The 54,097-nt window shown below is 61.0% G+C and carries 60 protein-coding genes, 2 tRNA genes and 1 pseudogene (1 of these 63 cut by a window edge); 31 read left to right on the top strand and 32 right to left on the bottom strand.

The genetic code is table 11. From position 1 onward, the window contains the following. Window positions 1-420, top strand: a 420-nt coding sequence (locus PMI09_RS11015; RefSeq protein WP_007792956.1) for an elongation factor 1-alpha C-terminal domain-related protein, incomplete at its 5' end; no start/stop codon positions are given. Window positions 421-478: 58 nt separating this feature from the next. Here PMI09_RS11015 and PMI09_RS11020 read toward each other — a convergent pair. After that, on the bottom strand, window positions 479-1,294 hold the full coding sequence (locus PMI09_RS11020) for a bifunctional allantoicase/(S)-ureidoglycine aminohydrolase (RefSeq protein WP_007792960.1): 816 nt from the start codon (window positions 1,292-1,294) through the stop codon (window positions 479-481). Window positions 1,295-1,422: 128 nt separating this feature from the next. Between PMI09_RS11020 and PMI09_RS11025 the strand changes: the two genes are divergently transcribed. Further along, on the top strand, window positions 1,423-1,638 hold the full coding sequence (locus PMI09_RS11025) for a hypothetical protein (protein ID WP_007792963.1): 216 nt from the start codon (window positions 1,423-1,425) through the stop codon (window positions 1,636-1,638). Window positions 1,639-2,022: 384 nt separating this feature from the next. Then, entirely contained in the window at window positions 2,023-2,733 is a 711-nt protein-coding gene (locus PMI09_RS11030) for a hypothetical protein (protein ID WP_037082764.1), read from the top strand. Here the strand turns inward: PMI09_RS11030 and PMI09_RS31300 are convergent. Next, a complete protein-coding gene (locus PMI09_RS31300) occupies window positions 2,683-2,973 on the bottom strand; it encodes a hypothetical protein (RefSeq protein ID WP_037082766.1) in 291 nt (96 codons plus the stop codon). The two genes, PMI09_RS11030 and PMI09_RS31300, sit on opposite strands and share 51 nt — an antisense overlap. A 38-nt stretch (window positions 2,974-3,011) precedes the next feature. Between PMI09_RS31300 and PMI09_RS11040 the strand changes: the two genes are divergently transcribed. Genes PMI09_RS11040 through PMI09_RS11050 form a run of 3 tightly spaced genes read left to right on the top strand, consistent with a single transcriptional unit; the run spans window position 3,012 to window position 3,815 of the window. After that, window positions 3,012-3,278 (top strand): hypothetical protein, encoded by a 267-nt coding sequence (locus tag PMI09_RS11040; protein ID WP_007792971.1) that lies wholly within the window; start codon window positions 3,012-3,014, stop codon window positions 3,276-3,278. Beyond that, a complete protein-coding gene (locus PMI09_RS11045) occupies window positions 3,275-3,517 on the top strand; it encodes a hypothetical protein (RefSeq protein WP_007792975.1) in 243 nt (80 codons plus the stop codon). Before PMI09_RS11040 ends, PMI09_RS11045 begins: the two co-directional genes overlap by 4 nt. A gap of 10 nt (window positions 3,518-3,527) precedes the next feature. Next, the gene (locus PMI09_RS11050; protein ID WP_007792978.1) at window positions 3,528-3,815 is read left to right on the top strand and encodes a tyrosine-type recombinase/integrase; all 288 of its coding nucleotides are present in this window, start codon (window positions 3,528-3,530) and stop codon (window positions 3,813-3,815) included. Between the two features lie 108 nt (window positions 3,816-3,923). Here PMI09_RS11050 and PMI09_RS11055 read toward each other — a convergent pair. Further along, window positions 3,924-4,000 (bottom strand) — tRNA-Pro (locus PMI09_RS11055). 269 nt (window positions 4,001-4,269) lie between these two features. Between PMI09_RS11055 and PMI09_RS11060 the strand changes: the two genes are divergently transcribed. Beyond that, window positions 4,270-4,683 carry a hypothetical protein gene (locus PMI09_RS11060; RefSeq protein ID WP_007792981.1) on the top strand — a complete coding sequence of 138 codons (414 nt, stop codon included), beginning with the start codon at window positions 4,270-4,272 and terminating at the stop codon, window positions 4,681-4,683. Window positions 4,684-5,313: 630 nt separating this feature from the next. Here the strand turns inward: PMI09_RS11060 and PMI09_RS11065 are convergent. Next, window positions 5,314-5,388 (bottom strand) — tRNA-Gln (locus PMI09_RS11065). A gap of 162 nt (window positions 5,389-5,550) precedes the next feature. Here PMI09_RS11065 and PMI09_RS31305 point away from each other — a divergent pair. The 3 genes from PMI09_RS31305 to PMI09_RS11080 are packed head-to-tail and all read left to right on the top strand — an operon-like array spanning window position 5,551 to window position 7,219. Then, the gene (locus tag PMI09_RS31305; RefSeq protein WP_007792984.1) at window positions 5,551-5,847 is read left to right on the top strand and encodes a cupin domain-containing protein; all 297 of its coding nucleotides are present in this window, start codon (window positions 5,551-5,553) and stop codon (window positions 5,845-5,847) included. Further along, entirely contained in the window at window positions 5,848-6,765 is a 918-nt protein-coding gene (locus PMI09_RS11075; protein WP_007792988.1) for an MBL fold metallo-hydrolase, read from the top strand. A gap of 4 nt (window positions 6,766-6,769) precedes the next feature. Then, entirely contained in the window at window positions 6,770-7,219 is a 450-nt protein-coding gene (locus tag PMI09_RS11080; protein ID WP_007792991.1) for a thiol-disulfide oxidoreductase DCC family protein, read from the top strand. 48 nt (window positions 7,220-7,267) lie between these two features. On the opposite strand, the gene PMI09_RS11085 is transcribed toward PMI09_RS11080, so the two are convergent. After that, window positions 7,268-8,176, bottom strand: coding sequence for a DUF1499 domain-containing protein (locus PMI09_RS11085; protein WP_007792996.1), 909 nt, complete (start codon window positions 8,174-8,176; stop codon window positions 7,268-7,270). A gap of 219 nt (window positions 8,177-8,395) precedes the next feature. Between PMI09_RS11085 and PMI09_RS11090 the strand changes: the two genes are divergently transcribed. Then, complete coding sequence (locus PMI09_RS11090; protein ID WP_007792999.1) at window positions 8,396-8,782, top strand: hypothetical protein; 387 nt, start codon at window positions 8,396-8,398, stop codon at window positions 8,780-8,782. Window position 8,783: 1 nt separating this feature from the next. On the opposite strand, the gene PMI09_RS11095 is transcribed toward PMI09_RS11090, so the two are convergent. Next, window positions 8,784-9,029: a hypothetical protein gene (locus tag PMI09_RS11095; RefSeq protein WP_007793001.1), complete on the bottom strand. Its 246-nt coding sequence runs from the start codon at window positions 9,027-9,029 to the stop codon at window positions 8,784-8,786. 194 nt (window positions 9,030-9,223) lie between these two features. Here PMI09_RS11095 and PMI09_RS30265 point away from each other — a divergent pair, with 194 nt between their 5' ends. After that, window positions 9,224-9,505, top strand: coding sequence for a hypothetical protein (locus tag PMI09_RS30265; protein ID WP_007793005.1), 282 nt, complete (start codon window positions 9,224-9,226; stop codon window positions 9,503-9,505). Here PMI09_RS30265 and ppdK read toward each other — a convergent pair. From ppdK to PMI09_RS11115, 4 genes are all read right to left on the bottom strand, one after another. Continuing rightward, entirely contained in the window at window positions 9,432-12,155 is a 2,724-nt protein-coding gene (ppdK, locus tag PMI09_RS11100) for a pyruvate, phosphate dikinase (RefSeq protein WP_007793006.1), read from the bottom strand. The two genes, PMI09_RS30265 and ppdK, sit on opposite strands and share 74 nt — an antisense overlap. Before the next feature lie 384 nt (window positions 12,156-12,539). Beyond that, the gene (locus PMI09_RS11105) at window positions 12,540-16,001 is read right to left on the bottom strand and encodes a chromosome segregation SMC family protein (protein WP_007793011.1); all 3,462 of its coding nucleotides are present in this window, start codon (window positions 15,999-16,001) and stop codon (window positions 12,540-12,542) included. Window positions 16,002-16,079: 78 nt separating this feature from the next. Next, a complete protein-coding gene (locus PMI09_RS11110; protein WP_007793014.1) occupies window positions 16,080-16,772 on the bottom strand; it encodes a DsbA family protein in 693 nt (230 codons plus the stop codon). A 160-nt stretch (window positions 16,773-16,932) separates the two neighbouring features. Beyond that, entirely contained in the window at window positions 16,933-17,421 is a 489-nt protein-coding gene (locus tag PMI09_RS11115) for a DUF721 domain-containing protein (protein ID WP_007793018.1), read from the bottom strand. Between the two features lie 97 nt (window positions 17,422-17,518). Here PMI09_RS11115 and mutY point away from each other — a divergent pair, with 97 nt between their 5' ends. From mutY to PMI09_RS11130, 3 genes are read left to right on the top strand one after another with little or no spacing between them, the layout of a single operon-like run. After that, window positions 17,519-18,610: an A/G-specific adenine glycosylase gene (gene mutY / locus PMI09_RS11120; RefSeq protein ID WP_037082768.1), complete on the top strand. Its 1,092-nt coding sequence runs from the start codon at window positions 17,519-17,521 to the stop codon at window positions 18,608-18,610. Window positions 18,611-18,613: 3 nt separating this feature from the next. Further along, complete coding sequence (locus PMI09_RS11125) at window positions 18,614-19,222, top strand: HAD family hydrolase (RefSeq protein WP_007793024.1); 609 nt, start codon at window positions 18,614-18,616, stop codon at window positions 19,220-19,222. Between the two features lie 2 nt (window positions 19,223-19,224). Beyond that, a complete protein-coding gene (locus PMI09_RS11130; protein WP_007793027.1) occupies window positions 19,225-19,590 on the top strand; it encodes a nuclear transport factor 2 family protein in 366 nt (121 codons plus the stop codon). Here PMI09_RS11130 and PMI09_RS11135 read toward each other — a convergent pair. From PMI09_RS11135 to PMI09_RS11150, 4 genes are all read right to left on the bottom strand, one after another. Next, complete coding sequence (locus PMI09_RS11135) at window positions 19,578-20,045, bottom strand: DUF6790 family protein (protein ID WP_007793030.1); 468 nt, start codon at window positions 20,043-20,045, stop codon at window positions 19,578-19,580. The genes PMI09_RS11130 and PMI09_RS11135 overlap by 13 nt on opposite strands. 176 nt (window positions 20,046-20,221) lie before the next feature. Then, the gene (locus PMI09_RS11140) at window positions 20,222-21,352 is read right to left on the bottom strand and encodes a site-specific DNA-methyltransferase (protein ID WP_007793033.1); all 1,131 of its coding nucleotides are present in this window, start codon (window positions 21,350-21,352) and stop codon (window positions 20,222-20,224) included. A gap of 173 nt (window positions 21,353-21,525) precedes the next feature. Further along, window positions 21,526-21,879 carry an antibiotic biosynthesis monooxygenase family protein gene (locus PMI09_RS11145; protein ID WP_007793036.1) on the bottom strand — a complete coding sequence of 118 codons (354 nt, stop codon included), beginning with the start codon at window positions 21,877-21,879 and terminating at the stop codon, window positions 21,526-21,528. Next, on the bottom strand, window positions 21,876-22,205 hold the full coding sequence (locus PMI09_RS11150; RefSeq protein ID WP_007793039.1) for an NIPSNAP family protein: 330 nt from the start codon (window positions 22,203-22,205) through the stop codon (window positions 21,876-21,878). Before PMI09_RS11150 ends, PMI09_RS11145 begins: the two co-directional genes overlap by 4 nt. 72 nt (window positions 22,206-22,277) lie before the next feature. Between PMI09_RS11150 and PMI09_RS11155 the strand changes: the two genes are divergently transcribed. The 3 genes from PMI09_RS11155 to PMI09_RS11165 all read left to right on the top strand — a co-directional run bounded on the left by PMI09_RS11155 (window position 22,278) and on the right by PMI09_RS11165 (window position 24,847). Then, window positions 22,278-22,964, top strand: a complete 687-nt coding sequence (locus PMI09_RS11155; protein ID WP_007793043.1) for an ArsR/SmtB family transcription factor — start codon at window positions 22,278-22,280, stop codon at window positions 22,962-22,964. 120 nt (window positions 22,965-23,084) lie between these two features. Continuing rightward, window positions 23,085-23,774 carry an HAD family hydrolase gene (locus PMI09_RS11160; protein ID WP_007793046.1) on the top strand — a complete coding sequence of 230 codons (690 nt, stop codon included), beginning with the start codon at window positions 23,085-23,087 and terminating at the stop codon, window positions 23,772-23,774. Between the two features lie 203 nt (window positions 23,775-23,977). Further along, entirely contained in the window at window positions 23,978-24,847 is an 870-nt protein-coding gene (locus PMI09_RS11165) for an MBL fold metallo-hydrolase (protein ID WP_007793051.1), read from the top strand. 56 nt (window positions 24,848-24,903) lie between these two features. Here the strand turns inward: PMI09_RS11165 and PMI09_RS11170 are convergent, their stop codons facing one another. Beyond that, complete coding sequence (locus PMI09_RS11170) at window positions 24,904-25,824, bottom strand: diacylglycerol/lipid kinase family protein (RefSeq protein ID WP_007793053.1); 921 nt, start codon at window positions 25,822-25,824, stop codon at window positions 24,904-24,906. Window positions 25,825-25,879: 55 nt separating this feature from the next. Then, window positions 25,880-26,527, bottom strand: coding sequence for a hypothetical protein (locus PMI09_RS11175; protein WP_193385392.1), 648 nt, complete (start codon window positions 26,525-26,527; stop codon window positions 25,880-25,882). Between the two features lie 227 nt (window positions 26,528-26,754). Between PMI09_RS11175 and thrC the strand changes: the two are divergent. The 4 genes and pseudogenes from thrC to PMI09_RS11195 all read left to right on the top strand — a co-directional run bounded on the left by thrC (window position 26,755) and on the right by PMI09_RS11195 (window position 33,032). Then, a pseudogene (gene thrC, locus PMI09_RS11180) lies at window positions 26,755-28,178 on the top strand (threonine synthase). Between the two features lie 3 nt (window positions 28,179-28,181). Next, a complete protein-coding gene (locus PMI09_RS11185; protein WP_007793060.1) occupies window positions 28,182-29,480 on the top strand; it encodes a M16 family metallopeptidase in 1,299 nt (432 codons plus the stop codon). A gap of 28 nt (window positions 29,481-29,508) precedes the next feature. Further along, on the top strand, window positions 29,509-30,123 hold the full coding sequence (locus tag PMI09_RS11190; protein WP_007793062.1) for a GNAT family N-acetyltransferase: 615 nt from the start codon (window positions 29,509-29,511) through the stop codon (window positions 30,121-30,123). Further along, on the top strand, window positions 30,120-33,032 hold the full coding sequence (locus PMI09_RS11195) for a sensor domain-containing phosphodiesterase (protein ID WP_007793064.1): 2,913 nt from the start codon (window positions 30,120-30,122) through the stop codon (window positions 33,030-33,032). The genes PMI09_RS11190 and PMI09_RS11195 overlap by 4 nt, the downstream gene beginning before the upstream one ends. A 14-nt stretch (window positions 33,033-33,046) precedes the next feature. On the opposite strand, the gene PMI09_RS11200 is transcribed toward PMI09_RS11195, so the two are convergent. Then, the gene (locus PMI09_RS11200) at window positions 33,047-34,111 is read right to left on the bottom strand and encodes a zinc-binding metallopeptidase family protein (protein WP_007793066.1); all 1,065 of its coding nucleotides are present in this window, start codon (window positions 34,109-34,111) and stop codon (window positions 33,047-33,049) included. A gap of 134 nt (window positions 34,112-34,245) precedes the next feature. Further along, entirely contained in the window at window positions 34,246-34,851 is a 606-nt protein-coding gene (locus PMI09_RS11205; RefSeq protein WP_007793069.1) for a YqgE/AlgH family protein, read from the bottom strand. A gap of 139 nt (window positions 34,852-34,990) precedes the next feature. On the opposite strand from PMI09_RS11205, the gene PMI09_RS11210 reads away from it, so the two are divergent. From PMI09_RS11210 to PMI09_RS11230, 5 genes are all read left to right on the top strand, one after another. After that, on the top strand, window positions 34,991-35,827 hold the full coding sequence (locus PMI09_RS11210) for a protein-disulfide reductase DsbD domain-containing protein (protein ID WP_007793074.1): 837 nt from the start codon (window positions 34,991-34,993) through the stop codon (window positions 35,825-35,827). Window positions 35,828-35,891: 64 nt separating this feature from the next. Then, the gene (locus PMI09_RS11215; RefSeq protein ID WP_007793077.1) at window positions 35,892-36,377 is read left to right on the top strand and encodes a peroxiredoxin; all 486 of its coding nucleotides are present in this window, start codon (window positions 35,892-35,894) and stop codon (window positions 36,375-36,377) included. A 260-nt stretch (window positions 36,378-36,637) separates the two neighbouring features. Then, window positions 36,638-37,378 (top strand): metal ABC transporter ATP-binding protein, encoded by a 741-nt coding sequence (locus PMI09_RS11220; protein WP_007793080.1) that lies wholly within the window; start codon window positions 36,638-36,640, stop codon window positions 37,376-37,378. After that, the gene (locus PMI09_RS11225) at window positions 37,375-38,247 is read left to right on the top strand and encodes a metal ABC transporter permease (RefSeq protein ID WP_007793082.1); all 873 of its coding nucleotides are present in this window, start codon (window positions 37,375-37,377) and stop codon (window positions 38,245-38,247) included. Before PMI09_RS11220 ends, PMI09_RS11225 begins: the two co-directional genes overlap by 4 nt. A 17-nt stretch (window positions 38,248-38,264) precedes the next feature. Then, a complete protein-coding gene (locus PMI09_RS11230; protein ID WP_007793085.1) occupies window positions 38,265-39,164 on the top strand; it encodes a metal ABC transporter solute-binding protein, Zn/Mn family in 900 nt (299 codons plus the stop codon). A gap of 34 nt (window positions 39,165-39,198) precedes the next feature. On the opposite strand, the gene PMI09_RS11235 is transcribed toward PMI09_RS11230, so the two are convergent. Next, on the bottom strand, window positions 39,199-39,507 hold the full coding sequence (locus PMI09_RS11235) for a Dabb family protein (protein ID WP_007793088.1): 309 nt from the start codon (window positions 39,505-39,507) through the stop codon (window positions 39,199-39,201). A 258-nt stretch (window positions 39,508-39,765) separates the two neighbouring features. On the opposite strand from PMI09_RS11235, the gene fdhA reads away from it, so the two are divergent. After that, window positions 39,766-40,956 (top strand): formaldehyde dehydrogenase, glutathione-independent, encoded by a 1,191-nt coding sequence (gene fdhA, locus PMI09_RS11240; protein WP_007793093.1) that lies wholly within the window; start codon window positions 39,766-39,768, stop codon window positions 40,954-40,956. A 68-nt stretch (window positions 40,957-41,024) separates the two neighbouring features. On the opposite strand, the gene PMI09_RS11245 is transcribed toward fdhA, so the two are convergent. The 6 genes from PMI09_RS11245 to PMI09_RS11270 form a co-directional block, all read right to left on the bottom strand. Continuing rightward, window positions 41,025-41,828 carry an endonuclease/exonuclease/phosphatase family protein gene (locus tag PMI09_RS11245; RefSeq protein WP_007793097.1) on the bottom strand — a complete coding sequence of 268 codons (804 nt, stop codon included), beginning with the start codon at window positions 41,826-41,828 and terminating at the stop codon, window positions 41,025-41,027. Window positions 41,829-41,920: 92 nt separating this feature from the next. After that, window positions 41,921-42,361, bottom strand: coding sequence for a ribonuclease HI (gene rnhA / locus PMI09_RS11250; protein WP_007793101.1), 441 nt, complete (start codon window positions 42,359-42,361; stop codon window positions 41,921-41,923). After that, a complete protein-coding gene (locus PMI09_RS11255; protein WP_007793104.1) occupies window positions 42,358-43,323 on the bottom strand; it encodes a homoserine kinase in 966 nt (321 codons plus the stop codon). Before PMI09_RS11255 ends, rnhA begins: the two co-directional genes overlap by 4 nt. 109 nt (window positions 43,324-43,432) lie before the next feature. Further along, window positions 43,433-44,434: a 4-hydroxy-3-methylbut-2-enyl diphosphate reductase gene (gene ispH / locus PMI09_RS11260; RefSeq protein WP_007793108.1), complete on the bottom strand. Its 1,002-nt coding sequence runs from the start codon at window positions 44,432-44,434 to the stop codon at window positions 43,433-43,435. 62 nt (window positions 44,435-44,496) lie between these two features. After that, complete coding sequence (locus tag PMI09_RS11265; protein WP_007793112.1) at window positions 44,497-45,246, bottom strand: SURF1 family protein; 750 nt, start codon at window positions 45,244-45,246, stop codon at window positions 44,497-44,499. Further along, the gene (locus tag PMI09_RS11270; protein WP_037082772.1) at window positions 45,239-45,622 is read right to left on the bottom strand and encodes a DUF983 domain-containing protein; all 384 of its coding nucleotides are present in this window, start codon (window positions 45,620-45,622) and stop codon (window positions 45,239-45,241) included. The genes PMI09_RS11265 and PMI09_RS11270 overlap by 8 nt, the downstream gene beginning before the upstream one ends. A 131-nt stretch (window positions 45,623-45,753) precedes the next feature. On the opposite strand from PMI09_RS11270, the gene PMI09_RS11275 reads away from it, so the two are divergent. Further along, window positions 45,754-46,395 (top strand): chloramphenicol phosphotransferase CPT family protein, encoded by a 642-nt coding sequence (locus PMI09_RS11275; protein WP_007793117.1) that lies wholly within the window; start codon window positions 45,754-45,756, stop codon window positions 46,393-46,395. Window positions 46,396-46,458: 63 nt separating this feature from the next. Here PMI09_RS11275 and PMI09_RS11280 read toward each other — a convergent pair whose 3' ends face one another. From PMI09_RS11280 to PMI09_RS31580, 7 genes are all read right to left on the bottom strand, one after another. Then, window positions 46,459-47,337 carry a cytochrome c oxidase subunit 3 gene (locus tag PMI09_RS11280; RefSeq protein WP_007793120.1) on the bottom strand — a complete coding sequence of 293 codons (879 nt, stop codon included), beginning with the start codon at window positions 47,335-47,337 and terminating at the stop codon, window positions 46,459-46,461. Window positions 47,338-47,395: 58 nt separating this feature from the next. Then, window positions 47,396-48,001, bottom strand: a complete 606-nt coding sequence (locus tag PMI09_RS11285) for a cytochrome c oxidase assembly protein (protein ID WP_037082775.1) — start codon at window positions 47,999-48,001, stop codon at window positions 47,396-47,398. Further along, entirely contained in the window at window positions 47,998-48,138 is a 141-nt protein-coding gene (locus PMI09_RS31720) for a hypothetical protein (RefSeq protein WP_007793125.1), read from the bottom strand. Before PMI09_RS31720 ends, PMI09_RS11285 begins: the two co-directional genes overlap by 4 nt. Continuing rightward, window positions 48,138-49,094 carry a heme o synthase gene (locus PMI09_RS11295; protein ID WP_007793127.1) on the bottom strand — a complete coding sequence of 319 codons (957 nt, stop codon included), beginning with the start codon at window positions 49,092-49,094 and terminating at the stop codon, window positions 48,138-48,140. Before PMI09_RS11295 ends, PMI09_RS31720 begins: the two co-directional genes overlap by 1 nt. A gap of 69 nt (window positions 49,095-49,163) precedes the next feature. Continuing rightward, window positions 49,164-50,867 (bottom strand): cytochrome c oxidase subunit I, encoded by a 1,704-nt coding sequence (gene ctaD / locus PMI09_RS11300; protein WP_007793131.1) that lies wholly within the window; start codon window positions 50,865-50,867, stop codon window positions 49,164-49,166. Between the two features lie 18 nt (window positions 50,868-50,885). Beyond that, the gene (gene coxB, locus PMI09_RS11305) at window positions 50,886-51,779 is read right to left on the bottom strand and encodes a cytochrome c oxidase subunit II (RefSeq protein WP_007793133.1); all 894 of its coding nucleotides are present in this window, start codon (window positions 51,777-51,779) and stop codon (window positions 50,886-50,888) included. Further along, the gene (locus PMI09_RS31580) at window positions 51,776-52,117 is read right to left on the bottom strand and encodes a hypothetical protein (protein WP_037082779.1); all 342 of its coding nucleotides are present in this window, start codon (window positions 52,115-52,117) and stop codon (window positions 51,776-51,778) included. The genes coxB and PMI09_RS31580 overlap by 4 nt, the downstream gene beginning before the upstream one ends. Between PMI09_RS31580 and PMI09_RS11315 the strand changes: the two genes are divergently transcribed. Together PMI09_RS11315 and tldD are read left to right on the top strand one after the other, a co-directional pair. Continuing rightward, window positions 52,116-52,703 (top strand): invasion associated locus B family protein, encoded by a 588-nt coding sequence (locus tag PMI09_RS11315; RefSeq protein ID WP_007793136.1) that lies wholly within the window; start codon window positions 52,116-52,118, stop codon window positions 52,701-52,703. The two genes, PMI09_RS31580 and PMI09_RS11315, sit on opposite strands and share 2 nt — an antisense overlap. An 86-nt stretch (window positions 52,704-52,789) precedes the next feature. After that, window positions 52,790-54,097 carry the 5' portion of a metalloprotease TldD gene (tldD, locus tag PMI09_RS11320; protein ID WP_007793138.1) on the top strand. Its footprint extends 108 nt past the window's final position, so 1,308 of the gene's 1,416 nt are visible here — the first part of the coding sequence; the start codon lies at window positions 52,790-52,792; the stop codon falls past the right edge of the window.

Raw genomic sequence — 54,097 nt, forward strand, 5'->3', positions numbered from 1 at the left:
AAGAGCGGCAGCCGCCGCCAGCGTGTGCAGGTGCAGCCGGTGGCGCAGCTCGAATTGAAGACCGGTGCCTGGGCGCCCGTCGATACGCTCTACATGAATGCCATCGGCAAGGTGCGCCTCGCCTTCGACGAACAGGCGATCTTCGACCCGTATGAGCAGAACCGTGCATCCGGCTCGTTCATCCTGATCGACCCCGACACCAACAACACGGTGGCCGGCGGCATGGTGGGCGGAAAGCGCGGTGAACTCGGCGGTATTCATGGCGGCGACGCCCGCGTGATCCTGTCGCTGCCGGCCGACCTCGCCGACCAGATCATGGCCAGCGAACTCTTTGCCAACCGACGCCACGAGGCGGAGGTGCGGCGCATGACGGCGGCTCAGGCCGCCGACCTCTGGTCGAATGCGGCAAGCGACATTTAAGCAACCGAAAACGGGGCCAAATCGGCCCCGTTTCTCATTCTGGTTTGTCTCTCTGCGCCTACCACAACGGCATGTGGCGGTTGACGTCCTTGTAGAGCAGATAGCGGAAGCGGCCGGGGCCGCCGGCGTAGCAGGCCTGCGGGCAGAAGGCGCGCAGCCACATGAAGTCGCCGGCCTCCACTTCGACCCAATCCTTGTTGAGACGATAGACGGCCCTGCCCTCGAGCACATAGAGTCCGTGCTCCATCACGTGCGTTTCCATGAACGGGATGACGCCGCCGGGCTCGAAGGTGACGATGGTGACATGCATGTCGTAGCGCAGGTCGGCCGGATCGATGAAGCGGGTCGTGGCCCAGGCGCCGTCGGTATCGGGCATCGGCTGAGGCGGATGGTTCTCCTCATGCGTGAAGATCGCCGGCGGCGGCTCCTGCCCTTCGACCTCCTGGAAGGCCTTACGGATCCAATGAAACTTCACGGGTGCAGCGCTCTTGTTCGACAGCGTCCAGCGGGAGCCGGCAGGCAGGAAGGCGAAAGAGCCTAGACGCATGGCATGCGAGGCACCATCGAATTCGACGGTCATCTCGCCCTCGACGACGAAGAGCACGCCTTCGGCGCGCTTTTCTGGCTCCGGCCGATCACTGCCGCCGCCCGGCTGCACTTCCATGATGTATTGCGAAAAGGTCTCGGAAAAGCCGCTCAACGGACGGGAGATTACCCAGGCTCGCGTACCTTCCCAGTGCGGGAGATAGCTGGTGACAATGTCGGTCATGACGGTGCGGGGGATGACAGCATAGGCCGTCGTGAACACGGCCTTGCTGGACAGGAGTTCGGTCTGCGGCGGCAGGCCGCCCATGTTGGAATAGAAGCTGCTCATCGGTTCACTTTTCACCGGCCGGGATTGTCAATCTGCTTTAAGCGCCGCATCTCTTCTAGGCAACCTTTAGATTGCCGCCGCCGCGCGTCAGAATGTCCGCGGCGCTTGGCTACCTCAGGAGGGATGAGATGAGTCTGGAAAAACTTCGGGAAGACTATGTTCAGAGGGTCAAGGAGTACGAGGACAATCTCAAATCCATGGCCGACAACGACGTCAAGCACTTCCGCGCGGAGGGAGCCGGGCCGCTCTCCGATATCACCGAGCAGATCCGCAACGAGTATTATCGGCATATCGAGACCTATGGCGCCTTGATTGCCGAGATCGATGCCATCCTCGGCGTATAGGAGTGTACCTTCAACCCAGGCGGTGCAATCTCGCCGCACCGGCGCGTAAGGTGCGGGCTTTCGTTCAGATGGCCAAGAATGATGACAACCGCCGGCCGCAACGACGATAGGCGGCGGAAAAGAAAAAAGCCCGCTTTCGCGGCCCGCTTCGGCGGGGTTTTTCATTGTGCGGATGCTACTTCGGCCCGCTCCCCGACATGAAGAATATCTTCACGGCCCCGACCGCGCTTGTGACGGCAATAATCACACCCATCGGCCACATGCCAAATTTGCCGAACCGCTTCATAGTGAGCAGGTTTTCCGGGCTGTCGCTCCGATCCAATTGACAGAATCATTGAGACGCTGCCTACATCCCGTCGGTAGAGGGACGAAGTGTTTCAACCTATGCGCAAAAAACGTAGACGTAAAATTGGTCTGCCCGACGATTCAAAGACCCGTGCGGTTGTGATCGGCTCGGCCCTCTTCTTTCCTTTGCCCCTCGCTTTGATCGTAAGCAGTTTGGTGAAACTACCCCCCGCCATCGGTCCCGTGCCCGTGGTGATCGGTGCGATTGGGCTGGTTTTATGTGTCGCGGCGATATTCTCGCAGAAACCGCGCGGGCTCCGCTTTGCGTGCGGCTTTTACCTTGCCATGACCTTCTGCATTCCGCTGGCGCTATTTCTATATTGGCCGAGAGAGTGGTTCGTAACGGGCATATTGGGCGGACAGGTGCTCGGTGCCATCACCTGGATCTGCTCCCAGATGTTGGTGCATGGGAACCTAGACCCGTTTGGTAATAATATTCGGAATATTGGTGGCGCCGAGTTTCGGAAGGCGATTTGGGGCCTTGCCGGGCAGTTTCTCATCTGGAATGTGCTCGTAGCGCTCATAGGCGGCACTCCGTGTACGAGCGGCGGCCGATGCAAGACCGGCGAAGCACTCTTCGGTACTCACGAAGGTCTATTTTCGTCCTATTGGACCTGCTGCCTCTTTTGTACTCTGTGCGTCGCGGCGTTTCCTCGATTTGCGTTCGAGTTTGTTGCGCGTGCACGACGAAATCAAATGCTAGGGCAGATTAAACCCGCCCTTAAGCAGGAAGGCGATAACACCCAGTAGCAGACCGCCGATCACGAGCCGCATGATCCAGGTCATTGTCCCGCCGATCGATGAGAGCTTCTCCTCTATCTGGTATCGATCTCTGATTTCCTCTTCGAAGAGCGCCGCCGAGCAATGGAAATCCTTGCTGCGCGCCCGATGGACACCGACAAGCATCTTGAGTGCATGGTCAAGCTGCAGTGGGCTGCCTACGATAGCAACGGCGAGGAGTTGGACGATCTGAGGCGTCTGGCCACTCACGTTCACGATCTTCGCGAAAGCAGAAAGGTGGTGCTGGCATGAGCACCTCCAACGATTTTGACCCCTCCGATGTCTATTACCACCTCTTGGAGCTGGGCGGTTTGCTTGAAACAATCTGCAATGTCCTTGGCGACATGGAGTACGCCAGACAGGACGACAGCCGCATCGACGAGCTCGACCAGGTATACCGTTTGAGCCGGATTGCCTATCGCGAGGCGGAACGCATCACAAGTTCCGCGGCATTCCTAGATCGCTCTTCCGTGACAGGGGAAATCAAAGCGCTCCTCGGGGAGGGTGCGCAATGACATGCACGACAAAGCGTCTTCAGTCCATCTTTCAGACCCAAGCCAGAAACGCCGATATAGGCGCCAAGCAGATCTATGCGGTTTCCATTCATCTTGCTCAACTGATGCACAACTTCCACGGAGACATCAGCGGCCAAGGCTGGGAGGTCTGCATCAGTCATGATGCAGGTGTAGAGCTCATCCTGGTAAAGCCGGCGCGTACCCCCTCGCCTCCTACGCTTTCTGAGATACTGGCATAAGGCCGACACCGTGACGGATGCCGAAGGGCAGAAGGTGACGCTGCGCTACGTGGTGACCTATGCCGGGGAAAAGATCGTGAAGCCGCACAAGGCATTCAGGACGATCAGGGCTGAGGCTGGCTTTGGGGAAGACGTCACGCCGCACGTGCTAAGCCACACTCGAGCTACCTGGCTTGCCCAGGCCGGCGTAGAAGTCGAGCAGGCTGCAGCTTCTTTGGGGATGACTGCGGAAGAGTTTGAACGGACCTATTCGCATGCAAGTCCGGACTTCCAACAGCAGGCAGCGAACGCTTTCTAAGTGGTCCGCTGCTTCAAACGGTCCGCAATCGGTCCGTTGATTTAAAATCGGTCTTCGCGGAGGAGATCGGTTCGGGAGTTAAAACCCTTACAATGCAGGGGTTTCGGCTGGTCGGAGTGGAGTGATTCGAACACTCGACCCCCACGTCCCGAACGTGGTGCGCTACCAGACTGCGCTACACTCCGTGACCAGCGGCGCCTCTATAGACCGGCCCATCCCATTGCGCAAGCACCAAAATTCAAAAGCCGGCGCATTTTTTTCGAGGACGCTAGCCGGCGGCAGAAAGGCGCTTTCCGGAACAAAAAGCCACACTCACGGCAAATTTTGCAATTGCGAAGGCGGGCCGATTTTCTTTTGCCGGGTTCCACGCTAAAGCGCTCGGCGGGACAAGCGGAAACCGCTGCAGGCCAGCGATTCCCGCCGTCGAATGCGCGACAATTTCAGGGACGATAGAATGACACTCCGCACCTTTGCCGCGGCCGGGCTTGCCATTGCGCTTGCCGGCTGCACGACTATTCCGACCTCCGCCGATCCGATCTCCAGCCGCTGGGTGGGCCAGTCGGCCGGCAAGTTCTTTGCCGCATTCGGCCCGCCGATCAACGATGTCGAGAACGGCTCCGGCGTCACCTACACCTGGAAGGGCGGCTACAAGACGGTTCGCGTCCCGGCGAAATACACAGAAGGCGCCGACGGCAAGCGCGGCAAGCAGATCTCACCCGCCCGCACGCAGTACCTGCGCTGCCAAGCGGAAATCGTCACGAGCTCCGACTACACAATCCGCAGCATCCGCGTCGTCGGCGACATCCCGGGTGTAAACGGCCCGTCCTATTGCGCCGAATTCCTGGCGCCGGCGCAGCCCGCGCAGTGATTTAGGCCGCGGTTTCTATTTGAATGCAGGCGGCCGAAAGGCCGCCTGTCTGTCGGCCGTTGTCCATACATAACAATTTGCCATAACATTCAATTCGCGTGTTCGATGGGCACGGCGTGAACTTCGAGACAGCCAGCCGGATTTTCGAAAGTTTCGTCTTCACGGTGACCGACAGCCGTTTCGACTACGGCGAAGTCGCGAGATCAGCATCGACGCAATCGACAATCTGGCCGTTCTCACCGTCGTCCATACCGATCGAGATGACCGCAAGAGGATCATATCCGCGCGACCGCCAAGCCGCTCCGAAAGGAAACGTTATGAAGACGAAATACAAAAAAAGAACTGAGCGTTGAGAAGCTCGTAGCGCTTCGCGACGAGGATATCGACTTCAGAACTCGACGAAAGCTTCTGGCGCGAGGCGCGCCTCGCAGAGCCCGACCGCACCCAGCCAGTCACGATCCGCGTCAAGAAATCGGTGCTGGAGTGCTTATAAGTCACTCGGCAAAGGTTACAGACTCGCATGAACGCCGTACTGGAATCCTATGCCAACACGCTAAAGAAATGAACGAGCGAGATGCCGCTCAGGCCAGTCCGCTCCGTTTGTTCCTGAAGAAGGGACCCAGATAAAGATGGCTGGGGCGCCAGGATTCGAACCTGGGAATGCCGGTACCAAAAACCGGTGCCTTACCGCTTGGCGACGCCCCACCAGAACTTGAAAGCGGAGACCGCTTGCCAAATCGACGCCTGCTTAGCAAAGCTCGCCTGCCGTCACAATCATTAAGTTTCGGGCCGCGGCATATTTCTGTGCGCTTTTTGCACCGCCATGCTAGGTCTCGGGTCAGCCGTCCAAGACGATCCGGAGTGACGATGAGCCAGTACCGCGCCCGCCCGCCTGCCCTCGCAACGCTGCTGCTCGACGATGCAGTGGTTCGGATCACCCGTTGGGATTTCGAGCCGGGTGCGGACACGGGCGTTCATACGCATGGCATGGGCTACGTCGTCGTGCCGATGACGGACTGCCAGTTTCTTCTGGAGGAAAAGGACGGCACCCGCAGGGTCGATGTCGCCAAAGGCGCGGCCTACCGACGCGATGCCGGCACGGAGCACAATGTCGTCAATGCCGGCGATCAGCCGATGTCCTTCATCGAGATTGAATACAAGTAAATGACAAGTCCCGAGTTCAATCTGGCCTTCGAGCCCGCCTATGGCCAGGCCGTGCCGGTTGCGTCAGGCGTGCAGCGCATCACTGTCAACAATCCGAGCGCCTTCACGTTCCACGGCACCAACAGCTATATCGTCGGAGATCGCTCCACGGCGGTCATCGACCCCGGACCGGAGGACGAGGCGCATTTCCGGGCATTGATGACAGCGCTCGATGGACGCGAGGTCACGCATATTTTCATCAGCCATACGCATCGCGATCACTCGCCCCTCTCGCGCCGCCTGCAGGCGGCAACCGGTGCGCAGATCGTGGCCGAGGGACCGCACCGCGCCGCCCGCCCCCTATACCTGGGAGAGGTAAATCTATTCGCAGAGAGCTCGGACTTGGATTTCCGGCCGGACATTGCGATCGGCGACGGCGAAACGATCGAGGGCGACGGTTGGAGCCTGACCGGCGTGCTGACGCCCGGCCATACCGCCAACCATGCAGCCTTCGCGTTGGAGGGAACGGGAATCCTGTTTTCCGCCGATCATGTCATGGCATGGGCGACGTCCATTGTCGCGCCGCCAGACGGCTCCATGGGTGACTACATGACCTCCCTCGACCGGCTGATCGAGCGCCACGACCGCATCCTGCTGCCGGGACATGGCGGTCCGGTGCGGAAGCCGATCTCCTTCATGCGCGCCCTGAAGACGCACCGGCGAATGCGCGAGCGCGCCGTGCTCGACCGGATCCGCGCCGGCGACAGGAACATTCCTGACATGGTGAAGGTGATCTATCGCGAGACCGATCCGCGCCTGCATGGCGCTGCCGCTCTCTCGGTTCTTGCCCATATCGAGGATCTGGTGGAGCGAGGCGAAATCGAGACGGACGGACCGCCTGCGCTGCTGGGATCGTACCGACCTGCGACGCACAGGTAGCCTCGTGCGCGACGCCTACAGCTATCGCACCGACGCCGCCGTGCCGGCCTTTGCCGACGACAAGCCTGTTATCGTCTTCGATGGCGAATGCGTGTTCTGCTCTGCCTGGGTCCAGTTCGTTCTGAAGTATGACAAGGCGGAGCGTTACCGCTTCCTCGCTGCGCAGTCGCCGCTCGGGGTAGCGCTTTACCGGCACTATGGGCTGGACGGGCGCGACTACGAGACCAACATCCTGATCGAAGACGGCCGTGCCCACTTCAAGTCGAGAGGGACGATCCGCATGGCTGTGGGGCTCGGCTTTCCCTGGTCGCTGGTGAAGGTCTTGCGGCTGCTGCCGCAGGGACTTGCCGACAGGCTTTACGAATTTGTTGCCCGCAACCGATTGCGCATTGCCGGCCGACGCGCGACCTGCTTCGTGCCGAGCCCGGAGCAGAGGGACCGCTTCCTGGGATAGCTGTCCGGCGGCAAAAAACGTTCATTGGTCGCAAAAGGGTGGACGAAACTAGCTGCCGGCGATGCCGAGCAATTCGGAATCGAGAGCCTTCAGATAATCCTCGGCGATATCGGCGCTGAGGCCGAGATCGTGCGGGCCGTAGCGCGAGGCGACGCGAACATCGACGAGGGTGGTTTCCGCTTCCTCGCGCAGGCGGATGACGATGTCGAAACGCAGGCCGAGAACGAGGGTGCGGGTTTCGCCCTGCAGCGTCACGCCGTTCGCCCTTCGAATGAGCTGCGCCACATCGTCGTCATAGGGACGCGGCGTCGGGATCGGTACAGCCTCAGGAGCCTCGGCGACCGCGCCGTCGTCCGCCTGCTGCTTCGCCGGCCGGTCTTCGAGATCGCGGCCTGGCTCGCTGTCGCCCTCGGCGCGGGTGATCCGGATGCCGTTCTGCTTGGCCACTTTCTTCACCGCTTCGAGCACGCGGTCGATCGCGCCGTCATAGCGGCGGCCTGTGAGTTCCGGGTAGGCCTCGAGCTGCTTTTCGCGATCCTCCGGCGTCACATCCGGCTTCCTCTTCAGCCAGATCTGATCGGCGTTCGGGGTCTTCAGCCAGTCGGGCGCCGAGACGAGATCGCTCGACACATCATAGATTGCCGGCAGCACAAAATAGCGTTCGGCGGCAATCCCGCCTATCGCGAGCGGAAGAGCCGCAAAAATAAGGGCTTTCAGCGCGTCAAGCCCGCCTTCGGCACCGGTCAGCCAGAGGCTGCGCAGCCCGGCAAGGGCAAGCAGCGCCGCGAGGAGCGCAAAGCCCGCGGAGACGAGCAGAACCAGCACCAGGTAGGGCGTGACAAGGCCCGCGAAGCGGTGACCAATCAGAGCCGCAAGGCAGAGAACCAGCGCAAATGCCCCGAAGCGCCGCGCGAAGCGGGCGGCACTTGAAACGGGGCGGTCGAAACGGATTGCCATCAAACTTACCGGTTACTCGCAAGCGGCGCGTCCCGCATGAACGCGCAAAAGCGCCCTCGACTTGTTTAGTGCAAGATTCGCCTAAATTGAAACTGTTGTCACGATCGGAGGGACGCAATCCACGGAGAAGACGACAATGGCGTGCGTGAGCATTTTCTGATATTCCTTGATCTGCAGTTGTGTGGTTTGCGTCACACACCGACTAACAGGAGAAGGGCAATGATTGCACCGGAGCTCGCATCGGGAGCCCAGTCGCCGACGCTGGGGGCAGCCGATCATGCAGATCCGCTTCTGCCGATAGAGCTTCTGGAACTGGAACTGTCACTCGACGGATATGATGGCAAATCCGACTTCTGCGAGACGGTCCGCGTGGCTTCGGCTAAGGCCGGCGGGGAATTTCTCTTCGATCTTCCGGCCGAAGGCCTGATGGACGACTGCAAGCGCATCGCCGTGCTTCGCATCCCCTCGCCCGGCGAGCAGATGCGCGTCGTTCTCGCTGTGCTCGACCACAGCGGCACGGAAATCCGCATGGAAGCGCCGGACCCCGCAACAGCCCACCTTGTCCGCTTCGCCGAAGCCTTCGTCAAGGTCCTCGAGCGGTTCTGACCTAGAGCCGCTCAGCCGCCGCTTCCGCCAGACTGCGGAACGGGAACTTGCGTCCGCATTCGCACTTGATCATGCTGGTTTCCTGGTGATTGGACGCGCGCTGGATGAAGAAGCCGCGCGGCAGATGATCGACGCTGAAGCCGGGATGCTTGCGCTTCGGATCATCGATCTCGGAGGCTTCGGCAAAGCCGCTATTGCCGCATTGCGGGCAGGTCAGTTTCTTCGAGAATCGATCGCGCAGTGCCATGCTTGCCTTCCAATATCGTGCGAGCCGTCTTCATACAGACGATCCCCGACGCGCGAAAGCCATTCGCGCCTCCGGTCGGTCGGCGAGCAGCGATCCCAAAGGTAACTCGTAACCCTAAGCCACTCTTTTAGTTGACTGTAAGCCGTGATTAGCGTCATCTGATTGTGAGAAATTTTCGTTGCAAAGACACACCGATGCGTATCCTCGTTCTATCTCTCGCACTCGCCGCAGCTGCCATAAGCCTCTCGGCGTGCCAGACGCTGACGCCGGAGCAGCAGCGCGCCGCCGACGAAGACCAATGCTTGCGCTATGGCTTCAAACGTGGCACGGATGGCTTTGCAGGCTGCCTCCAGCGCATCGATCTCTACCGCCGCGCGCAGTACCGCTATGACAGCGACAGGCTCATGATGGGTATGGCGTTCGAGCTAGACCCGTCCTACTACGGGCGCCCTTATTGGCGGCAATATCGTTGGTAATGACCGCCTGCGCGGCTGCAAGCCGAGCGATCGGCACACGGAAGGGTGAACAGGACACGTAATCCAATCCGATCTCTTCGCAGAAATGGATGGATACGGGATCGCCACCGTGTTCGCCGCAGATTCCGAGCTTCATGTCGTTGCGTGTGCGCCTGCCGCGTTCGGCGGCGATGCGGATCAGCTCCCCGACACCATCGAAATCCAGCGAAATGAAGGGATCGTGCTCGATAATCCCCTTGCGTTGATAGGTCGGAATGAAGGCGGAAGCATCGTCGCGCGAGATGCCGAAGGTCGTCTGCGTCAGGTCGTTCGTGCCGAAGGAGAAAAACTCCGCCGCTTCCGCAATGATATGGGCTCTAAGGGCTGCGCGCGGCAATTCGATCATCGTGCCGACCAGGTAGTCGATCCGCATGCCGGCCTCCGCCATGACGTCGCCGGCAATGGTGTCGATGCGCTCCTTGACGTAGTCCAGTTCTGAGCGCAGCCCGACCAGGGGCACCATGATCTCGGGCACAACGGCAGCACCCGTTTCATGGGCTGCCGCGACCGCCGCCTCGAAAATCGCGCGCGCCTGCATCTCGACGATCTCAGGATAGGAAATGGCCAGCCGGCAGCCGCGATGGCCGAGCATCGGATTGAATTCATGCAACGCATCAACGCGCTGGCGCAGCACCGCGGCGTCCATGCCCATCGCGGCGGAAACGTCGGCGATCTCCTCGTCCGTCTTCGGCAGGAATTCGTGCAATGGCGGATCGAGCAGGCGAATGGTCACCGGCAGGCCATGCATGACGTTGAACAGGCTGGCAAAATCATGCCGTTGCACCGGCAGCAAGCTGTCCAGCGCGGCACGGCGACCGGTCTCGTCCTCCGCGAGGATCATCTCGCGCATCAGATGAATACGGTCGCCCTCGAAGAACATATGCTCAGTACGGCAAAGGCCGATGCCCTCGGCACCAAAGGAGCGGGCTGCGCGCGCGTCAGCCGGCGTATCAGCATTGGTGCGCACGGTCATACGACGCGCCCGATCAGCCCATTGCATGATGCGCCCGAAATCGCCCGAAAGCTCCGGCTGGATCATCTGTACGTCGCCCTTCAGGACCTGTCCGGCCGAACCGTCGATGGTGATGACGTCGCCCTTCTTCAGCGTAACGCCGACGCCGATCAGCCGCTCGTTGCGGGCATCGATGCGCATGCTGCCGGCGCCGACGACGCAGGGGATGCCCATGCCGCGCGCGACAACGGCGGCGTGACTGGTCATGCCCCCACGCGTCGTCAGAATGCCTTCGGCCGCATGCATGCCATGAATGTCTTCGGGACTGGTCTCGACCCGCAGCAGGATGACCTTGCGCCCCTCCTCGGACGCCGTCACGGCCTCCTCGGCCGTGAAGACGATCTCGCCGGTCGCCGCGCCGGGAGACGCCGGCAGGCCCGTACCGATGACCTCGCGCGACACGCGCGGGTCGATCGTCGGGTGCAGGAGTTGGTCAAGGGACGAGGGCTCGATGCGAAGCACGGCCTCTTCTTCCGTGATCACCTTCTCATCCACCATGTCGACGGCGATCTTCATCGCCGCGCGCGTCGAGCGCTTTCCGGCACGCGTCTGCAGCATCCAGAGCTTTCCGCGTTCAATGGTGAACTCGATATCCTGCATGTCGCGGTAGTGCTCTTCTAGCTCGGTGCAGATGCGCGAGAGCTCCTTGAAGGCGTCGGGCATCAGCTTTTCCATCGACGGCCGCTCGGAACCAGAGCTGATACGGCCCTCCTCTGTGATGCTCTGCGGAGTGCGAATGCCGGCAACGACATCCTCTCCCTGCGCATTGACGAGGAATTCGCCGTAAAGCGACTTGTCGCCCGTCGACGGATTGCGGGTGAAGGCAACGCCCGTCGCGGATGAATTGCCGTGGTTGCCGAAGACCATGGCCTGGATGTTGATTGCCGTTCCCCAGCCTTCGGGGATATTGTGAAGATGGCGATAGGTGACAGCGCGGGCGCTCATCCAGCTGGAGAATACGGCCCCGACCGCGCCCCATAGCTGCACCTCGGGATCCTGGGGAAACTCCTCGCCCAGTTCCTCCTCGATGATGCTCTTGTAGAGCGAGACCACATGCTGCCATTCGTTGGCGGTCAGTTCCGTGTCGAACTCATAGCCGAGGCGCGCCTTCTCATCCTCGAGAATTTCCTCGAACACTTCATGATCGAGACGCATGACGACATCGGCATACATCTGAATGAAACGGCGGTAGCTATCCCAGGCAAAACGCGCGTCGCCGGCGTCGTGGCCGAGCGCCTGCACGGTTTCGTCGTTGAGGCCGAGATTGAGGACGGTGTCCATCATCCCCGGCATCGAAACGCGTGCTCCGGAGCGCACGGACAGCAGCAGCGGCCGATCACCCGCGCCGAACCGCCGGCCGGTAATTTGCTCGATGCGCTTGATGCCGGCGCGGACCTGTTCTTTCAGCTCTTCGGCAATCTGTCGCCCGTTCTTGTAGTAGGCAGAGCAGGCTTCGGCGATGATCGTCAGACCGGGAGGGACAGGAAGACCGAGATTGCACATCTCCGCGAGATTTGCGCCTTTGCCGCCCAAACGCTCCCCGTCGAGAGCACCACCCTCTGCCTCACCGTTGCCAAATGTATAGACCCACTTGGTCATATTCCCCCCAACACCAAATTCGGATCAACTTAATCCGTTGGTGTTGAAATGAAAATCGACAAATGCGGCCGAAATGTTGCGACGCACAATAACTGCGACAGACTGAAGCGTTTGAAGGGAGAAAAAGCTTTGCGGGACTGCAACAAAGTCCCGCAAAGCCTTATGTCCGTCCGGCCAGGAAAACCGGACGGGGGGTTCCGCCATACGACTGTCAGAGCCAAAAAGCATTTTGCCCCGATCGCGTCGCATAGAAAACTACGCAGCCGACATAACTTCGCGGTAAGTCGACGGCGACCTGAAGCAATCTCTAATACAAGATCGGTAGGAAAACATTACCTGAATGGTGGAGACGGCCCAATCCGGCAGACTTTTTTTGGGCGTTTCTCATGCGATTTCACGCAGTTGTTCAGCAGTCTGCAGGTCGACAGACACAAGTTGCGAGACCCCCTGCTCCGCCATCGTCACGCCGAACAGCCTGTTCATGCGTGCCATGGTGATCGGATTGTGGGTGATGATGACGAAACGCGTCTCGGTGGAGGCAGCCATTTCGTCCATCAGGTTGCAGTAGCGCTCGACATTGTGGTCGTCCAATGGGGCGTCCACTTCGTCTAGGACGCAGATCGGCGCCGGATTGGTCAGGAAGACGGCAAAGATCAGCGCCATTGCCGTCAGTGCCTGCTCGCCGCCTGAAAGGAGCGTCATCGTCTGCGGTTTCTTGCCCGGCGGACGGGCGAGGATTTCGAGACCGGCTTCGAGCGGATCGTCGGATTCGATCAGCTGCAGTTCGGCCGTGCCGCCGCCGAAAAGATGGGTGAAGAGGCGCTGGAATTGGCCGTTGACGACGTCGAAGGCGGCGATCAGGCGCTCGCGCCCCTCCCGATTGAGGCTCTGGATCGCGCCACGCAACTTGCGGATTGCATCGATCACGTCGTCGCGTTCCTTGATCAGCGCCTCGAGCTTCCCGCTCAGTTCCTTCTGCTCTTCCTCAGCGCGCAGGTTGACCGCGCCAAGTCGCTCGCGTTCCATCTTGAGACGTTCGAGTTCGCGTTCGACCTCGCGAAGGTCGGGCGCTGTCTGCAGCGGCTCCAGTCCTGCGAGCCGAAGCGCCTCATGTGGCGCAACGTTCAGGGTCTCGCGAATTCGCGCCTCAGTTTCCTGCCGCTTTTCACGAGCGGAGACCAGGCGCTCTTCAGCGCGACCGCGACGCTCGCGGCTTTCGGCGAGTTCGGAGAGAGCAGTCGCCGCCTTGTGGTCGGCATCGCGCTGGACGAGCTCCGCTTCGGCAAGCACGTCGGCCGCATGGCGGCGCGCTTCCTCGGCCTTCTGGAGTTCGTTCAACAGCGCGCGTCGCTTGTCGTCGAACTCATCGGGAGCCATCTCGAGCTCGGCGGCCTCCTCGCGCGCCTCTTCCTCGCGATCGCGAAGCGTAGCGATGTGATCCTCGGCACTCGCAGCGCGCTGACGCCAGGTCTCGCGTTCCTGCCCGATGACCACGATGCGGCGCTGTCGGGCCTCGTTTTCACGGTTGAGGCTTTCGTGGCGGGCCCGCGCTTCGGCGAGCGCACCACGATCAGTCGCGACCTCGGCCTGCTGCGACCGAAGCCGTTCGTCCATCGCCGTCAAATCAGGGGCATCTTCCAGCTCGATTTGGGCGTTTTCTTCCTGGACTGAGATGTCTTCAAGCTGGATCTGGAGTTGACTGACAGCCTCGGCAACGACATCGCGGCGACGGATGAGATCGCCGGAGGCTCGTTCGGCCACTGCCAGTGCTTCACGCGCCTCGGCGAGTTGCCGCGCAGACATACGGCTCTTCTCGCGCGCCTCGGCAAGGCGGCGCTCTTGCAGGCGAATGGCATCGGCCGCACCAGCCAGGCGTTCCTCTGCTTCAGCGAGTATGTCGCGGGCAAGCGCGGCTTCGCTTTCCAGTTCGGCGAGCCGGTTCTTCTGCGCCAGCCGCAGCGCGGCCGCGCTCGGTGCATCGGCACCGGTGACGTGGCCGTCCCAACGGTAGACGGAGCCTTCCTTGGTCACCAGACGTTGGCCGGGCTTGAGATCCTTCATCAGCGCCGCAGCATCCGAAGCGGAGACGAGGCCGATTTGTTTCAGGCGACGCATCAGCGCGGCAGGGGCGCGAACGTAGTCAACCAACGGCGTCACACCGGCCGGCAGCGCCGGGTCCGCGACACCGTCGCCATTGCCAGACCAATGAGCCGGCGCCTTGGAATCAAGCGGGGATTCGATGTCGTCACCCAACGCTGCGCCGAGCGCCGTTTCAAAGCCGCGGTCGACGCGCAGCTGATCGGCGGCCGGCGCAAATTCGCCTGCGGCGGCGCCGGCAGCGAGCATGCGTGCAATGGTCCGGGCTTCGGTTTCGATGGCGTTCAGCTTCCCACGCGCCTGATCGACCGGCGATCGGGAGAGAGCTTCTGCCTGGCGGGCAGCGACCAAGGTCTGCTCGACGCTTTGGATCGCGGCTTCCGCCTCGGCAACAGCCTGCTCGCCTACCTCCACCACGGCCCGCTTCTCGTCCGGATCGGGCAGGCTAGCAATCGTCTCGCCGATTGCGGAGAGCTCGCGATTGGCCTCATCCATCTGCCGTTCAAGGCGCATCTTGCGATCGGCAAGGTCGCGAATGGCGCGCTCAAGCTGGTTGCGTCCAGCTGCAGCCTCGGCACGTTCGGCCGTCAGCGCGGTAAAAATACGCTCGCTGTCGGCAAGCTTTGCGGCTGCCTCCTCGAAGGCCTCGCGGGTCTCTTCGGCAAAACGGCCGGAGTCGGCAAGGATCTCGGCGATCTCGGCTTCTTCGGTATCCAACCGCGCCAGGATTGCCGCGTTGTCTGCCACCAGCCGCTCCTCGCGGCGGATGTCTTCGCCGAGCTGTGCAAGGCGGCGGGTCAGTTCGTCGCGACGGCGCAGGATGCGGTTAGCGTCCTCCTCAAGCTGAGTCTTGGCGATCTGCAGACGCTGCACCGCGGCGGCGGCACGCGCTTCGCCCTCGCGCAGTTCCGGCAGCTTGAGGCTCGCAATGCCCTGGGCCTTGGCGGCCTCCATCTGCATCTGCGCCTTTTCGGCGACGACGACGGTTGCCTGATTGAGCGCACTGTCGGCTTCCGCTTCCGCCTCTTTGGCCTGAACCCAGCGGATATGCAGGAGCATTGCCTCGCGGGCGCGGATATCGGCGGACAGCGACTTGAAGCGACTTGCCTGACGCGCCTGACGCTTCAAGCTCTCGATCTGGCTCTCGAGCTGCGAGGTTACGTCGTCGAGACGTTCGAGATTGCCTTCGGCGGCACGCAGGCGAAGCTCGGCTTCGTGGCGGCGCGAATGCAGGCCTGATATGCCGGCTGCTTCTTCCAGCAGCTGGCGGCGGGCCTGCGGCTTTGCCGAGATCAGCTCACCGATCCGCCCCTGCCCCACCATCGACGGCGAACGGGCGCCGGTGGAGGCGTCGGCGAAGAGCAACTGCACATCCTTGGCGCGGCTTTCCTTGCCGTTGATGCGATAGATCGATCCCTGCTCGCGCTCGATGCGGCGCGTGACCTGGATCTCGTCGCTATCGTTGAAGGCGGCAGGCGCCGTGCGCTCGGCATTGTCAAGATAGAGCGCGACTTCGGCGGTGTTGCGGGCGGGACGGTTCCCCGAGCCGGAAAAGATGACGTCGTCCATGCCGGACGCACGCATGTTCTTGTAGGAATTCTCGCCCATCACCCAGCGGAGCGCTTCGACGAGGTTCGACTTGCCGCAACCGTTCGGGCCGACGACACCGGTCAATCCGCGCTCGATGATGAATTCGGCGGGTTCGACGAAGGACTTGAAGCCGACGACGCGAAGCTTGTTGAACTTCATGCAGCGCCCCTTCGCCGCACAAGGCAAACGACGGGCGAACGGCCTCTGCCGTCGCCCGTCGATCGGATACGGTTCAGTTTAGAGCAGGCTGTCGATAAGGGCCGACATGGTGTCAACCGTCATGTCTCCAGAATAGCGCTTGCCGTTGATGAGGAAAGTCGGCGTGGCATTGACGCCAAACTCCTTGGAACCCCTTTCCCGCGTTGCGTTCACTTCATCCAGCAGCTTCTGGTTCGTCAAGCACTTCGTGAAGCTATCCTCAGTAAATCCAGCAAGTTTGGACATCTGAAGCAGTGCAGCGCGGCCATCGTCTGCAGCGGCCCAGGTCTGCTGCTGCTTGAACAGCATGGCCACCATCGGAAAATACTGTTCGGCGGTGCTCAATTCTTCCGGCTTGGAAGGATTGCAGCGTGCCAGCATGAAGGCAGCGGCCGCACGCGGATCAAACGGGAATTCGCGGATGATGAACCGCACCTTGCCCGTATCGACGTACTTCTTCTTGATCTCGTCGAAGGTCGTCGTGTGGAAGTGGGCGCAGTGCGGGCAGGTCATCGACATGTATTCGACGATCGTGACCAGGGCGTCTTCCTTGCCGAGTGCCATTTCCGGCAGCTCGCCTGGCTTCAGCACGGCAGCCATGTCGACGTCGCCGTCGGGCTTGGGCATTTCGGTCGCGGCATGCGCGGTGCTGAAAACCGCCAGGGTCGCCGTCGCGGCAGCCACGCCGCCCAGAAGCTGGCGTTTCGTCAGTTGCATTTCGGAAATCGGCATGAAGTTCCCCATGAATGAGAGTAGTGGCTGACAGTGCGATATAACGGCTCGAAGCCCTGAACAAGGCACGCTTCGCCAACTTTCTTCAAAGAATTGTGACCTTGGTTGGACCGCCAGATTAAATTGCGGACAGAATTGCCGCGGCAATACTTGTAAGGCACTAGCGGCCGCGCTTCCCCAGCACGGCCGTGCCGAGACGCTTTACCGCTTCGCGCAGCTTGTCGCCCTCGATGCCTTCCATCATGTCCTCCAACTTTGCGGCTGCCGCGCCCTTCAATGGCGGCGGAGTGCGGGAGCGCTTGACCGCCTGATAGACAGGCTTCTGGACGACACGGATCTGGTGAACAGCGGCGAAGCCGAAGAAACTGTTGACGCGCTGGATCAGCTCACCCTGCGCATGGGTCAAAAACAGTGCTCGGGCGCCCTCGCAGGCGATCGTGAGCACGCCCGGACGGAAGCCTCCGTCATCATTGCCGCGCGCCCAGGCAATCTTTTCCGGCCGGGTGCAATCGGCAAATTCCTCACCGGCGATTTCATTCCACGAGCCGAGCAGCGCCGTATTGATGCCGGCGCGCTTTGCAAGCACCGGATCGATCAGCCCGTTCGCCAATTCGGAGATTTGCTTTTCACCTTTGCGTGGATAACTCATCGAAACCTTCACATCGCGCTGCCATCCGGCACCACTGCCTTGATCGCGCGGCATTGCTTCGCCAAGTATAGGGCACTTCCCCTGACGACGGCAAATGATGACATCGACGACACTGGACGCGCCCGCCGCCAAGCCCCTTCTCGATTGGTATGACCGCCACCATCGCGACCTGCCATGGCGCGTTTCCCCGCCGATGGCGGCGCGCGGCGTCAAGGCCGATCCGTACCATGTCTGGCTTTCCGAAGTGATGCTGCAGCAGACCACGGTGTCGGCGGTAAAGCCCTACTTTACCAATTTCCTGGCGCGCTGGCCGACGGTGCGCGATCTTGCCGACGCCGCTAGCGAAGACGTGATGGCTGCTTGGGCCGGACTCGGATATTACGCCCGCGCCCGCAACCTCAAGAAGTGCGCCGAGGCCGTGACGCGCGAACACGACGGCGTCTTTCCAGACACCGAGGAAGGACTGAGATCGCTTCCCGGCATCGGCGACTACACGGCCGCTGCAGTGGCGGCGATCGCCTTCAACCGGCAGGCAGCCGTCATGGACGGCAATGTCGAGCGGGTGATTTCGCGCCTCTACGCGATCGCCACCCCACTGCCTGCTGCCAAACCACTGATGAAGCAGAAGGTGGCTCTGCTAACCCCGAAAGATCGGCCCGGCGACTTCGCCCAGGCGATGATGGATCTCGGCGCGACGATCTGCACACCGAAGCGGCCCGCCTGTTCACTCTGTCCCCTCAGGGGATCCTGCGAGGCGCTGCGTCTGCATGATCCCGAACACTTTCCGGTCAAGGCCGCCAAGAGGGAAAAGCCTATACGCCGAGGGGCAGCCTTCATCGCCGTTACGCCGGATGGCGACGTTCTGTTGCGGCGGCGCATCGAGAGCGGCCTGCTCGGCGGCATGACCGAAGTGCCGACGACCGACTGGACGGCGAGGCAGGACGGAGAAACGTCGGCCAGTGCTGCACCGTTCCCGGCGGCTTGGGAGCCCTGCGGGACCGTGACCCACGTCTTCACCCATTTCGAGCTCAGGCTTTCCATCTACCGCGTCGCGACCCCCTCGCGAATTCAAACGGATAACGGTTGGTGGGAAGCGGTTACAAATCTTGACTCGCAGGCGTTGCCGACTGTCATGAAAAAAGCAATCACCGCAGCTATTCCGCTCGCGTTCAAACATGCCAAGGATTAATCGATGCCCATTGATCATATTGTTTTCGACATCGGAAAAGTTCTCGTCCATTACGATCCGAATATTCCGTTCAGCCGCCTCATTCCCGATGAGGGCGAGCGCAAGTGGTTCTTCGAAAATGTCTGCACCCATGATTGGAACGTCGAGCAGGACCGCGGCCGCACCTGGGCCGATGCCGAAGCCCTGCTGATCGAGGTTCATCCGGATCGTGAGGAGCATATCCGCGCGTTCCGGAACCACTGGCACGAGATGGTCCCGCACTCCTACGACGACAGCGTCGCGATCATGGAAGGCCTGATTGCCGACGGCCAGGATGTGACGATGCTGACCAACTTCGCATCCGACACCTTCCGCGAGGCGCAGGTCCGCTTCCCGTTCCTTACTAAGCCGCGCGGCGTCACGGTCTCCGGCGACGTCGGCCTGATCAAGCCCGATATCGCGATCTACGAAACGCATGCGAAGAGCTTCGGCCTCAATCCGGCGGCAACGATCTTCATCGACGACTCCGCCCCCAACGTCGAGGGCGCCAAAGCCGCCGGCTGGGATGCGGTTCTCTTCACCGGAGCCGACCAGCTGCGTGCCGATCTTGCAGCGCGTGGCGTGAGGGTCTGATCATGGCATTCGATCCGGCTGAGGAAATCAAGCGCTTCCACGGCGCCATCAATGCGCTCGATTTCGATACGATCGAGAACTGCTTCGCGCAAGATGCGACCTATGTCTCCAACGGTGTCGGCAGCCTGTCCGGGCGAGCCGACATCATGGGCGCCTTTAGCAAGTATTTCGACGACTACCCGGACCAGACGGCAATCGACACGCTGGTCGAGAAGGTCAGCCCGAATGCCGGCCGCGCCGTCTGGTCGGTTCGTGCGACGCACAGCAAGACGGGCAAACCGCTGGTGCGGGAGGGCGAAGAGACGATCACCTTCAATGAAGATGGTCGTATCACTCACGTCGAGGTAACCGACTATCAGGCGTTCTGAAAGAACGCTGCCGAAAGGTAGAAGGCGAGCACGAAAAAGAGCCACAGGTCGGAAACCATCGCGATGGTCCTCGACCTGTTCCTCCCTGGTTCGAGAAGATGCTTGAGACCGGCAAGGCCGAAGAACAGGCAACCGGTGATCGCGGCAGGGACGATCCACTGCGGCTCGAAGAAACTGAGCAGGCCAAGCATGCCGATCGACAGGTTGCCGAAGCCAATCTCCTGTACCAGTGGCTGGGCCTTGTGATCGGTGACGCCAAAGATCGTCTCGGCCGTAAAGGCCGGATTGACGATCTGCTTCAGGCTGGCCACAAGCAATCGCAGGCCGACGCCCCAGAAGACGAACCATTTTCCGATCATGAAGACGAGGTTGGCGTCTGTGCCCCACTGCGCTTCGGCGACCACCGAGCCCAGCGGCGAAACAAACATCAGCAACAGTATGATCGCAAGATACATGGCCAGTTCCCTGCCTGTTCGGATCATCAGTCACCGATACATGACACGGAATTGCGCTGCTGCGCGAGCCAAAATGAAGAGCGCCCGGGGTGTTGATCCCGGGCGCCAGGCCTTCTTCCGTAACTGGAGGTACAAAACACCGGAAGAAGGAAGTCTCGATGAGGTGAAGGCGCGCGTCATTCCGCCTTTGCCAGATCACTGCGGATCACGGACCGCAATTCGTCGATCGGGCGCAGGGATTGCCCGTCGTCGAAGTGCCAGAATGTCCATCCGTTGCATGCATCAAGGCCCTGGACCTTTGCCCCGAGGCGATGAATGGAACCGGCCTCGCCACCGGAGGCCACCGTACCGTCGGCGCGAACGATTGCGCTGTAGCGACGGCGCGCATCGGTCAGCACCTGGCCGGGCTTGATCAGGCCGCTTTCGACTAGCACGTTGAAAGCCACGCGGACTTCCTGCTTCTTGCCGGTCATGACGGTGAGCTCGGCCTTGCCGAGCGGCTCGACCGCTTCGATGCGGGCGGAGGCCGCATCGATGTAATCCTGCTCGCGCTCGATGCCGACGAAGTGCCGGCCAAGACGCTTGGCGACGGCACCCGTCGTGCCCGAGCCGAAGAACGGATCGAGGATGAGGTCGCCCGGCTTCGAGGAGGCCATGATGACGCGGGCGAGCAATGCTTCCGGCTTCTGCGTCGGGTGCACTTTCTTGCCGTCGTCGCCCTTCAGGCGCTCATTGCCGCTGCAGATCGGGAACAGCCAGTCGGAGCGCATCTGCACGTCGTCGTTGGCCGCCTTCATGGCATCGTAGTTGAAGGTGTAGCCCTTGGCCTTGGCGTTCGGGCTCGCCCAGATCATCGTCTCATGCGCGTTCTGGAAGCGACGGCCCTTGAAGTTCGGCATCGGATTGGTCTTGCGCCAGACGATGTCGTTGAGGATCCAGAAGTTCAGATCCTGCAGCGTGGCGCCGACGCGGAAGATGTTGTGATAGGAGCCGATAACCCAGATCGTGCCCGTCGGCTTCAGGACGCGGCGGCAGGCGAGCAGCCAGGCGCGGGTGAAGGCATCATAGGCCTCGAAGGAAGCAAATTGATCCCACTCGTCATCGACGGCATCGACCAGCGACTGATCGGGGCGATGCAGCGTGCCGCCAAGTTGGAGGTTGTACGGTGGATCAGCGAAAATGACGTCTACGGAGTGGTTCGGCAGGGCTTCAAGGGCAGCAACGCAATCGCCCTTGATGATCGTGTCGATCCAGGAGTCCGGCTTTGCGGAGGCCTTGAGATCGGCAAGCGGAAATACTGACGCCATCTGGAAACTCGCTCATACACATTACGCTTTTACTGTCCGTTATGGTTACTCAGTTTGGTTACCAAAGCCTGAAGGGATGAGCGATTTCGGGAAAATAAGTCGCAGCGCCGGTTCAGCGGTAGAAAGGGTCCGGCCGCCAAACGATGCCCGCCCACCCTTTCCGACTGGCGCAGCTAAGCCGCGACGTCATGCACCTTGCGGCTGTCGGCCGGTGCCTCGGCGCGCTCGTTCATGCCGTAGTCGCGGACGATGTGGCCGATCCGCAGCCGATAGTCCGCAAAGACGCCGTTGCGGCCGGCGTGCTGGGCAGCGCGGTGCGCCTGGAGGTTTCGCCACGTCTTTACCGCCTCCTCGTCACGCCAGAAGGAGAGCGAAAGCAGCTTGCCGCGATTGGTGAGGCTTTCGAAGCGCTCGATCGAGATAAAGCCGTCGATCTTTTCCAGTTCACCGCGAAGTTCACCGGCGAGATCGAGATAGGTGTGGCGTTCGCCCATGAAGGGCAAGACTTCGAAGATGACAGCGATCATGGCATCACCAGCTTTGCGTGAGGAAGGGAAGCGTTTTTGAGGAAGATGCGATCTTCCTTCAGGATGAAACGTTCGCGCTTGGCGAATTCGTAATTTTCCTTGCCGAGCGGATCGGCAGCAAGGCGGGCGCGATAGGCTTCATACGCGGCGAGGCTATCGATATTATAGACGCCGTAGGCGGTCGTTGCCGAGCCTTCATGCGGGGCGAAATAGCCGACGAGATCGGCACCGTTGCGCGGGATCGCCTGGCCCCAATTGCGGGCATATTCGGCAAAGGCCTCCTTCTTGAACGGATCGATCTCATAGCGGATGAAGCAGGTAATCATCGTCGTCTCCTTGTTGTCTGGAGACAGTTTTCGCACATTGCGGGACGACGATGCTTCGGTTAGGATCGAAGTATGAAGGAAGGACCTGACATATCCCAGATCGGCGCGCTGATCGGCGACCCCGCCCGTGCCAACATGCTGACCGCACTGATGGGCGGTAAAGCGCTGACGGCGACAGAGCTCGCTGCCGCCGGTGGCATTACTGTGCAGACGGCGAGCACGCATCTCGCCAAGCTGGAGGCCGGTAACCTGCTGGTGCAGCGCAAGCAGGGCCGCCATCGCTACTTCACATTGGCGGATGAGAGCGTTGGCAAGTTCTTGGAAAGCATCATGGGCTTTGCCGCCGGGCGCGGCCATCTGCGCCACAAGCCGGGGCCAAAGGAGCCGGCATTGCGCAAGGCGCGTATCTGCTACGATCACCTCGCCGGCGATTACGGCGTGCGAATGCTCGACAGCCTGATCGCTCGAGGCGCGATCGACGCATTCGGCGATGACCTTGCATTGACGGAGACCGGTGAAAGCGAGCTGACGTGCATCGGCATAGACGTGCAGGCTCTGAAATCGTCGCGACGGCCGCTTTGTCGCTCCTGCCTGGACTGGAGTGAGCGACGGGCGCATCTCGCCGGCGGCCTCGGCAAGGCCCTGCTTTCCAATTTTCTCGACAAAGGCTGGGCCCGCCGCACCGCCGAAAGCCGCTCCGTCGTTTTTTCTCCAGAAGGCGAACGGCAGTTTCTCGCGCTGTTTCCTGCCACCAAATAGCCGCGAACGACCGCAAAATCCAAGCCGCCCGCGGCGCGCAATCCAGCCATGCCTTGCTATCGGTTGAGCTTCGCCCAGGCATCGTGTAAAGGGGCATCATCCCAAACAAGGCGCGAATAAATGGACGGCTTCGACCTCATCATCTTCGACTGCGACGGCGTTCTGGTCGATTCGGAAATCATCGCTGCGGATGTGGAATCCAAGCTTCTCACCGAAGCGGGCTACCCAATCAGCATCGAGGAAATGGGCGAGCGCTTCGCGGGCATGACCTGGCAGAACATTCTCTTCCAGGTCGAGCGCGAGGCCAGCATTCCGATCCCCGCGTCTCTGCTTGACAAGTCCGAGAAGCTGCTCGACCTGCGTCTGGAGCAGGACGTGCAAGCGATATCGGGTGTTGAAGCCGCCCTTTCGCGTCTGCAGCTGAAGCGCTGCATCTGCTCCAACTCCAGCAGCACGCGGCTCGACATGATGCTCGGCAAGGTGGGCCTGAAGCCGCTGTTTGCGCCGCATATCTTCTCGGCCAAGGACCTTGGTCCCGATCGCGTGAAGCCGAAGCCGGACGTCTTCCTGCATGGCGCCAAGCAGATGGGCGTTTCGCCTGACCGCGCCGTTGTCGTCGAAGACTCCGTTCACGGCGTCCACGCCGCGCGTGCAGCAGGCATGCGCGTCATCGGCTTTACCGGCGCATCACACACCTATCCGGCGCATGCCGACAGGCTGACCGATGCCGGCGCCGAAACAGCCATCTCCCGCATGAGCGACCTGCCCGGCGTCGTTGCCGCGCTCGCCGAGTGGGAAGGCGTTCTGTAACGTCGGTTACTCTCGAGCGCAGGCGCTCGCCCGGCCCTATCCGGCGTCCAACTCCAAAGTCGGTTGCAGCGTCGAAACGCTGCCACCGATTTGGCTATGGGATGGGGTGCTTTGTCGGACGGTAGAATTTCGCTCTCTGCACCGAGACAGATCGGAACCATTCAGCTATCGGAGTGATCTCTGTCTGATGGAGGCCGTCTCGCATGACTATTTCCGTGGAATTATGCTCCTATCCCGAGCTTGACGATCGGATCACCATCGTCAGGGCGGGAGACGAGGTTGACGCCATCTTCGTGCGCACGGAGAGATTTAACGTCCTGATCGACACTCTCGGAACGCCTGAGCTATGTCGGATGGCACTGGATCTCCTTGATGAGGACGTGCGCGCTCGTCCTCTGATCGTCGTAAATTCGCACATGGACTGGGATCATTTCTGGGGCAACGCTGCGATTGCCGGGAAAGCCCCTATTGTCGCCCATGCTGCTGCACGTGAACGTCTGAACGACCCCTCCTCCCTCCAAGTTCTGAACGAGAAGATAGGCGAGGATTCGCGGTTTCAAAACGTCGAGCTCATAGCGCCTGACATCACCTTTTCAGGTTCGATGACCCTTCATGGCGGCGATCTCACGCTCGAGCTAATTCACACACCGGGGCACACGCCTGACCATATTGCGGTGTGGATTCCGGAAATCCGTGTCTGCCTGGCTGTCGACGCGGTGGAATACCCTATTCCGGAGGTCTGGAGCAAAACCGCCAGTGATCTCCGGCTAATCTGCTCATCCCTCGAACGAATACGTGACTTGGACGCTAGATTTGTCATCCCTGCCCACGGAAAGACGCTCTCGCCTTCCACTGTGAACGACAACTTGTCATACTTCCGAGAATTGGCTGCCCGCGTCGAAAACTTAAACGAGTGGGAGCTATCCAACTCCGAGCTGGCCAAATTGATGGACCTTCGACTTCAGGATTTCGTAGCCATCCCGGCCGACATGCCGCCGCGGGTGGTGGAATTTTATGAAAGGTGTCACGGAACCAACCTCGGGGCGACAGTTCAAGCACGCATAGAGGGTTGAGTTTCTCGCAAGCACCACAGGTCTGCTGATCACTCCCTCGCTAGCCCTCGCAATCGCTAGATTTTCAGGCCGAGGACGCCGGCGAGCATCTCAAAGCGCGCCGGAAGTTTCCCGGGTGCCTCGCCGTCGCTATCGATGGGAATCGGCTCCTTGCAGATCGGCCATGCTTCGACGAGCCTGGCGCGATGGATGCTGACAAGCGGGCTCCTGACGTGGCCGCCGCCATAGATGCTGTTCATCAGCGACAGCACCTTCAGCCTGCCGGCGCCGCGGATGATGACTACGTCGAACAGGCCATCGGCAACATCCGCGTCGGGAGCCACTTTCATGCCACCACCGAACCAGGCGCCGTTGGCAACGGCGACCGCCGTGATCGGACCGTCATAGACATCCTCGCCATCCAGCCGAAGGCGGATATTGCGCGGCTTGTAGCGCAGGATCTGCAATAGGCTGTGGAAGAGGAAGACCATCGGTCCCGGCAGCCGTTGGCCCGTGCGCGCCTCGTTGACGGCACGCACGATATGACCAGACACGCCAAAGCTTGCGATATTGGCAAAGTGGCGCGTCACCGTGTCGCCGTCCTCATCGTCGCAGGTCAGCAGCCCGGCATCGATCTGCCGCACGGACGGAGACATCAGCCCTTCGGCGATCTTGGCAGGGTCGCGCGATATCGGGAAATTGCGGGCGAAGTCGCAGCCGGTCCCGGTGGCGATGAACGAGAAGGCCGTAGCCGGCCGCTGCGATTTCAGAATGCCGCCGGCCACCTCGCCGATCGTCCCGTCGCCGCCGACGGCGATCACAAGGTCGGCGCCATCATCTGCCAGTTCGCGCCCGAAGCGCCCGGCATCGCCGAAGCCCTTGGTTTCACGCAGGCTGAGATCGGTGAATCTCGCCTCGATGGCGCGCCGCAGCGTCGACCAGAACAGTTTCTTTCCGCGCCCGCCGGACGCCGGGTTCAAAACGATACCGATTTTCAAGCGGTCTGCGCTCCCCGCGCCAGCCAGCATAGCGAAGCGGAAATAAGGACGTTTTTCAGGCCTTCTTCTTTTTCGTCGACACCGGTCCCTGATCGAAACCAATGTTTACGCGCACCAGCGCGCCAGAGCCGACAGGAAGCTTGATGCCGTCCTTGCGGAACAGGGCCTGCGTGGCGCCGGAGCCGACCTCGACCGGGAAGTTCGTCACTTCCGAATAGAGCGCATCCTCGCCGTCGTAGACCGTGATACGGACCGGAAGCGTGACTTTGCCAGACGAACCGCTCGGACCAGCGAGAACGCGAAGTTGGGCAACCACCGTCATCGTCAGGTTCGTGTCGTTGAGGCTGCACTGGCGGCTGTAGTCGCCGATCGATGCCTGGTAGGCGAGTTTCTCCGCATCACCGGTCCTGGCTCCGCCGGCATAAGTCCGGAAGATTGCGTCGCTGTCCTTCATGAACATCTGCGGGCACGCGCCCTGGACAACCGAGGCAGTGGCGCCCGACGCGGTCTTGGCGGTACCGATCGAAGGATCGTTGGACGACGGGTTGGTTGGCGCCAGCGGCATGATCTGCCCATTGCTATTCGACTGGGCCGGTGCCGTTGCGCTGTCCGAGCCACCGCCGACGCCAAGGGAGTTGCAACCGGCAAGAATTGCCGCAAGCGAAGCTGAAACGATGAGACGCGAGACCTTGCCAAGCACGATTTTCCACCCTCTCCACAAAGTTTTTTGGCAGGCCCAATCACTTGATGGCAGGCCTTTCGTGACAGTTTGCGATGGTCTATATCAGCGGCGCAAACAAAAATCGATTGGGTAAGAACCGTTTTGATGCACATTTCGGGATTGCAGGCGATGGCCGGCAGGGCAAGCGAGATGCGGCGCGAGGCATACTTTCCCTCCAACCCGGACTTTCTCCGGCCGGCACATCAAGGATGACGACAGTGGATTATATCTCGACCCGCGGCGAAGCCCCTTCCCTCGGTTTCTGCGATGCATTGCTGGCGGGTCTGGCGCGCGATGGCGGCCTTTATGTGCCGCGCAAGTGGCCGCATTTCTCAAAAAAGGAAATTCGGGCGCTTCGCGGCAAGAGCTATCAGGAGATTGCCTTCGCCATCCTGTTGCCCTTCACCAATGGCGAGATTCCGGGCGAGACCTTCCGTTCGATGATCGACGAGGCGTATGGGACTTTCCGCCACCCGGCGATCGCCCCGCTTGTGCAGGCCGGTCCGAACAGCTTCGTCATGGAACTCTTCCACGGCACGACGTTGGCTTTCAAGGATGTCGCCATGCAGCTGCTCGCCCGGCTGATGGACTACGCGCTGGAAAAGCGCGGCGAGCGCGCGACCATCGTCGGCGCAACCTCCGGCGATACCGGGGGGGCCGCCATCGACGCCTTTGCCGGCCGCGAACGCACCGACATCTTCATTCTCTTCCCGAACGGCAAGGTGTCGCCGGTGCAGCAGCGTCAGATGACGACCTCCACCGCCTCCAACGTTCACGCGCTTGCCGTCGAAGGCAATTTCGACGATTGCCAGAACCTCGTCAAAGCGATGTTCAACGACGCGCCGTTCCGCGATCGTGTCAAACTCTCTGGCGTCAACTCGATCAACTGGGCCCGCATCATGGCCCAGATTGTCTACTACTTCACGACGGCAATCGCGCTCGGCGGCCCGGACCGTAAGATTTCGTTTACCGTGCCGACCGGCAATTTCGGCGACATCTTTGCCGGTTACTGCGCAAAGCGCATGGGCCTGCCGATCGGCAAACTTGTCGTTGCCACCAACGAGAACGATATCCTGGAGCGCACGCTGAAGACCGGCCGCTACGAGATGAAGGCGGTGAAGGCCACAACCTCGCCCTCGATGGACATCCAGATCTCCTCGAACTTCGAGCGTCTGCTGTTCGAGGCCTATGATCGCGACGCTTCCAAGGTCCGCGCGGCGATGAATAGTCTGAAGCAATCCAACGGCTTCGAGATTGCGAAGGAGGCCCTTGCCTTCATCAAGAAGGACTTCCGCGCCGGCCGCGCCAGCGAGAAACAGGTCGCCCAAACGATCAAGAAAACCCATGCCGAAACCGGCTATCTCCTCGATCCGCATTCGGCGATCGGCGTCTTCGTTGCGGCAAAGCACGAGAAACCGAACACGCCGATGGTTACGCTTGCCACCGCGCACCCGGCGAAATTCCCGGCCGCCGTAAAATCCGCCTCCGGTATTGACCCCGCGCTTCCGACGTGGCTTGCTGATCTGATGCACAAGGAGGAGCGCTTTCAGATCGTGAAGCCTGAGCTCAAAGCCATTGAGACCTTCATCGGCGAGCATAGTCGGGCCTAAGTAAAGCAGGCGCAGAAAGATAGCCAATGACAGTTGAGTGCACCCGGCTCAAATCCGGGCTGACAGTAGTCACACAGACCATGCCGCATCTGGAAAGCGTTGCGCTGGGAGTTTGGATCAAATCAGGATCGCGCAACGAGACGACAGACGAGCATGGCATTGCCCACCTGCTCGAGCACATGGCCTTCAAGGGCACGGCGCGCCGCAGCGCGCGCGAAATCGCCGAAGAGATCGAGGATGTCGGCGGCGAGGTCAATGCCGCGACCTCCACGGAAACGACCTCCTACTATGCCCGCGTTCTCAAGGACCATGTGCCGCTTGCCGTCGACATCCTTGCCGATATCCTGACGGAATCGGCCTTCGAGGAGGAAGAACTCGAGCGCGAAAAGCAGGTCATCCTGCAGGAAATCAACGCCGCAAACGACACGCCTGACGACGTCGTTTTCGACAAGTTCTCAGAAACCGCTTATCGCGACCAGACGCTCGGCCGGGCGATCCTCGGTACGCCGCAAACCGTGGTGTCGTTCACGCCGCAGCAGATCCGTGGCTATCTCAGCCGCAATTACACGACCGACCGGATGTTCGTCGTCGCGACCGGCGCCGTCCAGCACGACGAGTTTGTTCGCATGGTCGAGGATCGCTTCGCCAGCCTTCCCACCTCTCCATCGGCAACGCCCGTGATGGAGCCGGCAAAATATATCGGCGGCAACATCCGCGAGACGCGCGACCTGATGGATGCGCAGATTTTGCTCGGCTTCGAAGGCAAAGCCTATCACGCCCGCGACTTCTACTGTTCGCAGATTCTCGCCAACATCCTCGGCGGTGGCATGTCGTCCCGCCTGTTCCAGGAAGTGCGCGAGATCCGCGGTCTCTGCTACTCCATCTATGCCTTCCACTGGGGCTTTTCCGATACCGGTATCTTCGGCATCCATGCCGCCACCGGCGGCGAGAACCTGCCGGAACTGGTGCCCGTTATCATTGACGAGCTTCACAAGTCGGCAGCAACCATCGAGCAGAAGGAAATCGAACGCGCCCGCGCCCAGATCCGCGCCCAGCTGCTGATGGGTCAGGAAAGTCCAGCCGCCCGCGCCGGTCAGATCGCAAGGCAGATGATGCTTTACGGCCGCCCGATCTCCAACCAGGAGATGATGGAACGGTTGGAAGGCATTACGGTCGGGCGACTGACGGATCTTGCTGGACGCCTGTTCTTCGACACCGTGCCGACGCTCTCGGCCATCGGCCCGCTCGAACATTTGGCTCCGATGGAAGACATCGCCGCATCTCTTTCCTCGCCCGCTCCTCAGAGCAAACAGGCCCTCGTCTGACCTGATATCCATGTGCCGGGGGTGATCGATGGCAAAATCGGTTTTTCGGTTCCTGTCGCGGCAACCGGATTCAGTGGAACTCGAGAACGAGCACTATGTGCTGCGCCTACCGCGCTACCAGGATTTCAACCAGTGGCATAAGTTGCGGGCGGCCAGCCGGCAGTTTCTGGAACCCTGGGAGCCGACATGGCGCCGCGACGAGTTGACCGAGGGCGCCTACCGCGCCCGCGTCATCCGCGGCAAGCAGGAATACGCCTCCGGCCAGGCCATCCCGCTCTTCCTCTTTCACAAGCAGAATATGACGCTGCTCGGCGGCATCACGATCGGCTACATCAGGCGCGGTGCGGCACAAAGCTGCATGATTGGCTACTGGATGGGCGAGGCATACGCCGGCCAGGGCCACATGTTCGCCGCACTTCAATTGGTTATACCCTATATCTTCGCAGGGCTTGAGTTGCACCGTATCGAAGCAGCCTGTATTCCAGACAATGCTCGGAGCATCCGCCTGCTTGAAAAAGCCGGGTTTCAGCGGGAAGGTTATCTGCGCGGATACTTGAAAATCAACGGTCAGTGGCACGACCATGTGATGTTCTCATTGCTCGCCACCGACACCGATAAAGGCAGGATAACCGACAGCCGATGACTAACAATCGCATGCTGCTCTCATCACCGGCCGGACGATTGATCGCGGTGATCGCAGCTCTCTTGCTGTCAGCCTTCATGCTAGCGGCAGGCCATGTTCAGGCAGCCGAACCGGTCAAGATCTCCCGTGACGATACAGCGCTCGATCTGACTGCCACGACGGAAATCTACGCCAACCAAGGGGAAGCCTTTCAAGTCTCGACGGCTGCCGGTGCCGATGGTATCCGCCGCCGTATTGAGGTACGTGCCAGCTCCGACAACCACCAGGGCGACTGGGCCGTCTTCGCGCTCGCCAACGTCTCCGACGAGCAGCTTGAGCGCGTGATCGTGGCGCCCCATTTCCGCCTGGTGAATTCGAAGCTGTTCTGGCCCGACCTCGGTTCGCAACGCATCATCGCCATTACGCCGAGCGAAGGTTTCGCGCTCGATCGGCAGCCGAGCGACGAGGCCGACGTGTTCCGCATCACGCTCAACCCCGGTGCGGTGATCACCTTCGTTGCCGAACTGACGACGCCGGAACTGCCGCAGATCTATCTCTGGGAACCGGACGCCTACAAGGACACGATCAACGCGTTTACGCTTTATCGCGGCATCGTGCTCGGCATTGCCGGCCTGCTCGCGGTGTTCCTGACGATCCTTTTCGTGGTCAAGGGCACGTCCATGCTGCCGGCGACGGCCGCGCTAGCCTGGGCGGTGCTCGGCTATATCTGCGTCGACTTCGGATTTCTCGGCAAGCTGATCAGCATCGCTTCAGCCGACCAGCGAATATGGCGCGCCTGCGCCGAAGTCGCCCTCGCCTCCAGCTTCGTCATCTTCCTATTCACGTACCTCAACCTAAACCGCTGGCACACGCATCTCGGCTACCTCACGCTCGCCTGGGTGCTCGGCCTGGCGCTGCTCTTCGGCGTCGCGATCTATGACCCGGCAATCGCCGCCGGCATCGCGCGCCTGTCGTTTGCGCTGACGGCGACGATGGGTCTTCTGCTGATCGTCTATCTCGGCCTCAACCGCTATGACCGCGCTATTCTTCTGGTGCCGGCCTGGGCGCTGATCCTCGTCTGGATCTTCGGAGCCTGGCTGACGATCACCGGCCGGCTCGACAACGACATCATCCAGCCGGCTCTAGGCGGTGGCCTTGTTCTCATCGTCTTGCTGATCGGCTTTACCGTCATGCAGCATGCCTTTGCCGGCGGCGCGTTCCAGCAGGGTCTGTTTTCCGATCTGGAGCGTCAATCGCTGGCTTTGACAGGCTCGGGCGATATGGTTTGGGACTGGGACGTGGCGCGCGACCGCGTCGTCACGATCCCGGATGTTTCCGTCAAGCTCGGCTTACCGCCCGGCGCGATGCATGGCGCTGCCCGCAACTGGCTGCCGCGGCTCCATCCCGACGATCGCGACCGCTTCCGGGCAACCCTCGACGTCCTGCTCGAACATCGCCGCGGCCGACTGAACCACGAATTCCGCATCCGCGCCGAAGATGGTCATTTCCACTGGCTTCTTATCCGCGCGCGGCCGGTGCTCGGCTCCAACGGCGAGATCATCCGCTGCGTCGGCACCATCGTCGACGTCACCGAACAGAAGAACTCAGTCGAACGACTGCTGCACGACGCGCTGCACGACAACCTGACCGGTTTGCCGAACCGCCAGTTGTTCCTCGATCGCCTGCAGGCCGTGCTTGCATTGGCACCCGGCGGCGAAACGCTGCGCCCGACGGTGATGGTGATCGATATCGATCGCTACAAGCTGGTGAACGATACGCTCGGGATCGCCGCCGGCGACAACATCCTGATCGCACTCACGCGCCGTCTGCGTCGTCTTCTCAAACCGCAGGACACGCTCGCACGCCTTTCCGGCGACCAGTTCGGCCTTATCCTGACTTCCGAGCGTGACCCGACGAAGGTGGCAGACTTCGCCGACGCGATCAGCAAGGCGATCATGGTGCCGATCAACTTCGCCAATCGCGAGATCATCCTGACGGCGTCGATCGGCCTTGCCTCCTTCGTCGATCAGCAGGAAAGCGCCGCTGGAATGCTCAGCGATGCGGAGCTCGCGATGTACCGGGCCAAGCGCGCCGGCGGCAATCGCGTTGAGCCGTTCCAGCCCGCCTTCCGCGATTTCGGCGCCGACAGGCTGCAGCTCGAATCCGATCTGCGCCGCGCCATCGAGCGCAAGGAACTGTCGATGGTCTACCAGCCGATCGCCGGGCTGGAGGACGTGGAGATCGCTGGCTTCGAAGCCCTTATGCGATGGGAGCATCCGAAGCGCGGCAGCATCCCGCCTTCGGAGTTCATTCCGATTGCGGAGACATCCGATATCATCGACATGCTGGGCATCTTTGCCCTGGAGCAGGCGACGAACGACCTGATGGGTTGGGAGAACCAGACCGGCGAGCTGCCGATCTTCGTCTCGATCAACCTCTCCAGCGCACAGCTGCTGAACAACGAGCTTTATGAAGATGTCCGCTCGGTGCTGGCGAAGACCCATTGCGATCCTTCGCGTTTGAAGCTCGAGCTGACGGAATCCATGGTCATGGAGAACCCGGAACAGGCGCGCCTTGTGCTCGAGAAGCTGCGAGAAATGGGGCTCGGCCTTGCGCTTGACGATTTCGGAACCGGCTATTCCTCCCTTGCCTATCTGACGCGCTTCCCGTTCGACACGATCAAGCTCGACAAGACGATGGTGTGCGATGCGAGCGACAAGAAGGCGACCGTGCTCCGCTCGGTGATCGCCATGGCCCGCGAGCTTGACATGAAGGTCGTCGCCGAGGGGATCGAGTCCAACGAGGATGCGATCGAGCTCGCCAAGATGGGCTGCACCTTTGGGCAAAGCTACCTCTTCGGACCGCCAATGGCATCGGAGTCCGTCTTGCGCCTGCTGAAGGAGCGGTTCCCGCTGACGAAGCGCGCCTAAGCTGCCCGCAGCCGTCAGATGCCACGTTGCTGGACGAGCTGATGCACATATTCCAGCTTGGCCACCACAGGCGGTGACAAGACGAACGGATAGGAGTACGGCTGGCCCATGCTGCGCTGGATGGCGTTGATCGCCACGCTTAGCGGAATCCAGGCGCTGACAAGCTGCTCGGCGCTGCGCGCCCGATACGGATTGAAATCGACCTCCGCCGCCATTTCCTCGTGCCCACGTGGATCGATCGCAATGCCGAAGGTGTGTGCCGTCTCCAGGGCGTCGACAATGTGGAGATAGTGGGCGAAACATTCTGCGAAGTCCTCCCAGGGATGGGCAGCCGCATAGGCGCTGATAAAGTTGTCCTGCCATCCTGATGGCGCGCCATTCGCATAGTGGTTCTGCAGCGCGGCGGCGTAGTCCTGGCGCTCATCGCCGAAGATCGCGCGAAAGCCGTCGAAGGCGTTGCGGTCGCGAACCAGTTTGTTCCAGATGAAATGCCCGGTTTCATGTCTGAAATGGCCAAGCAGCGTACGATAGGGCTCGTTCATCGACGTGCGCGCCAGTTCGCGGGTGACGCCGTCCGCCTCCGCCGCGCGGATCGCAATCACCCCTTCCTTGTGGCCCGTCATCGCGGCAACGACGTTGCCGTCGCTCTGCACAGTGTCCTCGAGGAAATCGAAGACCATGCCACCGTCTGGATCCTGCTGCCGATCTGGATGCGGAAGCTTCAACCGCAGGAGGGAATAAAACAAATGCCGTTGCGCTTGACCGATGTTTCGCCAGCGGTCTACGCCGTCCAGCGTATTGGTGTTCGGCACCAGTCGATTGTGGCGGCAGGCGAGGCAGAAATCGCCGTCATCCCCCTCACCGATCAGCCAGTTGCAGATGTCGAGCCCGGCGTTGGCGCAAAAGCGAACATGCCCATCCCGGCGGCCTGCGACCTGCCATCCGTCATCATCCAGCGGCTCCAGCGCACGCATGGCAAGGTCATGCGGCAGGAACCCGAGCCGATGGCTGCACCGGACGCATTGGCGGTTGTCGAAATGCACAACCTGATCGCAGTTGTCGCAGGCAAACAGTCGCATCGCGCTCCTCGCGGATCCCGTCATCGAAAAGCCCGCGACACGGGATGCAGCGGGCATGCGCAGTTACCGCCAGACGGCGTTCATGCCCGCCGCGGCGCCAGGAGAACGCGTTTTTGTGCAGATCGTCCCGCGGGTCAGGCGTGGCCGGCCTCGGCCGAAAGCATGGCGGCATTGATACCCATGGTGGCCAGAGCGCGCTCGTACTTGTCGTCGAGGCTGCGGTCGAAGATCAGTTCTTCGCTGGCCGGGCATGTGAGCCAACCGTTGTTGCCGACTTCGGCCTCCAGTTGACCTGCGCCCCAGCCGGCATAGCCGAGCAGCATGGTGGCTCGCTTCGGCCCCTTGCCCTTGGAGATCGCCCTGATGATGTCGAGCGTCGCTGTCATGCAGATATCGTCACTGACGGGAATGCTGGAATCGCATAGATAGTCATCGGAATGCAGGACGAAGCCGCGGCCGCTTTCCACCGGCCCGCCGGTCTGGATCGGGCAATCGCGCGCATGTGGGGGAAGGACGATGGCCTCCTCGTCCTTGATCATTTCGAGGTGCAGGAGAACGTCGGTAAAGGTCAGGTTCTGCGGGCGGTTGATCACGAACCCCATCGCGCCAGCATCCGAATGGGCGCAGATATAGATCACTGTGCGGGCGAAGTTGCGATCCTCCATGCCCGGCATGGCAATGAGAAACTGGCCGTCGAAGAAACCACGTTCTCTTTTGTTTTTCAGGGTCGCCAAGGACATCATTCCTCCTCTGCCAGACCGCACGAGGCCCCGACACCATGAGCATGAGCCAATGTCACAGATCAATCAACTGAAAATGAAGACTTAAGTGATGACGAGTTCTAGCCGAGCATGAGGATTTTCAATAAACGGTTGATCCATGGAGACTATTTCACTCGCCGTTCGCCCATTCTGGCCCGCCTCGTGCCTGCTCGTGGTCATCTTGCAGCTTTCCCCGCCGGCTCGGGCGGAGATGAGCGCCTGGGCCGACAATGAGGGCGGCCGGATGCGGCTGATTGCGCTTTCGCCTGATGCAAGCGGGAAGATACGTGCCGGCCTGCAAATCGAGCCGAAGCCGGGCTGGATCACCTATTGGCGCGAGCCCGGGAATAGCGGCATCCCGCCCCAAGTCAGCTTCTCCTCGGACGCCGTCTTCCTTGACAAGATGAGCTATCCGATCCCGAAGCATATCGTCGATGGAAAGGTCGACGAGGTCGCCTACGACGCGTCGGTGACGTTCCCGCTGCAACTCACCGCAAAAGACGCCGCCACTCACGAGATCAAGGCAAATGCCTTCATCGGCATCTGCAAGGAAATCTGCATCCCCTTTCAGGCTGAGTTATCGCTGACCTTTGAGCCGTCGGCTCAATCGCGCCCAGCCGAGGAGGCAATTCTCAAGGCTGCCGCTGCCACCTTGCCGGAAGCCGCCTCCTCCGAATTCAAAGTCGACCACCACACCCTGTCGGCGGACACGACGGAACTTTCACTCAGCATTACCCTGCCGGAGAGCGGCGAAAGCGCACCCGAGGTGATTGTGGCAGGCCCGAGCGGGCACGTCTTTACCAAGCAGATGGCGACCCACCGCGACGGCAACAGATTCACGACAAAACTTGCCGTTGGCAAGCTTCCCAAGGGATACAACGTCCACGGAAAGACATGGAGCGCGCTCGTCATCGATGGCTCGCGCGCGATCGAGACGCCGCTTGTCTTTGAGTAATCGCGGTCTATAGTCGCGCCAAAATCGCGGTATTTGCACCGCCATACATGACAAGGAGACGTCCATGACCATCGCAATCGGCGACAAGCTTCCTCCGGCCACCTTCAAGGAAAAGACGTCGGATGGCCCGGTCGAGATCACCACGGAGCAGCTCTTCAAGGGCAAGCGCGTTGTTCTCTTTGCGGTCCCCGGCGCGTTTACGCCCACCTGCTCGCTGAACCACCTGCCGGGCTATCTGGAGAACCGCGACTCCATCCTTTCCAGGGGCGTTGACGATATCGCCGTCGTCGCCGTCAACGATTGGCACGTGATGGGCGCCTGGGCCCAGTCTTCCGGCGGCATGGGCAAGATTCACTTCCTTGCCGATTGGGACGCGGGCTTCACCAAGGCGCTCGGTCTTGACGCCGACCTTTCGGCCGGCGGCCTCGGCGTTCGGTCGAAGCGCTACTCCATGCTTATCGACGATGGCGTCGTGAAATCACTGAACGTTGAAGAGAGCCCAGGCCAGGCTACGGTTTCCGGTGCTGCGACAATGCTGGAGCAGCTGTAAAGCTTCACTGACCCACCATCTCAAGGCGGCCCTCGCGGCCGCTTTTCTGTTTCGCCGCTTAATTTCAGGCGTTGCCATTTTTTCGCCCCATTTGTTATAACATAACACGTAATGTTATTACATTTTGGTACAAGCATGCGTTTCTCAAAGTTTCCAACCTGTCCGGGCCTGATGGCGCTCTCCGCCGGACGTCGTGTCTTCTATGTCGCTTTAATCGGTATCCCGCTCTGGGCGGCGATCCATTGGGCAACGCTGCTGCCATGAGCGACATCGCGATTGAGCTTGAGGATCTGACCGTCGCCTACGAACGGCATCCCGCCGTGCATCATGTTTCCGGAACGATTGCGGCCGGCAGCCTGACTGCGATTGCCGGCCCAAACGGAGCCGGCAAATCCAGCCTGTTGAAAGCTATCATAGGAGAGCTCCGTCCCTCCTCCGGCACAATAAGGCACCGGTTGAAGCGCACGGATTTCGGCTATCTGCCACAGGCAGCCGACATCAACCGCCGCTTTCCGATCTCGGTGCTCGACACGGTTCTGCTGGGATCCTGGCGGCAAGCTGGAGCCTTCTTAAACATTGCATCGGCCGACCGCGGCAGAGCGCACGACGCACTGGGCGTGGTGGGGCTGGAGGGCTTCGAACGGCGGAGCATCGCATCGCTGTCGGCGGGCCAGTTTCAACGCGTGCTGTTTGCGCGGCTGCTCCTGCAGGACGCGAGTGTCATTCTTCTTGACGAGCCGTTCACGGCCATCGATGGCCGCACGACTCGGGATCTTCTGGAGATCGTTGCGGACTGGCATGGCGAAGGCCGAACGGTCCTTGCCGTCCTGCACGATTTCGAGCAGGTCCGTGCCCACTTTCCGCGAACACTCCTACTTGCGCGCGAAGTTATCGGCTGGGGGGCAACGGCGGATGTCATGTCCCCGGCGAACCTGCGCAAAGCGTGGGTGACGGCCGAGCGGTGGGACGAGAGCGCCGGTATTTGCGAGCCCGCGAGATGACCGCCTACGATCTCCTTCTCGCGCCCTTCGCCGATTATGGCTTCATGCGCCGCGCGCTTGTCGCTTGCCTATGTCTGGGACTTGGCTCCGGGCCGATCGGGGTCTTCCTGATGCTACGGCGAATGAGCCTCGTCGGCGATGCGATGAGCCATGCCGTGCTGCCCGGCGCGGCCATCGGCTACCTTGTGGCCGGCTCGCTCTCGCTGACGGCGATGGGCCTCGGCGGGCTTGTTGCCGGGCTTTCTGTTGCACTGCTGTCCGGCATGGTCAGCCGCGTGACGTCCTTACAGGAGGATGCGAGCTTTGCCAGCTTCTACCTGTCCTCGCTGGCGCTCGGCGTGCTCATCGTTTCGTTACGCGGTTCGAATATCGACCTGTTGCACGTCCTGTTCGGCACCATTCTCGCGATCGATGCGCCTGCCCTTTATGAGATCGGCGTCATCAGCACGGTGACCCTGATGACGCTCGCGATCATCTACCGGCCGCTGGTCGCGGAATGCTTCGATCCCGGCTTTCTCCGGGCCATCGGCGGGCGTGGACCGATCTATCACTTTCTCTTCCTGCTATTGGTGGTGCTCAATCTTGTCGCCAGTTTTCAAGCCTTGGGAACGCTGATGGCGGTCGGGCTGATGATGCTGCCGGCGGCGATCGCCCAGCTCTGGTCGCGTAGTCTACCATCCATGATGGCGATTGCGGCTGCGAGCGCCACTGCCTCCGGCTATCTCGGGCTCATCGCCTCCTACCATCTCGAATTCGCCTCCGGACCGACGATCATCATGACGGCGGCGCTGATCTATGGCCTTTCCATCTTCCTCGCCCCGTCGGGCCTTGCCTGGCGGTATTTCCCTCGCCCGCACCTGAAGGGCTGACAACCCTGGAGACCCTCATGATTTCCCGCAGACTGCTTTTCTCAGTGATGCTCCCCGCGCTCGTGGCGTTTTCGACGACATCGGCGTCTGCCGCGACGCTGAAGGTCGTCGCGTCCTTTACGGTGCTTGCCGACGTGGTCCGCCAGGTAGGCGGCGACCGTGTGACGGTCACAAGCCTCGTCGGCCCGAACGGCGACCCCCATGAGTTTGAACCGTCGCCGAGCGACGCAAAGAACCTCAATGCGGCACAGGTGGCTTTCGTCAGCGGCGAGGGTCTGGAGGGCTGGATGGACCGCCTGATCACCGCCTCAGGCTACAAGGGCAAACCGGTTGTCGTCTCGGAGGGGATAAAGTTCCGCACCATGGACGAGAACGGGCAGACGGTCACCGATCCGCACGTCTGGAACAGCCCGGTCAACGTCAAGGTCTGGGTCGCCAACATCGAGCAAGCGCTCGCGAAGGCCGCGCCGGCCGATGCTACGGCGTTCAAGACCAATGCCGAGACCTATCTGAAGAAGCTCGACGCGCTCGATGCCTACGCGCATTCGAAGCTCGAGACCATTGCTGCCGCCCATCGCAAGGTCCTGACCAGCCACGACGCCTTCGGCTATTTCGGTCGCGAGTATGGCGTGCAGTTCCTCGCCCCGATCGGCGTCTCGACGGAGAGCGAAGCCTCTGCCGCAGATGTCGCCAAACTGATCGAGCAGATCAAGGCCGAGCACGTGAAGACGTATTTCTTCGAGAACTCCAACGATCCGCGCCTCGTCAGGCAGATCGCAAGGGCGACGGGGGCAGAGCCTGGCGGCGAGCTCTATGTCGAGTCTCTTTCGGACGCCAAGGGGCCGGCATCAACCTACGAGAAGATGTTCCGCTACAATGTCGACCAGCTCGTTGCGGCAATGGCAAAGGCCAGCTGATGACAAAAGCTGGGCCGCGCAACGCGGCCCAGCCTCAATAATTGAGATCGAATACGATCAGGCCGCCCAAGCCGCCGTCCGTCGAGGAGACGATGCGCTCGCCGACGCCGACATGCTCTGGATGCACGAGGTAGGCGTCGCGCGCTTCCGCGCTTTCGAAGGTCACGGCAAAACCGTCGACGTAGCCCGCATGCAGCCCCTCCGGCGAGACATTCGGGCCATACTTGATATCGATGATGCCGGGAATCACCTGCTTCAATGCGACGATCGCGTCAAACAAGGACTGCTTTTCTTCCCCTGTCATGGCTGCCTTCAGCCGCATTAGCACGCAGTGCAGGATCATGTGGTAACCTCCCGGATCCATTTTCAGGCGAGCATAAGGAGAAACGTCGCAGGGGCAAGTGACAAGGATGTGCCGTTTTGAAGACATCCCCATCTGAATGGCCTCGGCAAACGCCGGTGTGCAAGACGCGGCCAATTCGGCGCCGTAAACCGTCGTAAATGGAACTGCGCGTCCTACATTCTCGTCTAATCTGTCGGTATCCAGTGCGCGGGGAAGAGGAGCCCTGCACTAGACACATTTTCAACGGAGGAGATGGAAATGAGCAAGAACCGAGGCGTCGTCTACATGCGGCCGGGCAAGGTCGAAATCCACGACATCGACGATCCGAAGCTTGAGGCGCCCGATGGCCGCCGCATCGAGCACGGCGTCATCCTGAAAGTGATTTCCACCAACATCTGCGGGTCGGACCAGCACATGGTCCGCGGCCGAACCACTGCCATGCCTGGCCTCGTACTCGGTCATGAAATTACCGGCGAGATCATCGAAAAAGGCATCGACGTGGAGATGCTTCAGATCGGCGATATCGTCTCCGTGCCATTCAACGTCGCCTGCGGCCGCTGCCGTTGCTGCAAGTCGCAGGACACCGGCGTCTGTCTGACGGTCAATCCGTCGCGCGCCGGCGGCGCCTACGGATATGTGGACATGGGCGGCTGGATCGGCGGGCAGGCCCGCTATGTCACCATTCCCTACGCTGATTTCAATCTGCTGAAATTCCCAGACCGCGACAGGGCCATGGAGAAGATCCGCGATCTGACCATGCTCTCCGATATCCTGCCAACCGGTTTCCATGGCGCGGTGCGCGCTGGTGTTGGCGTGGGATCCACCGTCTATGTCGCCGGCGCCGGCCCGGTCGGGCTTGCGGCGGCCGCGTCTGCCCGCATCCTCGGTGCTGCTGTCGTGATGATCGGCGACTTCAACAAGGATCGCCTTGCCCATGCCGCCAAGGTCGGCTTCGAGCCGATCGACCTGTCGAAGAGCGACCGGCTTGGTGACATGATCGCGCAGGTGACCGGCAGCAACGAAGTGGACAGCGCCATCGACGCCGTCGGCTTCGAGGCGCGCGGCCACAGCGGCGGCGAGCAGCCGGCGATCGTTCTGAACCAGATGATGGAGATCACCCGCGCGGCAGGCTCGATCGGCATTCCCGGCCTTTACGTGACCGAGGACCCCGGTGCTGTGGACAATGCCGCCAAGCACGGCAACCTGTCGCTGCGCTTCGGCCTCGGCTGGGCAAAGGCACAGTCCTTCCATACGGGTCAGACACCGGTGCTCAAGTACAACCGCCAGCTCATGCAGGCGATCCTGCACGACCGGTTGCCGATCGCCGATATCGTCAACGCCAAGGTCATTCCTCTCGAAGATGCAGTGCAGGGTTACGAGAGCTTCGACCACGGCGCGGCAACGAAGTTCGTGCTCGACCCGCACGGCGAAGTCGCCAAGGCAGCATAGTCGACAAGCCTCCCAAGGCTCGGCGCAGCGGATGCCTCCTGCACCGCTGCGCCATCCTGCAGTGTTCCCTATGCGATCTCCAGCAACAGGGCCCGATGGTCGGAAACCTCGGGCTCTTCAATGACGTCGAACGCCACGACGTCAACGTTTGCTGTGACCAGCATATAGTCGGCGTAGCGGCCCTCCTTGATGTAGTGCGAGGTTCGCGTATCCATGTGACCGCGCGAGGTCACGAGGTCGGTGAGGCTGAGGTCGGCGAGTGCGCCGAACATGACACTGTCGGGGAGCACATTGAAATCGCCGCAGACGACCAGCGGCTCGCCTTCGCGCCATATGCGGCGGATGAGAGCAATCAAGGCATCCGCCTGCCCGCGGCGTGCAGCCGTGTCGCCCTTGCCGGCAAGGTCGCGCAAGCCATGCAGCTGTGCGACGGTGATCGGGCGATTGGTGCGATAGTCGAACAGGCGAAGGCACTGCGCATTGCGCGCGCGGGGGTGCACGCCATAGCCATCGCTCGAGAAGTCGCCGTGCACGAAATCCATCGCCTGGCCGATGATCGGGTGGGACTGGCGCACGAAGGTTGCGAGGCCGAACTCCGACATGACAGAGGTCTCGCCTTCGAACAGTTCGCCCCGCGCGGTCGGCGCGAACAAGGCATCGTGTGCGGGAAGGATCGCCTTGATCTCGGCAAACAGGTTAGCGCGTTGCGGCAGGATATGACTTCCGTCGCGGTAGACCAGCCAGTCACTGGAAACGGTCACCGAACGCGTGATTTCTTGCAGGCAGAGAACATCGGCGTCGATCTCGGCGAGGTAGGGAATGAGCGGCGCGTGCAGCTTTCCGCCCCATGCATTCAACGAGACAATCCGCATGACATCCCCCCCCGGTCTGTGCCAAGCGTTTCCTTGCAGATGCAACGAAACGCTTGATGTCCTTGTTTCTGCGAAAGTCTGAGCGGCAAGCTCTAGCGTTTCTTGAACGGCTCCATGCCTTTGCGGGCGAGCTCGTCGGCGCGCTCGTTTTCCGGATGGCCGGCGTGCCCCTTGACCCAGTGCAGAGTGACTTTGTGCCTGTTGCGGGCTTCCTCGAGCGCCTGCCAGAGCTCGGCATTCTTCACCGGCTTCTTGTCGGCGGTCTTCCAGCCGTTCTTCTTCCAGCCGAAGATCCACTTGGAGATACCGTCCTTGACGTAGACGCTGTCCGTGTAGAGGTCGACCTCGCAGGGCGTCTTCAGCGCCGACAAGGCGGAGATCGCTGCGAGCAGTTCCATACGGTTGTTGGTTGTCTCCGCCTCGCCGCCGAAGAGTTCCTTTTCCACCTCGCCGTAGCGCAGCACCGCCCCCCAGCCGCCGGGGCCGGGATTGCCCGAGCAGGCGCCGTCCGTGAAGATATCGACGTGCTTCATGCTGCAAGCCCATATTCGGCGGCAGAGGCGATCTGCCGATGGAAGCGCAGCTTGCGCAGATATTCGAGCGGATCCTTCTTGGTGACCAGCGCACCCTCGGGCGTCGTCAGCCAGTCGTAGAGGCGCGTCAGGAAGAAGCGCAGCGCCGAGCCGCGAGCCAGGATCGGCAGCGCGGCCAGCTCGGCTGCGCTCAGCGGCCGGACGCTCTGGTAGCCTTCCAGTATCGCCATCCCCTTGGTGATGTTGTAGGCGCCGTCCTTTTCGAAACACCAGGCGTTGAGGATGATCGAGACGTCGTAGGCAAGCAGGTCGTTGCAGGCGAAATAAAAGTCGATCAGGCCTGACAGACCGTCGCCGAGGAAGAAGACGTTATCGGGGAAGAGATCGGCGTGGATGACGCCATCGGGCAGATCCTTCGGCCAATGGGCGGCGAGGAAATCGAGCTCGCTGCCGATTTCGTTCTGCAGCCCCTTTTCCACCTCGTCGGCGCGGGCTTCCGACTTCTCCCAGAGCACCTTCCAGCCATCGACCGACAACGCGTTCGGCCGCTTCAGTTCGAAGCCTTCGCCGGCGACATGCATCTGCGCCAGTGCCTTGCCGACTTCACGGCAATGCTTGGCCTCCGGCTTGCGCAGCCACATGCCTTCCAGGAAGGAGATCAGCGCTGCCGGGCGATCGGAAAGCGTGCCGAGCAAGGCGCCGTCCTTTCTGGGCAGTGGCAGCGGGCAGGACAGACCGCGGGCGGCCAAATGCTGCATCAGCCCCAGGAAGAAGGGCAGGTCGCTCTTCTCGACGCGCTTCTCGTAAAGGGTGAGGATCAGCGGGTCCTTGGTGGTGTGCAGCAGGAAGTTCGAGTTCTCGACGCCTTCCGCGATGCCCTTGTAGGACAGCAGCGTGCCGGCATCGTACTCGGTCAGGAACCACTTCAAATCGTCTTCGGAAATATCGGTATAGACTGCCAATTTACGTCCCGCGAAAATGGTTGATCAGTTGAAGGCCACCACCCGGTCCGGGCGCTGGCAGGCGCTGCAATCGTCGCTCGACGATTGCTCCCGCATCGCGGGACCCGCCTCATCCGTTTACGAAAGCCATGTCGGCCGACGTCAGCTCTATGTTGCGCAGCTCGCGGTTGACGAGGAAATGCTCGTTTTCCTGAACCGTCTCCGCAAGCTCGACCTTGGCGTCGAAGCGTGCGCGGAAGGCCTCGATGATCTCGTTGACGATCACCTCGGGTGCCGATGCGCCTGCGGAAAGCCCAAGTGTGGAGATCGGGCCGATCTCATCCCAATCGAGCTCCGAGGCGCGTTGCACGAGGAGCGACTTCTTGGCCCCTGCCCTGAGCGCCACCTCGACGAGCCGCTTGGAATTCGACGAATTCGGCGCTCCCACGATGATGAAGAGGTCGCAGCCGGGCGCTGCCTGCTTGACCACTTCCTGGCGGTTGGTCGTGGCGTAACAGATCGAGTCGGCCGCCGGCGCCGTCAGATTGGGGAAGCGTTCCTGCAGGCGCGCGATGACGCCGGCCGTGTCGTCCACCGACAGTGTCGTCTGCGTCACGTAACCAAGATTGTCCGGATCGGCGGGCTCATAGACGCCGGCGTCCTCGACCGTCTCGATGAGGGAGACGGAACCCTCCGGTAATTGGCCCATCGTGCCGATGACTTCAGGGTGACCGGCATGGCCGATGAGCACCACATGGCGACCGAGTCGGCTGTGGCGCATCGCCTGCTTATGGACCTTCGACACCAGTGGACATGTGGCATCGAGGTAGAAGAGGTTGCGGGCGCTCGCATCTTCCGGAACCGATTTCGGAACGCCATGGGCGGAGAAGACGACCGGCTGGGCGCGGTGCTCTTCGGGAATCTCATCGAGCTCTTCGACGAAGACCGCGCCCTTGGCTTCAAGGCCTTCGACCACATAGCGATTGTGGACGATCTCATGGCGGACATAGACCGGCGCACCGTAGGATTTCAGCGCCAGCACGACGATCTGGATAGCGCGGTCGACGCCGGCACAAAAGCCGCGCGGTCCGCAGAGCCTGATCGTCAAAGGGGGTTTCGCCGCAATATTCATGTCTGTTCCGGTTCATAGGGATAGGGCTCTCTAGCCCAATATAGGCAAGAATTGAAGCGATACTATTGCGCTGGTCCCCGCTTACGGAAACGGGCGACCACGACGATGATCACGAGCGTTGCCGCGAGCCCATACCATGTGAAGGCATATTGCAGATGGTTGTTGGGCAGATCGACATCAGTGACGCCGCCGATCGGCAGCCCCTTCGGATTGGGGGTATCGTCCGCGTCCACGAAGAAGGGAACGACCTGGGCCTTGTCAAGGTCGACGCTGGAAGCCATCACATCGAGGTCTTTCCAGTAGAAGATGTTCTTGGCGACGTCGTTGTCGGGCACGACCCAGGATGGCTTGCCAGCTAGTTTCGCACGGGCAAGACCGGTGACCGTTTGCTGATCGGTCAGTTGGCCCTGCATGCGCATTTCCGGTTCCTTGTTCTCGTAAGGAACGAAACCGCGATTGACGAAGAGATAGCGGCCATCGGCAAGCTGCAGCGGCGTGTAAACGTAAAAGCCCGTTCGGCCGTGCCAGGTGGCGAAGAAGTGCCGCTCCTTGCTGTTGACGTATTCGCCGCTGACCGTGACGTGGCGATAATCGATATCCTCGCCCTTTGCCGCCAACGCTTCGATATCTGCGAGCGATGCCGGCGGCGCCTGGCGGCGCTCGGCGATATCGGCGAGCAGCTTCTCCTTCCACTGCAGCCGCTCGACCTGCCAAGTGCCGAGCGAAAGGAGGATGGCCAGCGCAATAAGCACCGCGATGCCGGTGAGGACCGACCGCTTTCGGCGAGACGCCGAAACATGAAATTCAGTCACGCGAAAGACGCCCTTCCCTGGCGTTGTGGCGATACTGCATCGCGATCAGGATCCCCTTGCACCAGCGAAGCGCAAGCAGGGAGAGAATGATGGTCAGGGGGACGAACAGCAGAATGTGCAGCCAGATCGGCGGCGCGTAGTTGACCTCCAGCCACAGCACCGAGCCGATAACGATGAAGCCAACAATGAGAATGACGAACACCGCTGGGCCGTCGCCGGCATCGGCAAAGGCGTAGTCGAGATCACAGGCCGAGCAGCTCGGCTTCAGCGCCAGCAGGCCGTTAAAGAGCTTTCCCTGGCCGCAGCGCGGGCAGCATCCCTTGATGCCTGTCTTCACCGGATCGACCGGCGGGAAATGCGCGCTGTCCTCGTTCATGCCATCCTTCCAATTGCCTATGGCCAACCGGGGCCTCCGCCATAACTCACCCATAAAGTATTCGCAGAGGGAAAGGAAATACCTGCGCTCTTTCGCCTCAGCGATTCGCGCCAAACAGAAGAAGAAAACTGATGACATACGACAGCTCGGCCGGACAGATCGTCATCCTGAACGGCGCCCCGCGCAGCGGAAAATCGTCGATCGCCAACGCGATCCAGGAGCACTTCGACGGCCCCTGGATGAACCTCGGCGTCGACACCTACAACGACATGACCCCGGAACGTTATCTGCCGGGGATCGGGCTGCGCCCAGGCGGGGAACGCCCCGATCTTGAGGAGATGGTTCCGTTTCTCTATGCGGCGCTCTACGAATCGATCGCCATTCATGCCGGACTCGGCCTCAATGTGGTGGCCGACCTCGGCCATCACGACAGCTACTCTCAGCCGCTCGGCATTCTCGCCGATTGCGCGCGCCGGCTTGAGGGATTGCCGGTGCTTTTTGTCGGCGTCAGATGTCCGATCAAGGTCATCATGAAAAGGCGGAACATCCCTGTGCCTGGGGGGCATACGCTTTATGTCCGCGCGACCGAAAGCGACGCGGTCCCCCATCCCGTCCAGCTCTGGCAGGAGCAGGTTCATATCCCCGGCATCTACGATCTTGAGGTGGACACCTCGGTGCTGACGCCGTTGGAATGCGCCGAAGCAATCCGGCAGCGCCTCGACCTCGGCATTCCTGAACCCTCCGCATTCGAGCGGATCGCCGCCATGCGGTGATCGACAAAACAAAAAGGGCGGGTGCCACGGCACCCGCCCTTTTTCAGTTTCGTGACCTGCGGCTCAGCCCGCAGCCAGTGGCGCGCCCCAGCCGCCCCAAACATAGATGCAGAAGAACAGGAACAGCCAGACAACGTCGACGAAGTGCCAATACCAGGCCGCCGCCTCGAAGCCGAAATGCTGCTTCGGCGTGAAGTCCCCGCGGATCGCGCGCAGCAGGCAGACCAGCAGGAAGATGGTACCGACGAAAACGTGGAAACCATGGAAACCAGTAGCCATGAAGAAAGTCGCGCCGTAGATCGAGTTCTTGAAGGCGAACGGAGCGTGAGCGTATTCGTAGGCCTGCACGGCGGAGAACAGGACACCGAGCAGAACGGTCAGCGTCAGGCCCTGGATCAGGCTCCTGCGGTCGTTGTGCAGCAGCGCGTGGTGCGCCCAGGTGACCGTCGTGCCGGACAAAAGCAGGATGACTGTGTTGTAGATCGGCAGGTGCCACGGATCGAGGACCTCAATGCCTTTCGGCGGCCACTGGCCACCAGTGTAGGCGAGGCGCGAGGCCTGGATCGCTTCATTCGGGAAGAGGCTCGCGTCGAAATAGGCCCAGAACCAGGCGACGAAGAACATCACTTCCGAAGCGATGAACATGATCATGCCGTAGCGCAGGTGCAGCGAGACGACGCGCGTATGGGCACCCTCATGCGCTTCCTTCACGGTGTCCGACCACCAGCCGAACATGACGTAGAGAATGATCGCAAGGCCGATGAAGAACAGCCACGGATGAGCCCACTCGACGCCGAAGAGGTGCAGCGAGCCGCCATTGAGATAGCGCATGTAGCCGACGCCGCCGAATGTAATGACGAACGCGCCGATCGAAGCCAAGAGCGGCCACGGGCTTGGATCGATGATGTGGTAGTCGTGATGTTTCTGATGAGCATCAGCCATGTAAGCTATCCCCGGATCTCTTCCTCTCCGCTCCGGCATAGCCGGAAACGAACCTCAATCAAAGTTTCTTTTCAAGCTTTACCGTTCTACCCTCATTCGAAGCCAGCGGCTTCGGACCCTCTTTGGGATAGAACGTATAGGACAAGGTAACGGTGTGGATATCCTTCGATTCCACAGCCTTGGTAATATCAGGATCGATATAGAATACGACGGGCATTTCTAGCTTTTCGCCCGGCTTCAGGACGGTTTCGTTAAAGCAGAAGCACTGCACCTTGTTGAAATAGGCGCCGGCCTCGCCGGGGGTCACGTTGAACACAGCCTGGCCGCGCTGCGGCTCGTTCGACTTGTTCACGGCGACGAAATTCACCTGAATGGTTTCGCCGATGCGCGGATTGACCTCGCGCTCGACCGGCTTGAACTCCCAGTCGAGACCCGGCGCAATATTGGCATCGAAGGTGACTCGCATCTTGCGGTCGAGAATCACACTGGAGGCCTGCTCGACGCGCTGCGTCGTCCCATTGTAGCCGGTGAGTTGGCAGAACATCCTGTAGAGCGGTACCGCGGCATAACTCGCTGCGCCCATGCCGAAGACGAAGGCAAGGCACATAAGAACGATGGCGCCGTTGTTGCGCGGCTTCCTCGGTGCGCTCTGCATCTCGCTCATCCCATGTGCCCCGACGTAAACTTCACGATCGTAATCGCGTAGAAGAGCACGACCAGGCCGCCCAGAACCAGGCCGAGAGCGACGTTGCGGTTGCGGCGCGACTTGCGCTGCGCTTCCGTAAGCTTGACGACGTCCATTAGAAAATGCCTCCCGCATGTGAAACGAGCACGGCCGCAAGCCGGTCGAACATCAGGGCGGAGAAAATCGCGAAGAGATACAGGATCGAGAAGCCAAAGAGCTTCTTCGCCGGGATCATCTTCTCATCGCCGTCCGGCATCCGCCAGACGGCGATGGAACAGTAAATAAAGATTGCGCCAAGCGCGGCGGCAACCAGGCCATAGCCAAGGCTCGCAAAGTCGAGCGCCGTCGGCAGCACGCCGCAGATCGCCGTCAACACGGCGTAAGCGACGATCTGATGCTTGGTGGTCCGCTCGCCCGAGACATTCGGCAGCATCGGGACGCCGACCGCCTCGTAGTCTTCCATCTTGAACAGAGCCAAAGCCCAGAAGTGGGCAGGCGTCCACAAGAAGATGATCATGAACAGCACGAAGCTTTCGATCGTGACGGTACCGGCCACGCAGGCCCAGCCGATCATCGGCGGGAAGGCGCCGGCTGCCCCACCGATGACGATGTTCTGCGGCGTCGAGCGCTTCAGCCACATCGTGTAGATCACGGCGTAGAAGAAAATCGTGAAGGCGAGGATCGAGGCTGCGAGCCAATTGACCGCGAGGCCGAGGATCGTCACCGAGAAACAGGAAAGTACCAGACCGAATGCCAGCGCCTCGCGTGGAGCGATGCGGCCAGCCGGGATCGGACGCTTGGCGGTACGGGTCATGATCGCATCGATATCGGCGTCGTACCACATGTTCAGTGCGCCGGAAGCGCCCGCGCCGATGGCGATGCAAAGGATGGCGATGAGGCCGAGCACCGGGTTGATGTGCCCAGGGGCCATAACGAGACCGGCAAATGCCGTGAAGACCACGAGCGACATGACACGCGGCTTCAGGAGCTCGAAATAATCGCGCGCACTCGCCTCCGACAGGCGGAACTCGCCGTCGTGTGCCAGAGCTTTGCGATTGCCGATTACTGTCATTCTCTTGTCCTGCAAACCTGTAAGCCGACCGCCGCACTGTAACACGCGGCGGTCGCAATTTCTCGCATCTTACTTGATACGCGGGAGCTGTTCCCACTGGTGATAAGGCGGCGGCGAAGACAGCTGCCATTCGAGCGTCGTTGCGCCCTCACCCCACGGATTGTCGCCGGCAACGCGCTTCTTGGCGAAAGCCTCGAAGACACCGATCAGGAAGATCAGCACGCCGACGGCCGAGATGTAGGAGCCGATCGAGGAAACATAGTTCCAGCCAGCAAACGCATCCGGATAGTCGATGTAGCGGCGCGGCATACCGGCGAGACCAAGGAAGTGCTGCGGGAAGAACACCAGGTTGACGCCGACGAACATGACCCAGAAGTGCAGCGTGCCGAGGAACTCGTTGTACATGTAGCCGGTCATCTTCGGGAACCAGTAGTACCAGGCAGCGAAGATGGCGAAGACGGCGCCAAGCGACAGAACGTAGTGGAAGTGAGCCACGACGTAGTAGGTGTCATGCAGCGAGCGGTCGAGACCGGCATTGGCGAGCTGAACACCCGTGACGCCGCCGACCGTGAACAGGAAGATGAAGCCGATCGCCCAGACCATCGGCGTGCGGAAGCTGATGGAGCCACCCCACATCGTTGCGATCCAGGAGAAGATCTTCACGCCCGTCGGAACGGCGATGACCATCGTTGCAAACACGAAGTAGCGCTGCGCATCGAGCGACAGGCCGACCGTGTACATGTGGTGCGCCCAGACGACGAAGCCGACGGCACCGATCGCCACCATGGCGTAGGCCATGCCGAGATAGCCGAAGACCGGCTTCTTCGAGAAGGTCGAGATGATGTGGCTGACGATGCCGAAGCCCGGCAGGATCAGAATGTACACTTCCGGGTGACCGAAGAACCAGAACAGGTGCTGGTAGAGGATCGGGTCACCGCCGCCTTCCGGTACGAAGAAGGAGGTACCGAAGTTGCGGTCCGTCAGCATCATGGTGATGGCGCCGGCCAGAACCGGAAGCGACAGCAACAGCAGGAAGGCGGTGATCAGCACAGACCAGGCGAAGAGCGGCATCTTGTGCAGCGTCATGCCCGGAGCGCGCATGTTCAGGATCGTGGTGATGAAGTTGATCGCACCGAGGATCGAGGACGCACCGGCGATGTGGAGCGCAAAGATCGCAAGGTCGACCGCAGGACCCGGCGTGCCCGAACTAGACAGCGGCGGATACATCGTCCAGCCGCCTCCCGCACCGTAAGCGCCGGCAGGTCCTTCGACGAACATCGACAGGATGAGCAGAAGGAAGGCCGGAACGATCAGCCAGAAGGAAATGTTGTTCAGACGCGGGAACGCCATGTCAGGCGCACCGATCATGATCGGGACCATCCAGTTGGCGAAGCCGCCGATCATCGCCGGCATGACCATGAAGAAGATCATGATCAGCGCGTGAGCGGTGGTGAACATGTTGAACATCTGCTTGGCGCCGTCGATGGCGGCGTCGCCTTCGTAGCCGTAAACCATCGATGCCAGACCGTGGAAGATCTGGATGCCCGGCTCCTGCAGCTCCATGCGCATGGCAACGGAAAGCGCGCCGCCAATGATGCCGGCGATGATCGCGAAGATCAGGTAAAGCGTGCCGATGTCCTTGTGGTTCGTCGAAAAGAACCAGCGATTGATGAAACTCGGCTTGTGCGAGTGATCGTGATGGTCGTCATGGGCGTGTGCGCCATGAGAATGATCATGCGAGTGATGATCGTCGTGTGCGGAAGGTCCAGCCATGTCCCGTTCCCTCTTCCCTTACTGTGCGACGTTTTCGGCAACGTCGACGGTCTTTGCAGGACCATCGGTTGCGGCCATGAGTGTCTTGTACGCGCCGGGCAGATCGCTGGCGGCAGCGGCGAGCCACTGCTTGTACTTGTCCTCGGAAACGACGTGGATGGCGATCGGCATGAACGCGTGGTCCTTGCCGCAAAGCTCGGAGCACTGGCCGTAGAACAGGCCTTCGCGCTCGGCGCGGAACCAGGTTTCGTTGAGGCGACCCGGAACGGCATCGATCTTGACGCCGAAGGACGGCATCGCAAAAGCATGAATGACGTCGGTTGGGGCAGCGGTCACGAGAACGCGGACGGTCTTGTTGACCGGCAGCACCAGTTCATTGTCCACAGCCAGGAGGCGCGGATATTTCGACTTGTCGTCCTTGCCAGCAGCTGCGCGGTCCTGATCCTTCAGGAGATAGGAATCGAAAGCAACCGGGGTTTCGCCCGAGCCTTCATATTCGTAGTTCCACTGCCACTGGGTGGCGGTCGCCTTGATGGTAACATCCGGATTTTCCGGCAGGGTCAGCTGGGCGGTCAAAAGATTGAACGAAGGCACAGCGAGGAAAAGAAGCACGAGGACCGGTCCCACGGTCCAGGCAACTTCGATCAACGTATTATGGCTCGTCTTGGACGGCACCGGGTTTGCACCGGCGCGGAACTTGAGACAGACGACGATAAGAAGGACCAGAACGAAGAGCGTGATCGGAACGATAAACCACAGGGTATATTGTTCGAACCAATGAATGTCCCGCATGATCGGCGTGGCTGCCGGCTGCAACGTCGCCTGCCACGGCATCGGTTGGTCGGCATAACTGCCGGAAGCAAAAAGCAGACAGACCAGCGCGGTCAGAGCTGCATAAGCCTTCTTAATCACCTTAAAATCTCCCTCGAGCGCTGATCTGTGCAAAATCGCGCACAGAATCCTTGCCATCTCAGCGCTTCAAACCACAGTTTGTCATTGATCGCAACAGCCCAAAGCGTTTGTTCGTGCGGCATTTTCGCTTTCAAACAGGTTGATCCAAGCATAACGAAACATTCCATCTTTTCGTTGTAATCCGTGAAATATCGCTTGCGGCCCGTGCCGTCCGCCAACATTCTCGGATAAACGTCCCATTTCCGCCGTAGTCCCCGGCTTTTCAGCGGGTGGGGCTTTTCATTTTTGATGGCGCGCCCCAACTTAGCGGCACTGATTCGAATTGCAGAGGTTTTCATGGGTTTCCGTTCCCTCGCACGGCCGTTTGTGCTGACAGCGTGCATTGCGGCAGCAGCGACTGCTCCCGCTTTCGCCCAGCAGCAACCCGCGCCGGCACAGCCCGCGCCCCAAGCTCCGGCGACGCAGGCAACACCCGGCCAGACGCAGCCGCAGGCACCCGGCACCGTAAAGTCGAACCACGGCGCATGGTCAGTCGTGTGTGACAAGCCGGCCGGCGCCTCGACCGAGCAGTGCGCGTTGATGCAGAACGTCATCGCCGAGGATCGGCCTGAGGTCGGTCTCTCCGTCGTCGTCCTGAAGACCGCCGACCGCAAGTCGAAGATCCTGCGCGTTCTGGCCCCGCTCGGCGTTCTGCTGCCGAACGGCCTCGGCCTCAATGTCGACGGCAAGGACATCGGCCGGGCCTATTTCGTCCGTTGCTTCGCCGATGGCTGCTATGCCGAGGTTGTTCTCGAGGACGAACTGCTGAAGACCTTCCGCAGCGGCGCCAGCGCCACCTTCATCGTCTTCCAGACGCCGGAAGAAGGGATCGGCATCCCCGTCGATCTCAAGGGCTTCGCCGAAGGCTACGACGCCCTCCCCTGATCGTCTCGTTTTTTCGGGGCTTGCTCGAACCGTCCACCGGACCTACATCGGCTGAGAGCATTCCTGCTTCAGCGGAGCACAAAGACATGAATACGGATCTCCTCACGCTTTTCGATGCCGACGAAGCGAAGATGCGTTCGCTTGTTGCCGAGGCGCTTTCGGGCGCGGACGACGGGGAGCTCTACATCGAACACGCCCAGGCGGAATCGCTGATGTTCGATAATGGGCGACTGAAGGGCGGCAGCTTCAACACCGAACAGGGCTTTGGCCTGCGCGCGGTGGCCGGCGAAGCGGTTGGCTATGCGCATGCGGGCGACCTCTCCGTCGCCGCCTTGAGACGTGCTGCTGATGCCGTTGGCGCTGTCACCCGCGGTTACTCCGGTAGTTATGCCGCGGCTCCCCAGCGGACGAACAAGAAGCTCTATTCGGACGAAAACCCGATCGGCGCGCCGACGTTCGAGGAGAAGGTCAAGGTGCTGACCGATATCGACGCTTATCTGCGCGGCAAGGACGACAAGGTGCGCCAGGTGACCGCATCCGTGGCCGCCAGCTGGCAGGTCGTCGACATTCTTCGCGCCGATGGTCACCGCGTACGCGATATCCGGCCGATGACGCGCATCAATATCTCGGTCATCGTGGGTGAAGGCGAGCGCCAGGAGAGCGGCTCCTATGGCAGTGGCGGCCGTATCGGCTTTGGCGACTTCATCACCGAGGACAGCTGGCAATTCGGCGCAGACGAAGCCTTGCGGCAGGCGCTTGTGAATCTGGAGGCAATCGACGCGCCGGCAGGCACCATGGACGTCGTGCTCGGTTCCGGTTGGCCGGGCGTCATGCTGCACGAAGCGGTCGGCCACGGGCTGGAAGGCGATTTCAACCGAAAGAAGACTTCGGCCTTTGCCGGCCTTCTCGGTCAGATGGTTGCAGCACCCGGCGTGACCGTCGTCGACGACGGCACGATCGACAACCGCCGCGGTTCGATCACCATCGATGATGAAGGCACACCGTCCGCCTACAACGTGCTGATCGAAAACGGCAGGCTCGTCGGCTACATGCAGGACAGGCAGAATGCCCGTCTGATGGGCATGACACCGACCGGCAACGGCCGTCGCCAGGGCTACGCACACGTTCCGATGCCCCGCATGACCAACACCTACATGCTGGGCGGCGACAAGACGCCCGAGGAAATCATCTCTTCCGTCAAGAAGGGCATCTATGCCGTCTCCTTCGGTGGCGGCCAGGTGGATATCACCTCCGGCAAGTTCGTGTTCGGCTGCACCGAAGCCTACCTGATCGACAACGGCAAGATCGGTGCACCGATCAAGGGCGCAATGTTGATCGGCAACGGCCCGGAGGCGATGAAGCGCGTTTCAATGGTCGGCAACGACATGAAGCTA

The organism is Rhizobium sp. CF122, assembly GCF_000282035.1.
Classification (GTDB): Bacteria; Pseudomonadota; Alphaproteobacteria; order Rhizobiales; family Rhizobiaceae; genus Rhizobium.

Bases quoted from the DNA above. Each gene is read 5' to 3' on its own strand.
- PMI09_RS11020 (WP_007792960.1), bottom strand. From the start codon at position 1,294: ATGAGCAGCTTCTATTCCAACATGGGCGGCCTGCCGCCGCAGACCGAA.
- PMI09_RS11025 (WP_007792963.1), top strand. From the start codon at position 1,423: ATGAGTCTGGAAAAACTTCGGGAAGACTATGTTCAGAGGGTCAAGGAG.
- PMI09_RS11030 (WP_037082764.1), top strand. From the start codon at position 2,023: ATGCGCAAAAAACGTAGACGTAAAATTGGTCTGCCCGACGATTCAAAG.
- PMI09_RS11040 (WP_007792971.1), top strand. From the start codon at position 3,012: ATGAGCACCTCCAACGATTTTGACCCCTCCGATGTCTATTACCACCTC.
- PMI09_RS11045 (WP_007792975.1), top strand. From the start codon at position 3,275: ATGACATGCACGACAAAGCGTCTTCAGTCCATCTTTCAGACCCAAGCC.
- PMI09_RS11060 (WP_007792981.1), top strand. From the start codon at position 4,270: ATGACACTCCGCACCTTTGCCGCGGCCGGGCTTGCCATTGCGCTTGCC.
- PMI09_RS31305 (WP_007792984.1), top strand. From the start codon at position 5,551: ATGAGCCAGTACCGCGCCCGCCCGCCTGCCCTCGCAACGCTGCTGCTC.
- PMI09_RS11075 (WP_007792988.1), top strand. From the start codon at position 5,848: ATGACAAGTCCCGAGTTCAATCTGGCCTTCGAGCCCGCCTATGGCCAG.
- PMI09_RS11085 (WP_007792996.1), bottom strand. From the start codon at position 8,176: ATGGCAATCCGTTTCGACCGCCCCGTTTCAAGTGCCGCCCGCTTCGCG.
- PMI09_RS11090 (WP_007792999.1), top strand. From the start codon at position 8,396: ATGATTGCACCGGAGCTCGCATCGGGAGCCCAGTCGCCGACGCTGGGG.
- PMI09_RS11095 (WP_007793001.1), bottom strand. From the start codon at position 9,029: ATGGCACTGCGCGATCGATTCTCGAAGAAACTGACCTGCCCGCAATGC.
- PMI09_RS30265 (WP_007793005.1), top strand. From the start codon at position 9,224: ATGCGTATCCTCGTTCTATCTCTCGCACTCGCCGCAGCTGCCATAAGC.
- ppdK (WP_007793006.1), bottom strand. From the start codon at position 12,155: ATGACCAAGTGGGTCTATACATTTGGCAACGGTGAGGCAGAGGGTGGT.
- PMI09_RS11105 (WP_007793011.1), bottom strand. From the start codon at position 16,001: ATGAAGTTCAACAAGCTTCGCGTCGTCGGCTTCAAGTCCTTCGTCGAA.
- PMI09_RS11110 (WP_007793014.1), bottom strand. From the start codon at position 16,772: ATGCCGATTTCCGAAATGCAACTGACGAAACGCCAGCTTCTGGGCGGC.
- PMI09_RS11115 (WP_007793018.1), bottom strand. From the start codon at position 17,421: ATGAGTTATCCACGCAAAGGTGAAAAGCAAATCTCCGAATTGGCGAAC.
- mutY (WP_037082768.1), top strand. From the start codon at position 17,519: ATGACATCGACGACACTGGACGCGCCCGCCGCCAAGCCCCTTCTCGAT.
- PMI09_RS11125 (WP_007793024.1), top strand. From the start codon at position 18,614: ATGCCCATTGATCATATTGTTTTCGACATCGGAAAAGTTCTCGTCCAT.
- PMI09_RS11130 (WP_007793027.1), top strand. From the start codon at position 19,225: ATGGCATTCGATCCGGCTGAGGAAATCAAGCGCTTCCACGGCGCCATC.
- PMI09_RS11135 (WP_007793030.1), bottom strand. From the start codon at position 20,045: ATGTATCTTGCGATCATACTGTTGCTGATGTTTGTTTCGCCGCTGGGC.
- PMI09_RS11140 (WP_007793033.1), bottom strand. From the start codon at position 21,352: ATGGCGTCAGTATTTCCGCTTGCCGATCTCAAGGCCTCCGCAAAGCCG.
- PMI09_RS11145 (WP_007793036.1), bottom strand. From the start codon at position 21,879: ATGATCGCTGTCATCTTCGAAGTCTTGCCCTTCATGGGCGAACGCCAC.
- PMI09_RS11150 (WP_007793039.1), bottom strand. From the start codon at position 22,205: ATGATTACCTGCTTCATCCGCTATGAGATCGATCCGTTCAAGAAGGAG.
- PMI09_RS11155 (WP_007793043.1), top strand. From the start codon at position 22,278: ATGAAGGAAGGACCTGACATATCCCAGATCGGCGCGCTGATCGGCGAC.
- PMI09_RS11160 (WP_007793046.1), top strand. From the start codon at position 23,085: ATGGACGGCTTCGACCTCATCATCTTCGACTGCGACGGCGTTCTGGTC.
- PMI09_RS11165 (WP_007793051.1), top strand. From the start codon at position 23,978: ATGACTATTTCCGTGGAATTATGCTCCTATCCCGAGCTTGACGATCGG.
- PMI09_RS11185 (WP_007793060.1), top strand. From the start codon at position 28,182: ATGACAGTTGAGTGCACCCGGCTCAAATCCGGGCTGACAGTAGTCACA.
- PMI09_RS11190 (WP_007793062.1), top strand. From the start codon at position 29,509: ATGGCAAAATCGGTTTTTCGGTTCCTGTCGCGGCAACCGGATTCAGTG.
- PMI09_RS11195 (WP_007793064.1), top strand. From the start codon at position 30,120: ATGACTAACAATCGCATGCTGCTCTCATCACCGGCCGGACGATTGATC.
- PMI09_RS11200 (WP_007793066.1), bottom strand. From the start codon at position 34,111: ATGCGACTGTTTGCCTGCGACAACTGCGATCAGGTTGTGCATTTCGAC.
- PMI09_RS11205 (WP_007793069.1), bottom strand. From the start codon at position 34,851: ATGTCCTTGGCGACCCTGAAAAACAAAAGAGAACGTGGTTTCTTCGAC.
- PMI09_RS11210 (WP_007793074.1), top strand. From the start codon at position 34,991: ATGGAGACTATTTCACTCGCCGTTCGCCCATTCTGGCCCGCCTCGTGC.
- PMI09_RS11215 (WP_007793077.1), top strand. From the start codon at position 35,892: ATGACCATCGCAATCGGCGACAAGCTTCCTCCGGCCACCTTCAAGGAA.
- PMI09_RS11220 (WP_007793080.1), top strand. From the start codon at position 36,638: ATGAGCGACATCGCGATTGAGCTTGAGGATCTGACCGTCGCCTACGAA.
- PMI09_RS11225 (WP_007793082.1), top strand. From the start codon at position 37,375: ATGACCGCCTACGATCTCCTTCTCGCGCCCTTCGCCGATTATGGCTTC.
- PMI09_RS11230 (WP_007793085.1), top strand. From the start codon at position 38,265: ATGATTTCCCGCAGACTGCTTTTCTCAGTGATGCTCCCCGCGCTCGTG.
- PMI09_RS11235 (WP_007793088.1), bottom strand. From the start codon at position 39,507: ATGATCCTGCACTGCGTGCTAATGCGGCTGAAGGCAGCCATGACAGGG.
- fdhA (WP_007793093.1), top strand. From the start codon at position 39,766: ATGAGCAAGAACCGAGGCGTCGTCTACATGCGGCCGGGCAAGGTCGAA.
- PMI09_RS11245 (WP_007793097.1), bottom strand. From the start codon at position 41,828: ATGCGGATTGTCTCGTTGAATGCATGGGGCGGAAAGCTGCACGCGCCG.
- rnhA (WP_007793101.1), bottom strand. From the start codon at position 42,361: ATGAAGCACGTCGATATCTTCACGGACGGCGCCTGCTCGGGCAATCCC.
- ispH (WP_007793108.1), bottom strand. From the start codon at position 44,434: ATGAATATTGCGGCGAAACCCCCTTTGACGATCAGGCTCTGCGGACCG.
- PMI09_RS11270 (WP_037082772.1), bottom strand. From the start codon at position 45,622: ATGAACGAGGACAGCGCGCATTTCCCGCCGGTCGATCCGGTGAAGACA.
- PMI09_RS11275 (WP_007793117.1), top strand. From the start codon at position 45,754: ATGACATACGACAGCTCGGCCGGACAGATCGTCATCCTGAACGGCGCC.
- PMI09_RS11280 (WP_007793120.1), bottom strand. From the start codon at position 47,337: ATGGCTGATGCTCATCAGAAACATCACGACTACCACATCATCGATCCA.
- PMI09_RS11285 (WP_037082775.1), bottom strand. From the start codon at position 48,001: ATGAGCGAGATGCAGAGCGCACCGAGGAAGCCGCGCAACAACGGCGCC.
- PMI09_RS31720 (WP_007793125.1), bottom strand. From the start codon at position 48,138: ATGGACGTCGTCAAGCTTACGGAAGCGCAGCGCAAGTCGCGCCGCAAC.
- PMI09_RS11295 (WP_007793127.1), bottom strand. From the start codon at position 49,094: ATGACAGTAATCGGCAATCGCAAAGCTCTGGCACACGACGGCGAGTTC.
- ctaD (WP_007793131.1), bottom strand. From the start codon at position 50,867: ATGGCTGGACCTTCCGCACACGACGATCATCACTCGCATGATCATTCT.
- PMI09_RS11315 (WP_007793136.1), top strand. From the start codon at position 52,116: ATGGGTTTCCGTTCCCTCGCACGGCCGTTTGTGCTGACAGCGTGCATT.
- PMI09_RS31580 (WP_037082779.1), bottom strand. From the start codon at position 52,117: ATGAAAACCTCTGCAATTCGAATCAGTGCCGCTAAGTTGGGGCGCGCC.